At 60.5% G+C, this 40,615-nt stretch carries 37 protein-coding genes (1 of these 37 running past the window's edge); 19 read left to right on the top strand and 18 right to left on the bottom strand.

Annotated elements, in window-relative coordinates; genetic code table 11:
* Nucleotides 1–395 precede the first annotated feature (395 nt).
* From GUY40_RS08810 to GUY40_RS08795, 4 genes are read left to right on the top strand one after another with little or no spacing between them, the layout of a single operon-like run.
* A complete protein-coding gene (locus tag GUY40_RS08810; protein ID WP_166568561.1) occupies nucleotides 396–1,859 on the top strand; it encodes an MBOAT family protein in 1,464 nt (487 codons plus the stop codon).
* Between the two features lie 11 nt (nucleotides 1,860–1,870).
* Nucleotides 1,871–3,025: an alginate O-acetyltransferase gene (locus GUY40_RS08805; protein WP_166568560.1), complete on the top strand. Its 1,155-nt coding sequence runs from the start codon at nucleotides 1,871–1,873 to the stop codon at nucleotides 3,023–3,025.
* A gap of 12 nt (nucleotides 3,026–3,037) precedes the next feature.
* On the top strand, nucleotides 3,038–3,709 hold the full coding sequence (locus tag GUY40_RS08800; protein WP_166568559.1) for an alginate O-acetyltransferase AlgF: 672 nt from the start codon (nucleotides 3,038–3,040) through the stop codon (nucleotides 3,707–3,709).
* Between the two features lie 39 nt (nucleotides 3,710–3,748).
* Nucleotides 3,749–5,200: a mannose-1-phosphate guanylyltransferase/mannose-6-phosphate isomerase gene (locus tag GUY40_RS08795; protein ID WP_166568558.1), complete on the top strand. Its 1,452-nt coding sequence runs from the start codon at nucleotides 3,749–3,751 to the stop codon at nucleotides 5,198–5,200.
* 107 nt (nucleotides 5,201–5,307) lie between these two features.
* Here GUY40_RS08795 and GUY40_RS08790 read toward each other — a convergent pair whose 3' ends face one another.
* The 4 genes from GUY40_RS08790 to GUY40_RS08775 are packed head-to-tail and all read right to left on the bottom strand — an operon-like array spanning nucleotide 5,308 to nucleotide 10,111.
* Nucleotides 5,308–6,168, bottom strand: a complete 861-nt coding sequence (locus tag GUY40_RS08790) for an HlyD family secretion protein (protein WP_166568557.1) — start codon at nucleotides 6,166–6,168, stop codon at nucleotides 5,308–5,310.
* Between the two features lie 11 nt (nucleotides 6,169–6,179).
* Nucleotides 6,180–6,380: a DUF1656 domain-containing protein gene (locus tag GUY40_RS08785; RefSeq protein ID WP_166568556.1), complete on the bottom strand. Its 201-nt coding sequence runs from the start codon at nucleotides 6,378–6,380 to the stop codon at nucleotides 6,180–6,182.
* Nucleotides 6,370–8,589 carry an FUSC family protein gene (locus GUY40_RS08780; protein ID WP_166568555.1) on the bottom strand — a complete coding sequence of 740 codons (2,220 nt, stop codon included), beginning with the start codon at nucleotides 8,587–8,589 and terminating at the stop codon, nucleotides 6,370–6,372. Before GUY40_RS08780 ends, GUY40_RS08785 begins: the two co-directional genes overlap by 11 nt.
* 10 nt (nucleotides 8,590–8,599) lie before the next feature.
* The gene (locus GUY40_RS08775) at nucleotides 8,600–10,111 is read right to left on the bottom strand and encodes an efflux transporter outer membrane subunit (RefSeq protein WP_166568554.1); all 1,512 of its coding nucleotides are present in this window, start codon (nucleotides 10,109–10,111) and stop codon (nucleotides 8,600–8,602) included.
* A 186-nt stretch (nucleotides 10,112–10,297) separates the two neighbouring features.
* On the opposite strand from GUY40_RS08775, the gene GUY40_RS08770 reads away from it, so the two are divergent.
* Together GUY40_RS08770 and GUY40_RS08765 are read left to right on the top strand one after the other, a co-directional pair.
* Nucleotides 10,298–11,245: a LysR family transcriptional regulator gene (locus tag GUY40_RS08770; protein WP_166568553.1), complete on the top strand. Its 948-nt coding sequence runs from the start codon at nucleotides 10,298–10,300 to the stop codon at nucleotides 11,243–11,245.
* Between the two features lie 98 nt (nucleotides 11,246–11,343).
* The gene (locus GUY40_RS08765) at nucleotides 11,344–12,318 is read left to right on the top strand and encodes a D-glycerate dehydrogenase (protein ID WP_166568552.1); all 975 of its coding nucleotides are present in this window, start codon (nucleotides 11,344–11,346) and stop codon (nucleotides 12,316–12,318) included.
* Nucleotides 12,319–12,481: 163 nt separating this feature from the next.
* On the opposite strand, the gene GUY40_RS08760 is transcribed toward GUY40_RS08765, so the two are convergent.
* The 4 genes from GUY40_RS08760 to GUY40_RS08745 all read right to left on the bottom strand — a co-directional run bounded on the left by GUY40_RS08760 (nucleotide 12,482) and on the right by GUY40_RS08745 (nucleotide 16,301).
* Nucleotides 12,482–13,420: a glycosyltransferase family 2 protein gene (locus GUY40_RS08760; RefSeq protein ID WP_166568551.1), complete on the bottom strand. Its 939-nt coding sequence runs from the start codon at nucleotides 13,418–13,420 to the stop codon at nucleotides 12,482–12,484.
* A 3-nt stretch (nucleotides 13,421–13,423) separates the two neighbouring features.
* A complete protein-coding gene (locus GUY40_RS08755) occupies nucleotides 13,424–13,783 on the bottom strand; it encodes a GtrA family protein (protein WP_178117736.1) in 360 nt (119 codons plus the stop codon).
* A gap of 27 nt (nucleotides 13,784–13,810) precedes the next feature.
* The gene (locus GUY40_RS08750; protein WP_166568550.1) at nucleotides 13,811–15,316 is read right to left on the bottom strand and encodes a glucosyltransferase domain-containing protein; all 1,506 of its coding nucleotides are present in this window, start codon (nucleotides 15,314–15,316) and stop codon (nucleotides 13,811–13,813) included.
* 70 nt (nucleotides 15,317–15,386) lie between these two features.
* On the bottom strand, nucleotides 15,387–16,301 hold the full coding sequence (locus GUY40_RS08745) for a DMT family transporter (RefSeq protein WP_166568549.1): 915 nt from the start codon (nucleotides 16,299–16,301) through the stop codon (nucleotides 15,387–15,389).
* Between the two features lie 133 nt (nucleotides 16,302–16,434).
* Between GUY40_RS08745 and GUY40_RS08740 the strand changes: the two genes are divergently transcribed.
* The 4 genes from GUY40_RS08740 (at nucleotide 16,435) to GUY40_RS08725 (ending at nucleotide 20,891) form a co-directional block, all read left to right on the top strand.
* Nucleotides 16,435–17,310, top strand: a complete 876-nt coding sequence (locus tag GUY40_RS08740; protein WP_166568548.1) for a helix-turn-helix domain-containing protein — start codon at nucleotides 16,435–16,437, stop codon at nucleotides 17,308–17,310.
* Between the two features lie 727 nt (nucleotides 17,311–18,037).
* Entirely contained in the window at nucleotides 18,038–18,355 is a 318-nt protein-coding gene (locus GUY40_RS08735) for a DUF6124 family protein (RefSeq protein ID WP_166568547.1), read from the top strand.
* A gap of 442 nt (nucleotides 18,356–18,797) precedes the next feature.
* Nucleotides 18,798–19,331, top strand: a complete 534-nt coding sequence (locus tag GUY40_RS28560; RefSeq protein WP_306092840.1) for a DUF3077 domain-containing protein — start codon at nucleotides 18,798–18,800, stop codon at nucleotides 19,329–19,331.
* A 342-nt stretch (nucleotides 19,332–19,673) separates the two neighbouring features.
* Complete coding sequence (locus GUY40_RS08725) at nucleotides 19,674–20,891, top strand: MFS transporter (protein WP_166568546.1); 1,218 nt, start codon at nucleotides 19,674–19,676, stop codon at nucleotides 20,889–20,891.
* Between the two features lie 399 nt (nucleotides 20,892–21,290).
* Here the strand turns inward: GUY40_RS08725 and GUY40_RS08720 are convergent, their stop codons facing one another.
* The gene (locus GUY40_RS08720) at nucleotides 21,291–23,723 is read right to left on the bottom strand and encodes a TonB-dependent receptor (RefSeq protein WP_166568545.1); all 2,433 of its coding nucleotides are present in this window, start codon (nucleotides 23,721–23,723) and stop codon (nucleotides 21,291–21,293) included.
* A gap of 459 nt (nucleotides 23,724–24,182) precedes the next feature.
* Here GUY40_RS08720 and GUY40_RS08715 point away from each other — a divergent pair, with 459 nt between their 5' ends.
* The 3 genes from GUY40_RS08715 to GUY40_RS08705 all read left to right on the top strand — a co-directional run bounded on the left by GUY40_RS08715 (nucleotide 24,183) and on the right by GUY40_RS08705 (nucleotide 27,928).
* Nucleotides 24,183–25,409 (top strand): acetyl-CoA carboxylase biotin carboxylase subunit family protein, encoded by a 1,227-nt coding sequence (locus tag GUY40_RS08715; RefSeq protein ID WP_166568544.1) that lies wholly within the window; start codon nucleotides 24,183–24,185, stop codon nucleotides 25,407–25,409.
* A 124-nt stretch (nucleotides 25,410–25,533) separates the two neighbouring features.
* Nucleotides 25,534–26,898: an FAD/NAD(P)-binding protein gene (locus tag GUY40_RS08710; RefSeq protein ID WP_166568543.1), complete on the top strand. Its 1,365-nt coding sequence runs from the start codon at nucleotides 25,534–25,536 to the stop codon at nucleotides 26,896–26,898.
* A gap of 7 nt (nucleotides 26,899–26,905) precedes the next feature.
* The gene (locus GUY40_RS08705) at nucleotides 26,906–27,928 is read left to right on the top strand and encodes an AbrB family transcriptional regulator (RefSeq protein WP_166568542.1); all 1,023 of its coding nucleotides are present in this window, start codon (nucleotides 26,906–26,908) and stop codon (nucleotides 27,926–27,928) included.
* Here GUY40_RS08705 and GUY40_RS08700 read toward each other — a convergent pair.
* Genes GUY40_RS08700 through GUY40_RS08680 form a run of 5 tightly spaced genes read right to left on the bottom strand, consistent with a single transcriptional unit; the run spans nucleotide 27,925 to nucleotide 31,472 of the window.
* On the bottom strand, nucleotides 27,925–28,902 hold the full coding sequence (locus GUY40_RS08700) for a FecR family protein (protein WP_166568541.1): 978 nt from the start codon (nucleotides 28,900–28,902) through the stop codon (nucleotides 27,925–27,927). The genes GUY40_RS08705 and GUY40_RS08700 overlap by 4 nt on opposite strands.
* Nucleotides 28,899–29,468, bottom strand: a complete 570-nt coding sequence (locus GUY40_RS08695; protein ID WP_166568540.1) for an RNA polymerase sigma factor — start codon at nucleotides 29,466–29,468, stop codon at nucleotides 28,899–28,901. Before GUY40_RS08695 ends, GUY40_RS08700 begins: the two co-directional genes overlap by 4 nt.
* Nucleotides 29,469–29,488: 20 nt before the next feature.
* Nucleotides 29,489–29,815, bottom strand: coding sequence for a DUF3325 domain-containing protein (locus tag GUY40_RS08690; protein ID WP_166568567.1), 327 nt, complete (start codon nucleotides 29,813–29,815; stop codon nucleotides 29,489–29,491).
* Complete coding sequence (locus tag GUY40_RS08685; protein ID WP_166568539.1) at nucleotides 29,815–31,170, bottom strand: PepSY domain-containing protein; 1,356 nt, start codon at nucleotides 31,168–31,170, stop codon at nucleotides 29,815–29,817. Before GUY40_RS08685 ends, GUY40_RS08690 begins: the two co-directional genes overlap by 1 nt.
* Nucleotides 31,167–31,472, bottom strand: a complete 306-nt coding sequence (locus GUY40_RS08680) for a DUF3649 domain-containing protein (protein WP_166568538.1) — start codon at nucleotides 31,470–31,472, stop codon at nucleotides 31,167–31,169. Before GUY40_RS08680 ends, GUY40_RS08685 begins: the two co-directional genes overlap by 4 nt.
* Before the next feature lie 150 nt (nucleotides 31,473–31,622).
* On the opposite strand from GUY40_RS08680, the gene GUY40_RS08675 reads away from it, so the two are divergent.
* The 5 genes from GUY40_RS08675 to GUY40_RS08655 all read left to right on the top strand — a co-directional run bounded on the left by GUY40_RS08675 (nucleotide 31,623) and on the right by GUY40_RS08655 (nucleotide 36,634).
* Nucleotides 31,623–32,126: a sigma-70 family RNA polymerase sigma factor gene (locus GUY40_RS08675; protein WP_166568537.1), complete on the top strand. Its 504-nt coding sequence runs from the start codon at nucleotides 31,623–31,625 to the stop codon at nucleotides 32,124–32,126.
* A gap of 8 nt (nucleotides 32,127–32,134) precedes the next feature.
* Nucleotides 32,135–33,085, top strand: coding sequence for a DUF4880 domain-containing protein (locus GUY40_RS08670; protein WP_166568536.1), 951 nt, complete (start codon nucleotides 32,135–32,137; stop codon nucleotides 33,083–33,085).
* A 103-nt stretch (nucleotides 33,086–33,188) separates the two neighbouring features.
* A complete protein-coding gene (gene fecA, locus GUY40_RS08665) occupies nucleotides 33,189–35,528 on the top strand; it encodes a TonB-dependent Fe(3+) dicitrate receptor FecA (RefSeq protein WP_166568535.1) in 2,340 nt (779 codons plus the stop codon).
* Nucleotides 35,529–35,761: 233 nt separating this feature from the next.
* Nucleotides 35,762–36,169 carry an HPF/RaiA family ribosome-associated protein gene (locus tag GUY40_RS08660; RefSeq protein ID WP_166568534.1) on the top strand — a complete coding sequence of 136 codons (408 nt, stop codon included), beginning with the start codon at nucleotides 35,762–35,764 and terminating at the stop codon, nucleotides 36,167–36,169.
* A gap of 168 nt (nucleotides 36,170–36,337) precedes the next feature.
* Entirely contained in the window at nucleotides 36,338–36,634 is a 297-nt protein-coding gene (locus GUY40_RS08655; protein WP_166568533.1) for a DUF3509 domain-containing protein, read from the top strand.
* A 95-nt stretch (nucleotides 36,635–36,729) separates the two neighbouring features.
* Here GUY40_RS08655 and GUY40_RS08650 read toward each other — a convergent pair whose 3' ends face one another.
* On the bottom strand, nucleotides 36,730–37,206 hold the full coding sequence (locus tag GUY40_RS08650; protein ID WP_166568532.1) for a phosphate-starvation-inducible protein PsiE: 477 nt from the start codon (nucleotides 37,204–37,206) through the stop codon (nucleotides 36,730–36,732).
* A gap of 243 nt (nucleotides 37,207–37,449) precedes the next feature.
* On the opposite strand from GUY40_RS08650, the gene GUY40_RS08645 reads away from it, so the two are divergent.
* Complete coding sequence (locus GUY40_RS08645) at nucleotides 37,450–37,710, top strand: YebG family protein (protein ID WP_166568531.1); 261 nt, start codon at nucleotides 37,450–37,452, stop codon at nucleotides 37,708–37,710.
* A 130-nt stretch (nucleotides 37,711–37,840) separates the two neighbouring features.
* On the opposite strand, the gene GUY40_RS08640 is transcribed toward GUY40_RS08645, so the two are convergent.
* The 3 genes in view from GUY40_RS08640 to pdhA are tightly spaced (at most 10 nt apart) and all read right to left on the bottom strand, a layout consistent with a single transcriptional unit that may run on beyond the window.
* A complete protein-coding gene (locus tag GUY40_RS08640) occupies nucleotides 37,841–38,947 on the bottom strand; it encodes a dihydrolipoamide acetyltransferase family protein (RefSeq protein ID WP_166568530.1) in 1,107 nt (368 codons plus the stop codon).
* Nucleotides 38,948–38,957: 10 nt separating this feature from the next.
* Nucleotides 38,958–39,944, bottom strand: coding sequence for an alpha-ketoacid dehydrogenase subunit beta (locus GUY40_RS08635; RefSeq protein WP_166568529.1), 987 nt, complete (start codon nucleotides 39,942–39,944; stop codon nucleotides 38,958–38,960).
* Nucleotides 39,934–40,615, bottom strand: the 3' portion of a protein-coding gene (gene pdhA / locus GUY40_RS08630) for a pyruvate dehydrogenase (acetyl-transferring) E1 component subunit alpha (RefSeq protein WP_166568528.1). The gene runs 419 nt beyond the window's last position; the window shows 682 of its 1,101 coding nt (coding positions 420–1,101); its start codon lies off the right edge, out of view; the stop codon is at nucleotides 39,934–39,936. The genes GUY40_RS08635 and pdhA overlap by 11 nt, the downstream gene beginning before the upstream one ends.

The following is a 40,615-nucleotide window of genomic DNA, read 5'->3' as shown; positions in this document are numbered from 1 at the left end:
CGCGATGGGCCGCGCAGCGGCCCCGGCGATTCTGAAACCGCCGACACTCGCTGGCTGAGTCGCAGATATTACTGGCCTCAGGGGCCGCTGCGCGGCCCATCGCGGCCAGGTCCGCTCCTACAAGGGTTGCGTCGTTCAATTGCTTAACTGACCGGCATTGGCCGTTGGAGCTGCTTTTGTGGGAGCGGATTTATCCGCGAATGAATGCAGTGCGGTGTATCTGAAGAATCGCGGTGAGGCAATTCGCGGATAAATCCGCTCCCACATTAGAAGCCCGTTCCCATAAGGGACAGGCGAACAGCGCAAGACAGTAATTTTGGTTTCCCCCCCGGATTTCAGTGGGGGGTTTGGGGGGCTGCGGCCCTTGATTCGGAATACAACAAGGAGAGATCGGGATGGTGTTTTCATCCAACGTGTTTCTGTTCCTGTTCCTGCCGATCTTTCTCGGCTTGTACTACTTGAGCGGACAACGCTATCGCAACCTGCTGCTGCTGATCGCCAGCTACGTGTTCTACGCCTGGTGGCGGGTGGACTTCCTGGCGCTGTTTGCCGGCGTCACCCTGTGGAACTACTGGATCGGCCTCAAAGTCGGCGCCGCCGGCGTGCGCACCAAGCCCGCCCAGCGCTGGCTGCTGCTCGGCGTGGCGGTGGACCTGGGCATCCTCGGCTACTTCAAGTACGCCAATTTCGGGGTCGACAGCCTCAACGCGATCATGACGTCGTTTGGTCTTGAGCCGTTCATCCTGACCCACGTGCTGCTGCCGATCGGTATCTCCTTCTACATCTTCGAATCGATCAGCTACATCATCGACGTTTACCGTGGCGATACCCCGGCGACGCGCAATCTCATCGACTTTGCCGCGTTCGTGGCGATCTTCCCGCACTTGATCGCCGGCCCCGTGCTGCGCTTCAAGGACCTGGCGGACCAGTTCAACAACCGCACCCACACCCTCGACAAGTTCTCCGAGGGCTGCACCCGGTTCATGCAGGGCTTTGTCAAAAAGGTCTTTATTGCCGACACCCTGGCCGTCGTCGCCGACCACTGCTTCGCACTGCAACACCCGACCACTGGCGATGCCTGGCTCGGCGCGCTGGCGTATACCGCACAGCTGTACTTCGACTTCTCCGGCTACAGCGACATGGCCATCGGCCTGGGCCTGATGATGGGCTTCCGCTTCATGGAGAACTTCAAGCAGCCGTACATCAGCCAATCGATCACCGAATTCTGGCGGCGCTGGCACATCAGCCTGTCGACCTGGCTGCGCGATTACCTGTACATCACCCTGGGCGGCAACCGCGGCGGTCGCTTCGCCACCTACCGCAACCTGTTCCTGACCATGCTGCTGGGCGGCCTGTGGCACGGCGCCAACTTCACTTACATCATCTGGGGCATGTGGCACGGCCTATGGCTGGCGATCGAGCGCGCGCTGGGCATCAATGCCGCGCCGCAACGCTTCAACCCGATCCGCTGGGCCTTCGCCTTCCTGCTGGTGGTGGTCGGCTGGGTGATCTTCCGCGCCGAAAACCTGCACGTCGCCGGCCGCATGTACGGCGCCATGTTCAGCTTCGGTGACTGGCAGCTGTCGGAGCTCAACCGCGCCAACCTCACCGGTCTGCAAGTGGCAACCCTGGTGGTGGCCTACCTGACCCTGGCGATCTACGGCCTGCTCGACTTCTACCGCAACGCCAAGCCTGCACCCCGCGAGCCGGTGCAGATCATGCTGCCGACCGCGGGTGGCGCCGCAGCCATCGACTGGTCCCGCTACGCCGTGCGCGCCATGGTGCTGCTGCTGTTCGTGGCCTCGATCCTGAAGCTCTCGGCGCAAAGCTATTCGCCGTTCCTTTACTTCCAGTTTTGAGCGAGGCGACCATGACCCGATCCTTACGACTGCTCTACATCGCCCTGTTCCTCGGCCTGCTGGTGGCGCTTGGGCTGTGGTCGCTGGGGGCTTTCCAAAGCTTGCAGCGCACCAGCCAGATGACCGTGCTCAACGGCAAGTGGGCCAAGGCCACTGAAACCCATTACGACGCCGAATTCCCGGTCAAGCGCCTGGGCACCAACCTCTGGGCCGCGCTGGATTTCAAACTGTTCAACGAAGGCCGCCCGGGCGTGGTGCTCGGTCGCGAGCAATGGCTGTTCAGCGATGAAGAGTTCAAGCCGGTCGCCAACAGCGACCACTTCGAACAGGAAAACCTGGCGCTGATGCGCGGCGTGCGCGACACCCTCAAGCAACACGGGGTGGAGCTGGTGTTGGCCATCGTCCCGGCCAAGGCACGCCTGTACTCCGAGTACATCGGCGAAGAGGCCCCGGCCAGCCTGCACACCGACCTCTACAACGAGTTCCATGCCCAGGCGCGCCAGGCCGGCATTTATGCCCCGGATCTGCTGACGCCGCTGCTGCAGGCCAAGGAACGTGGCCAGGTGTTCCTGCGCACCGACACCCACTGGACGCCGCTGGGCGCCGAAGTGGTCGCTCAGGAACTGGGCGCCGCCATTGCCCGCCAGCTGCCGCTGAGCGGCGAGCCGCAGCAGTTCGTCACCGAGGCCGCCAAGAGTGCGCCGTACAAAGGCGACCTGACCAACTTCCTGCCGCTCGACCCGCTGTTCAGTGACCTGCTGCCGGCCCCTGACAGCCTGCAACAACGCACCACCCGCGCCACCGACGCTGGCGACACGGGCGACGCGCTGTTTGTCGACAGCGAAATCCCGGTGGCACTGGTCGGCACCAGCTACAGCGCCAACCCGCACTGGAACTTCCTCGGCGCGCTGCAACAAGCGCTCAAGAGCGACGTGGTCAATTACGCCGAAGACGGCCATGGCCCGCTGCTGCCGATGCTCAAGTATCTGCAAACCGAGGCCTTCAAGAGCAACCCGCCGCAGGTGCTGATCTGGGAATTCCCGGAACGCTACCTGCCGATGAAAAACGATTTCAGCGAGTTCGATCCGCAGTGGATCGCTGGCTTGAAAAAAACCCGCAATGCCAATCAAGACCTGGCCCTGTCGTCCAATCGGACGGAACACTGAGAGGAAACGCACATGACCTTGCACACCACCCAACGTCGCAACCGTACCACCCGTATTGCCAAGGCCTGTGCCCTGGCCGCCAGCCTCAGCGTGCTGTCGCTGCAAGCCTTCGCCGGCGCCGACGCCGCGCTCTACGGCCCTACCGCACCGAAAGGCTCGACCTTTGTGCGGGTCTACAACGCCAGCAACCAGGAAGTCAGCGCCACCGTTGGCAACACCAACATGAACGCCATCGGGCCACAGGCCAGCAGCGACTTCAGCTTCATGCCCCAGGGCGACTACAGCGCCAGGCTGGGCAGCAAGACCGTGCCGGTCAAGCTCGCCTCCGACCACTACTACACCCTGGTCAACAACAGCAGTGGCGAGCCGAAGCTGGTTGAAGAGCCGCCGTTCAAGAACAAGCAGAAATCCCTGGTACGGGTGCAGAACCTGAGCGACCAGGCGCTGACCCTCAAGACCGCCGACGGCAAGACCGAAGTGGTCAAGCCGGTGGCCGCCAACGGCCGTGGCGAACGCGAAATCAACCCGGTGAAAGTCAGCCTGGCGCTGTATGAGGGCGACAAGAAAGTCAGCGACCTCAAGCCCGTGGCCCTGGAGCGCGGTGAAGCGGCCGTGCTGTACGTCACAGGCTCCGGCAGCAGCCTGAACCCGGTCTGGGTCAAGCGCCCGGTTTCGACCCGCTGATCCAGCTTAAACAGCCCACTTCATTACGGAGATACACCCATGATCCCGGTCATTCTTTCTGGTGGTAGCGGTTCGCGTCTGTGGCCTTTGTCGCGCAAGCAGTTCCCCAAGCAGTTCCTCGCCCTGACCGGCGAGCACACGCTGTTCCAGCAAACCCTCTCGCGCCTGGTGTTCGAGGGGATGGACACGCCCATCGTGGTCTGCAACAAGGACCACCGCTTTATCGTCAACGAACAGCTCAGCGCCCTGAAGCTTGAAACCCAGGCGATCCTGATGGAACCGTTCGGCCGCAACACCGCACCGGCGGTGGCGATCACCGCCATGAAGCTGGTCAACGAAGGTCGTGATGAGTTGATGCTGGTGCTGCCGGCCGACCACGTGATCGACGATCAGAAAGCCCTGCAACGCGCCCTGGCCCTGGCCACCGTGGCCGCCGAGCGTGGCGAGATGGTGTTGTTCGGTGTACCGGCCACCAAGCCTGAAACCGGCTACGGCTATATCAAGTCGAGCAACGATGCACTGCTGCCCGAAGGCGTCAGCCGGGTGGCCCAGTTCGTCGAAAAGCCCGATGAAAAACGTGCCACCGAGTTCGTCCAGGCCGGCGGTTATTTCTGGAACAGCGGCATGTTCCTGTTCCGCGCCAGCCGCTACCTCGAAGAGCTGAAAAAGCACGACGCCGACATCTACGACACCTGCCTGCTGACCCTTGAGCGCAGCGTCGAAACTGCCGACAGCGTGGACATCGACGAAGCCACCTTCGCCTGCTGCCCGGACAACTCCATCGACTACGCGGTGATGGAAAAAACCCAGCGCGCCTGCGTGGTGCCGCTGACTGCCGGCTGGAGCGATGTGGGCTGCTGGTCGTCGCTGTGGGACGTGAATGAAAAAGATCACAACGGCAACGTCACCAAGGGCGACGTGGTAGTCCAGGACAGCCGCAACTGCATGATCCACGGCAACGGCAAACTGGTGTCGGTGATTGGCCTGGAAAACATCGTCGTGGTCGAGACCAAGGACGCCATGATGATTGCCCACAAGGACAAGGTCCAGGGCGTCAAGCAACTGGTCAACACCCTCAACGAACAGGGCCGCAGCGAAACGCAGAGCCACTGTGAAGTGTACCGGCCGTGGGGCTCGTACGACTCGGTGGACATGGGCGGGCGCTTCCAGGTCAAGCGCATCTCGGTCAAGCCGGGGGCGTGCCTGTCGCTGCAGATGCACCACCACCGCGCCGAGCACTGGATCGTGGTGTCCGGTACAGCCGAAGTGACCTGCGACGAGAACGTGTTCCTGCTGACCGAGAACCAGTCGACCTATATCCCGATCGCCTCGGTGCACCGCCTGCGCAACCCGGGCAAGATCCCGCTGGAGATCATCGAAGTGCAGTCGGGCAGCTATTTGGGTGAGGACGATATCGAGCGGTTTGAAGATATCTATGGGCGCTCGACGCCGATTGAGCGTGGGGTTTCGATCAGGACCATCGCCCAGTAATTTGTGTGGAGGCTGAGGGCCTCATTCGCGGATAAATCCGCTCCCACATACCCTGCTCACATGATGTGCAAGGGCTTTTCGTGGGAGCGGATTTATCCGCGAAGCTTTTAGCCCTCGTGAGGTTTCACCACAACAGTACACGTCGTCCCCGCCGCCAACAAAAACCCCTCCGGCACTTCATCAATATGAATGCGCACCGGCACCCGCTGCGCCAGCCGGACCCAGTTGAATGTCGGGTTCACATCGGCAATCAACTCGCGGCTCTCTGGGTTGTCCCGGTCGTAGATCCCGCGTGAAATACTCTCCACATGCCCCTTGAGCATCTCCCCGCTCATCATCTGCAGCTCGGCCTGATCGCCCACCTTCACGTGGGGCAATTTGGTCTCCTCGAAAAAGCCGTAGACCCAGAACGAATCCTTGTCGACCACCGCCATCTTCGCCTCGCCGACCCGGGCGTAGTCGCCCTTGTGCACGTTGAGGTTGGTGACGTAGCCATCCACGGTGGCGAGGATTTTCGTGCGCGCCAGGTCAAGCTTTGCCGCCTCCAGCTGCGCCTGGGCATGTTGGTAATCGGCTTGGGCGGAGTTGGCAATGTTGCTGGCGTCGTCGCGGCTTTCCCTGGAGATGACCAGGTTGTCCAGGTCGGCGCGGCGGCTGGCGTTGACCTTGCGCATCTCCCAGGTCGCCTTGCGCGACGCGACCAAAGCTTCGGCCTGCTTGACCGCGATCTGGTAGTGCTCGGGGTCGATCTGCAGCAGCACATCACCCTTCTTCACCCGCTGGTTATCGCGCACCGGTACGTCCACCACATAACCGGGCACGTCGGCTGCCACGTTGATGATGTCGGCACGCACGCGCCCGTCGCGGGTCCAGGGCGTGGTCATGTAGTTGACCCACAGCTCGCGGCCGATCACCACGGCGACGGCCAGTACAAGCAAGGTCCCGAGCAGGCTGAAAAGCTTTTTCATCGGTCAGTTTCTCAACGGTAAACAGTGAGCGCCATGGCGCCGAAGATGCACACGAACAGGCAGAGGCGCAGCAGCGCCGGGTGCCAGAAGAAGCGGTACAGGTCCAGGCCGCTGAGCAGCCGGTCAAAGCCCCAGGCCACCACCGCAGCCAACAGGAACATCAAGGAAACGGTCGGCATGTAGATGCCGTGGAAGGCGAATTCACGGGGCATGGATCAATCCAGACGGGGTCAAACCGCAAGGCACGCTTGCCACGCGGCCGGTCGCAAGCTCGGCCAGCGGCGATTGCGGGTCGAGCAAGCAGGTGCGGATAAAGTGGAGGTAACTCTGCACCCGGCGCAGGGCCGAGGTATCGAAGTGACGGGCAAAGGGCTCATCGGTGGCCTGGACCCGGCCGATGGCATGATCGACCGCCACCAGTGCCCGCTCCAGATTGCTCGCGCTGGGCGCAATGAACAGCCGCACCAGCGCCCTGCCCATCACCCGGATCGCCTGGCGCCAGGGCTGGGATTCGGCATAGGCCGGGTGCACCGGCAGGATCGCCTGTTCACGGCGCAGCTCGATGATCGCGTGGCCGACTTCCAGCACCACGAACATCCAGCGCAGCAGGTCGCGCTGCACCTGGGGCTTGCCGGCGGCCAGCCCATAGGCCTGGTGCAGCACGTCTCGCGAGCGACTTTCGAAGGCTGAACCCAGGCCACGCAGGCGGCCACTGATGGCGAACACCACTTGCGTCCGCAGGTCCTGCTCCATCCGTTGCCACAGCCAGCGACTGTTGGGTGGCAGGATGATCGCGCCGGCAGCGGCGCAGACCAGCATGCCAATGACCATGCCGATGTAATCGTTGATAAAGGCGTAGGGGTTGTAGACGGTGAGGTTGTCGGGCACCGAGCCGATCGAAAAGAAGATCAGCAGGCCGACGCCGTAGCCGGCATACAACGGTCGCGAGGCGAGGAAGGCGCCGAGAATCAACACCGGCGCCAGCACCATGCAAAGCAAGGGAAAGCCGTCGATCCACGGGAACACGAAGAAGGTTTCGGCAAAGCCCACCAATGCGCCCAGCAAGGTGCCGCAGGCCATCTGAAACGACATACGCTTGGGGTTGGGCGTGGCCGCCGAAAGCCCGACGGTGGCGGCTGCCACCAGGGTCATGACGGCGCCGCTGGGCCAGGCCGTGGCGATCCAGTAGCTGCCCAGGATCAGCAGGATCGAGGACGCCCGCAAGCCCGCTGACAACGACACCCACCAGTTGGTCTGGGGCATGAAAGGTTCGTCCCAGCGTTCACGATCGTGGCTGTGATCGGCCAGCGAGGCGTGGGTCTGGGCGTAGCTGTACAGGTCGTCGACAAAGCGGTAGAGCAACTCGTACGCGGTGTGGAAATCCAACAGGTCATCATCCTGCGGGCCGCTTTCGACAAAGCGCTCGCGCAGGCGGCGCACATGGCCCGGCAGGTCGTCCTTGTACTGCGCCAACTGGGTCGCCAGGCGCGCCGCATCGGCGTCGGTCAGGGCACGGCCACTGAAACCGTCGAGCAGGTCTGCCAAGGCGTGCAGGCCCGGCTCGATGGCCGTGACGATCTCGGCATGGCCACGCCCGCGAATACGCTCCAGCAGCTGATGCAAGGCATTGAAGCGCGTGGTAATGGCCATGAATTCACTGTTCAGGCGGCTGACCCGGCCCGAGCGACGACGCATGTGTGGGTCTTCAAACGCCACCACCCCGCGCAGGCCTTCAAGGCCTACCGCTTCTGCGATAAAGCGTACGTTGCTGCTCTCAAAGCGGTCACGCTGGCTGTTGCCGCGCAGGCCTTCGGTGACGAAGCCGGCAAACACGCCGAAGCGCTGGTACAAGGCGTTGCGCATCGAGGCACTGGCCGACTGAGGCAGGATCGCGGCGCTGACGGCGGTGGACACCACCAGCCCGAGGCTGATTTCCAGCACCCGCCAGACCGCCGCCATAAAGGCCCCGTCCGGGTGCGACAACACCGGCAAGCCGACCATGGCCGCGGTGTAACCGGCCAGCACGAAGCCATAGCCACGAAAGTTGCGCTGGCGCACGGCACCAGCGGTGCAGATGCCGACCCAAATGGCCAGGGCCGGTAGAAACAGCTCGGTATTCTGCGGGAACAACGCCACCAGCCCGACAGTGACGGTCGAACCGGCCAGGGTACCCAAAAACCGATAGAAGCTCTTGGCGAACACATGCCCGCTCTGCAACTGCATCACGATAAACACCGTGATCATCGCTGTGCGTGGCTGCGGCAATTCCAGGCGCATGGCCAGCCACAACGTCAGGAACGCCGCGGTCAGCACCTTGAAGATGTACACCCAGGTCACGCCATCGCTGCGCGCCCATTCAAAAAAGCCCCGGCGCCATTCCAGCGAACCGAGCCAGCGAAACGGCATCAACCACAGGTTCATCGCCACCGCCTCAGTGATCGAACACGGCCAGGGCCGCCGGGGTTTTCGGTGCCTGGGTCTGGTCTTGCGTCGGCACATCGGCGCCGGCATTCAGGCCGCCGCCGAGCGCGGTAACCAGCTCGGCGTGGGCACTCAGGCGCGCGGCCTGAACCTGCTGTTCGATCTGCTGCTGGCGAAACAGCAAGGTCTGGGCGTTGAGCACATTGAGGTAGTCGGTCAAGCCGCGCTGGTAGGCGATCAGGGCGATGTCACAGGTTTTCCGGGCCGACGCTACTGACTCCTCGGCGAAGTGCTGTTGCTTGTCCATGGACTCGCGGCGGATCAGTTGATCGGAAATGCCCTTGAGCGCCTCGACCAGGGTCTGGTTGTAATGGGCCACCGCCATGTCATAACCGGCCGACGCTTCTCCCAACTGCCCGCGCAGACGGCCGCCATCGAAGATCGGCAAGGTGATCGCCGGGCCAATGTTGTAGTTGAGCTTCTTGCCGGTCAAAAACTCCAACGCGCCGCCACCGGTGGCCATGTAGCCGATGCTGCCGACCAGGTCGACATTGGGGTAGAAGCCTGCGTGGGCCACGTCGATGCCACGCGCCTGGGCCGCGACTTGCCAGCGGCTGGCAACCACATCCGGGCGCTGGCCGAGCAGTTCGGCCGGCAGTGCCGACGGCAGTTTCAAGGCGGTATTCAGCGACAGCGTCGGGCGTTGCAGTTGTGCGCCCGCCCCCGGCCCCTTGCCCGCGAGTGCGGCCAACTGGTTGCGGCTCAGGGCGATTTCTTCGTCGAGGACGTCCAGTTGCCGATGGGTTTCGGGCAATGGCGTTTGCGCCTGGCTGACTTCGAAGTGGGTGCCAATGCCGCCCTTCAGGCGTCGCTCGGCAAGCTCCAGGATCTGTTCCTGCTGCGCCAGCGTGGCCTTGACGATGTCGCGCTGGGCGTAGTGCAGCGACAGCTGGATGTACACGCGCACGATGTTGTTCTGCAGTTCAAGCTGGGCCTGGCGGGCCTGGGCCACGGACATGTGGGCCAGGTCCACGGCCTGCTCGCTGGCATTGCGCTCACGGCCCCAGAGGTCCAGCGCATAGCTGAAGCCGATGGCGGCATTGTTGTCCCAGGTGTTGGCGCCGGACAGCGCGCCGGGACCGTAGAACTGATCTTCTGGCCAGTTGTGGCGCTTGAGCGTCGACTCGCCATTGATCTGCAAGGACTCGGCGGATTCGACCACGCCGGCCATGGCCTTGGCCTGGCGGACCCGCGCGGCGGCCATGGCCAGGGTCGGGCTGTCTTGCACCGACAGAGCGATCCAGCGGTCCAGTTGCGGGTCACCATAGGCCGACCACCAATGCTGGGTTGGCCAGTGCGCATCCTTGGCCGCGGCCTGGATGGCTTCATCTGTCGCCAGGGCATTGGCTTGCAACGCCGTGCCTTGTGGCGCGATACCTCCGGTTCCGATGCAGCCGCTGAGGGTCAAGGTTAAAGCCCATACACTGAAAGCGTTCAGCTTTCTTTTGATGCGACGCGGCACAACGGCGAGTTCCCGATAGAGGTGGATAACGCTTTGAGAGGCACAATTCTAGGGGGCGCAACGGGTTGGCGATAAGCCGGGATTACTGCGAATCTTTATTACAGATCCGGTGATAATCCGGCTTTAGTCTGAAGACTGAACCTGACACTTCGTGTCACAATTTGTCGTCTATTCAGAGAGCGACCCATGGACACCCTGCAAAACATGCGTGCCTTCAGTTGCGTGGCCCAGGTCGGCAGTTTCACTGCCGCCGCCGTGCAGTTGGATACGACGACCGCCAACGTTTCGCGAGCCGTTTCCAATCTTGAAGCGCATTTGCAAACCCGCCTGCTCAACCGCACCACCCGGCGCATTGCCCTGACTGAAGCGGGCAAGCGCTACCTGATGCGCTGCGAACAGATCCTCACCTATGTCGAGGAAGCCGAAGCCGAGGCCAGCGACGCCCACGCGCGCCCGGCTGGCGTGCTGAAAGTGCACTCGATGACCGGCGTCGGTCAGCACTACGTCATCGATGCCATCGCCCGCTATCGCAAGACGCACCCTGACGTGACCTTCGACCTGACCATGGCCAACCGTGTGCCAGACCTGCTCGACGAGGGCTACGACGTGTCGATCGTGCTGGCCAGCGAACTGCCCGACTCGGGCTTCGTGTCCCAGCGCCTGGGCATTACCTACAGCATCGTCTGCGCTTCGCCCGAATACGTGCAAACCCACGGCATCGCGCAAAAGCCCAGCGACCTGCTCAAGCACGCTTGCCTGCGCATGGTCAGCCCGGTGATCCCGCTGGAAAAGTGGGTGTTCGACGGCCCGGAAGGCCAGGAAATGGTGACCATTCCCAATGCGCCCTTCCAGGTGAACTCCGCCGATGCCATGACGGCTGCCATCGGCAGTGGCATGGGCGTCGGCGTGCTGCCGATCTATTCGGCCATCGAGGGGCTGCGCAACGGCACGCTGGTGCGGGTCATGCCGCAGTACCGGTTGCAGGAGCTGAACCTGTATGCGATCTACCCGTCGCGCCAGTACCTGGATGCCAAGATCAAGACCTGGGTCGAATACCTGCGCAACTCGTTGCCGGAGATCCTCGCGGCCCATGAGGCCGACCTGAAGACCCATGTGCTGATGGTCGCCAATTGAGATCGGGATGCGCTCTGGCAATGGAGAATGGCGGGAGAGAATGTTAGCGTGCTACCTGTTAGCCGCTTTCATTCCACCGTCCGCCGAGAATTTGCCCGATGAAAAAGACTGTCCTTGCCTTCAGCCGCATCACGGCACCCATGGCCGAGCGCCTGCAGCAAGACTTCAACGTGATCATCCCGAATCCGAAACAGGGCGACATCGCCGCCCAGTTCAACGAAGCCCTGCCCCACGCCCACGGCCTGATCGGCGCCGGCCGCCCGCTGGGCCGTGCGCAGCTTGAGGGGGCTAAAAACCTTGAAGTGGTGTCCAGCGTCTCGGTCGGTTACGACAACTACGACGTGGCCTATTTCAACGAACGCGGGCTGATGCTCACCAACACCCCCGACGTGCTGACCGAAAGCACCGCGGACCTTGGCTTCTCGCTGATCATGAGCAGCGCCCGCCGAGTGGCCGAGCTGGACGCCTGGACCAAGGCCGGCGAGTGGAAAGCCACCGTTGCCCCGGCCCAGTTCGGCAGCGACGTGTATGGCAAGACCCTGGGCATCGTCGGCATGGGCAACATCGGCGCAGCTATCGCCCGCCGTGGCCGGCTGGGCTTCAACATGCCGATCCTGTACAGCGGCAACAGCCGCAAGACCGCGCTGGAACAAGAACTGGGCGCGCAGTACCGCAGCCTTGAGCAACTGCTGGCCGAATCGGACTTTGTCTGCCTGGTGGTGCCATTGAGCGAAAAAACCCGCCACATGATCAGCCATGAGCAACTGGCCTTGATGAAACCGAGCGCGTTCCTGATCAACATCAGCCGTGGTCCGGTGGTAGATGAGCCGGCGCTGATTCAGGCCTTGCAGCAAGGCACCATTCGCGGCGCGGGGCTGGACGTGTACGAGAAAGAGCCGCTGGCCGAATCGCCGCTGTTCCAGCTCAAGAACGCCGTGACCTTGCCGCACATCGGCTCGGCCACCTCGGAAACCCGCGACGCCATGGCCAACCGCGCCATCGACAACCTGCGCGCAGCGCTGCTGGGTGAGCGGCCACGGGATCTGGTGAACCCGCAGGTCTGGAAGGGCTGACCCCGGCGCTCTGTAGGAGCTGAGCTTGCTCGCGATGCAGGCGCCGCGGTGTGTCAGATACACCGCGGTGAGACCATCGCAGGCAAGCCTTGCTCCTACCGATGCAGGCGCTGCGGTGTATCTGACGCACCGCGGTGCGGCCATCGTGGGCGAGTCCATGTAATTACCGATGCACCCGATCCCGCCCCACCACATTCTTCACCACATACCGCGGCCGTTGCTTGGTCTCCATATAAATCCGTCCGATGTACTCCCCCAGCACCCCAATCCCGATCAGCTGAACCCCACCCAGAAACAGGATCGCCGTCATCAGCGACGGGTACCCCGGCACGCCGTTGCCGTTGATGAGCTTGTCCAGCACCATGTACACCGCATAGCCCAGCGCAAACAGCGAAACCGCCCCGCCTACGTAGGTCCACAAGCGCAGCGGCACGGTGCTGAATGAAGTGATGCCTTCCAGCGCCAGGTTCCAGAGTTTCCAGCCGTTGAATTTGCTCTCTCCCGCCACCCGCTCGGCGCGGTCGTATTCGACCACCACCGTCCTGAAACCCACCCACGACAGCACACCCTTCATGAACAGCTGGTGCTCAGGCAGTTGCAGGATGGCCTGCACCACCTTGCGGTCCATCAGGCGGAAGTCGCCGACGTTTTCCTCGATCTTGGTGTACGCGATCTTGTTATGCAGGTGATAGAACATCGCCGCCGAACGGCGTTTGAGGTAGCTGTCGGCCGAGCGGTCGCGGCGCTTGGCCAATACCACGTCGGCGCCGTTGTGCCATTCGCGCAGCATCATCGGGATGACGGCAATCGGGTCTTGCAGGTCGACATCGATCGGGATCACCGCCTCGCCACTGGCATATTCCAGCCCGGCGAACAGTGCCGATTCCTTGCCGAAGTTGCGGGAAAAGTTGATCACCAGCACGTAGTCATCGTCCTGAGCCAGGGCCCTGGTGATGGCATCGGTGCGGTCGGTGCTGCCATCGTTGACGAAGATAATCTCTACCGTCAGCCCGGCCAGTGCCGGCTCATCCCGTACGGCGCGATAGAACAGCTCAAGCGTCTGCTCTTCATTGAACACGGGAACGATCAGGGAAATCTTCACGGCTTAGGCTCTCCTGAACACGACGAATTTCGAAAACAGATACCCCACCACCAGGCTGAACGTCGAATACAGCACCAGGGTAAACAACGGTGACAGGGTCAGGCGGTCGGCGCTGTGGCCGACCAGCAGGCTGACCAGCCCCATGAAGCCGATAAACAGCACATAGCGCAGGCCTGATGGGCGAACCCCAAAGGTGAAGCGGGCATTGGTGATATAGGAAAAGCTCACCGCCACGCAAAAAGCCCCCAGGTTGCTCACGGCCTGGGCTTGGCCAAGGCCCCAATGCAGCAGCAGGAACACCAGCCAGTGAATGCCGGAGTTGAGCAAACCCACCGCAAAGTAACGGCCGAACAACTGGGTCATGAAGTGGCCTCTTCGCAGGAGACAGGTTTACCACTGATAGCTCTCGGCGTCGGTCACCGGCTTCATCACGATGTAGCCGTCGCCCTGGAGTGCATACAGGTCATAGAACCTGCCCTGCACCAGTGGCAAGAACCCATTCTGCGCCAGTTGCGCCGCCGAGTAAGGCGGGTTGCTTTGTATCACGTTGGTCCAGCCGGCCCGGGGGAGCATTTCCGGGAGGACAAAAAAGTTGATATTCAGCACGTACTTCAAGGCCGGCATCAGCGTGTTCGAACCTCTGGCCGCCGGCAGCCACGCCGCGGTGGTGCCAATATTGAGCATGTAGAGCGTGTGCGCCTCGCGCAGTTCGCGGTGGCTGCCCAGGTCGTGGCTCAGCTGCTGCAACACGGTGTTGGTCAGCTCTTTTTGCACATTCAGGACGCGCCCGTAGGCGTAGCTGAAGGACAACAGGCAGAGCACCGGCACGATCAGCAGCAAGCCTAGGCGCGGCTGAATTTTATGCAGCACGCTGTGGTTCAGGTACAACACCAGCACCAGCACGCTGGAGAGGCCCATCAGCGTCCGCGCGCCGTCGTTGAAGTCGCGAAACAGCAAGGTGATGCCCGATATGCAGACCAGGATCAGCGGCAGACTCAACAGGTAAAACACCAGCGCCACCGCGCTGTGCAGACGCGGCTGGCCGCGCATTCGCCAGACTGCCCAGAGCCAGCCGACAACAGCGCCGACTCCCAACAGCAGGCACAGCCAGCGGTTGCCGTCATTGACCAGCAAGCCGACGCGGGCGGCGACCAGTGCCAGGCGCGTGCCCAACTCGCTGAAAAGGTCTGGCTGGATACCCAGCAAGCCCTGCCGCAATTGCGTCATGAAACGGTAGGCCGTGAGGTAATAAACGAGGCCGCCGGCCAACAGTTGCCCCACTTTGTACAGCGCCAATCGCCAGGCCCGGTCCGGCGGCTGGCGCTCGACGACGACGCGCACCACCTCGATGCAACACAGCCCGATAAACACATTCAGGCTCAACTGGTAAAAGCCCATGGCCACGGCGATCAGCACGCCTGGCCAGAGTATCTGCAGCCAGCGGTGGCGGGACTGGAACGTCAGCGCATAGACCATCGCCACCACGCTCAAGGCCATGGTTGGCCCGTCATATTGATACGACAGGTTCTGCAGAAAATAAGGGCTGTACCACAGCGGCAGCACCACCAGGCAGGCGCTGAGCGTGGGCTGCGGGAAATAATGAAAAGTCAGCCGGCGCAAGGCAAAAGCCATCGCCAGCGTGGCAATCAACAGCGGCAGGGGGAAGATATTCGGCGCTGCCCCGGTAAAGGTCAGCGCCGTATAAAACAGCTCATTGAACCACCGGCCCTCTTCGCGCCAGCCGGTGCCGGCCAGCTGCGAACGCCAGCTGTCATCGATGTAGAAAAAGTCGGCGAGTATCAGGGGGTAGACAAACACGAACGCGGCAACCGCAAACAGCACCAGCGTTTCACGCGGTGACAGCACCCGATCGAACAGTGAGTTGCGGCCCATCATGTCTCCTCATGAAGAGGGCAATCACCCTCCGCCATGATCGCCGCCGCCACCCAGTGTAGTCGAGCCTCGCTTACTGCGGTTTCAGACTGCCCTGCAAGGGCGGCAGCGGCTGTACGGGCCGGGGCTTGCGAAACACCAGCACGTTGCCGAACATCACCAGCACCAGCCCGGCCAATGCCGGCAGGGTCCACTGGTAGCCTTCGGCATACGCGGACACGTTCAGCGCCACCAGCGGGAACAATACCGTGCAGTAGGCCGCGCGCTCCGGCCCCATGCGACCGACCAGCGTCAGGTAGGCGGTAAAGCCGATTACCGAACCCGGGATCACCAGGTACAGCAGTGAGCCGACATAGCGGGTATTCCACTCCATCGCGAATGGAATGCTGCTGACCACGCAGTACACCGCCAGCATCGACGCGCCGTAGAGCATCCCCCAGGCGTTGGTCGTCAACGGCTTGAGGCCCGCCTTTTGCTGCAGGCTCGACAGCATGTTGCCCGCCGAGAAACACAGGGTGCCAAACAGGGCCAGGGCCAGCCCGATCACCGTTTCACGGCTGGCCGCATGCCCGGCCAGTTCAGGCCAGAACAACAGGCCAAGCCCACACAGCCCGAGTGCACCGCCACCCAGTACGTTGGCTGCGATTTTCTGGCCGAAAAACACCCGGGCATTGAGCGCATTCCACAAGGTGGCGGTGGAAAACACCACTGCGATCAAGCCGCTGGGGATCCACTGACTGGCGGTGAGGAAGCACATGAAGTTCACGCAGAACAGGCACAGCCCCTGTGCCAGGCAAATGAGGTGCCCGCGCCGATTCATCGGCTGCAGGCGGCGGCCGATAAGCAGAATCACAAACAGCACCAGCGCGGCCAGGCCAAAGCGATAAACGATCGACACCGGAATCTCGACCACGCCCAGCTGCAATTTCAGGGCGATCCAGGTGGTGCCCCAGATCAGGACGGTCAACAGATACAAAGACAGGTTCATACTCAGGCTCCTCCACAGAGCCTTCAGTGTCTTTGCCATCGAAATTTTCGACTTGCACAAACTTGCGCTTTTTTCCTTGGCGCTGCTGGCAGGGCCTGGTGCTCGGAGTAGGATGAGCCCTGAGGTAATGCCCATGACCAACCTGGCCCAACTACAAGTCTTCCAATCCTTGAACAGCTCGCCCAATGCTCGCCTTGAGCACAGCGCCGAGTTGGGCGACGGCATGGGCGCGGCCTTGTGGAACAACCACCACGACGCCCGCGACTACCAGGCGCCGAGCCACCACACGCTGTCGTGCTACATCGACGGCGGCACCGAGACCTTTCGCCGCGAAAGCCCGGCCAGCAAAGGCGCACCGGGCAAACTCTGCGTGTTGCCAGCCGGGCATGAATCGGCGTGGATCATCAACGGCAAGATCCGCCTGGTGCACCTGTACTTCAGCCAGGAACAATTCGCCCTGGGCTGCATCGGCCTGCTCGACCGCGAACCCCGGGAACTGCAACTGCGCGAAGCCACCTTCCTCGACGACCCGGTGCAAACCCAGCGTTTTAACCAGTTGATCAACCTGAACTGGAACGAGCCGGGCGAGCGGGTGCTCACCAGCAGCCTGGCCCACGAACTGCTCGGCCATGCCCTGCTCAGCCAGGTCGGCATTCGCCAGGGCCTCAAACTCAAAGGCGGCCTGGCGGCGCACCAACGGCGCCAGTTGGTGGACTTTATCGAAATGCAGCTGGACCAACCGCTCAGCCTTGGGCAACTGGCCGGGCTGTGTAGCCTTTCCGAATACCACTTTGCCCGCATGTTCCGCACAAGCTTCGGCCTGCCGCCACACCAATACGTTCTGGCTCGCCGGCTTGCTCGGGCCAGGCATTTGCTGCGGTACGGCAGTTTGCCGTTGGGTGAGGTGGCGTTGGCGTGCGGGTTTGCCAGTGCGAGTCATTTTGCGAATCGGTTTCGGCAGGGGTTGGGGGTGACGCCGGGGGAATATCGGGGGGCGTTTTTGGGGTGAGGCCTCGAAGCAAGTCGCGAACATACTCGCTGGGTAGATTTGCATGAAGGTACGCCGGGGGGCGGGTATCGGATGTAATCAAGAGCCGGGCCTGCTGAGCAGGCGTTCGCGGTCGTTCAGACACACCGTGGCGCCTATATCGCGAGCGAGCTCGGCTCCTACTTGGGTGCGGTGATGCTGGCATTAACGCGGTCCCTGTAGGAGCCGAGCTTGCTCGCGAAGAATTCACCGCGGTATCACTGACAGGAAGAAGGCGCCTGTACAAAATTCGATCAACTCCGGTTTACCCCAGGCAGACCGGAGGCTAGCGCCATCGGTCTACATGTTATCCACAGGCAGGCCCACTGGAATTGTGGGTAAGGTAGGTAACCGACTATTCCTACAGAAGTAATTCCCTAATCCTCTACTTTACTTCTATAAGCCTCTCGCATAGTCCTGCTGCCAGGAAATACCCTACAACCCGCGTCGCCAGCCATGAACTTGTCCATGGGACCGCCCACCCTTAGGCTTTTTCGGTCGCTGAATGTTCAGCGATCGGGTGTGGAAACCCGGCGGCGAGCGTGTAGCAGCCCATGGTTGGCGTGCCTTATGGCATGTCAGTTAATGATGGCTGTGCGCGGGAGGGCTTCGGTCCTGCCGGGACACTCGCACCGGTTTTCCACCCCGCGTACAGCTATCACCCAATCGTGTGGAAACGAGCGGATGGCGCCAACCGCGAGTAAATGACATGAAAAAGCTTGTTCCCGATCCACCCCATTCCTTCACTAACCTGAAAACCGTCACCACCCCGTTCGGCTCATGCGACGCTCCGCATGGGCCTCTGTTTGCCGTGGTGGGTGGTGTCGATATCGAAGACGCGTTGACTCACGCGTCCCTCTACCTCAAATGTGTGCTGGATACTTCTAATCAAGCTGTCAGGCATACCAATGAAGAAGGACGCGGAATGATCTGGTCGACCGTGCATTCGGCGGAAATGGCCAAGGCGTTGGTCGATTCGCTGCTGGATGCGATTGAAGCTTTATATGACAAGCCGTCCACTGGTTGATAGCAGCGTTCGGTAGTCGGTCAGATGCACCGCGTCGCCTATATCGCGACGATTCGGCGCCCCGACAAGCTTGGCCCCTACCTGGATTGCAGTGATGCTGGGATTAACGCGATCCTGTAGGAGCCGAGCTTGCTCGCGAAGAATTCACCGCGGTATGACTGACAGCAAGAAGGCGCCTGTACAAAATTCGATCAACTCCGGTTTAACCCAGACAGACCGGAGGCTAGCGCCATCGGTCTACATGTTATCCACAGGCAGGCCCACTGGAATTGTGGGTAAGGTAGGTAACCGACTATTCCTACAGAAGTAATTCCCTAATCCTCTACTTTACTTCTATAAGCCTCTCGCATAGTCCTGCTGCCAGGAAATACCCTACAACCCGCGTCGCCAGCCATGAACTTGTCCATGGGACCGCCCACCCTTAGGCTTTTTCGGTCGCTGAATGTTCAGCGATCGGGTGTGGAAACCCGGCTGTGGATTGCTGCACGAGCCTGCGGCCAGCTTGCGCATTTTTGCGCATTGCCTGCCGTTTAATGGCGGCTGTGCGCGGGAGGGCTTTGGCCCTGCCGGGCTTGTCCACACCGGTTTTCCACCCCGCGTACAGCTGTCACCCAATCGTGTGGAAACGAGCGGGCGACGCCCAACCGTGGACTTTGATATGAAAAAGCGTGTTCCCGATCCACCCCATTCCTTCACTACCCTCAAAACCGTCACCACCCCGTTCGGCTCATGCGACGCTCCGCATGGGCCTCTGTTTGCCGTGGTGGGTGGTGTCGATATCGAAGACGCGCTGACTCATGCGTCCCTCTATCTCAAATGTGTGCTGGATACTTCTAATCAAGCTGTCAGGCATACCAATGAAGAAGGACGCGGAATGATCTGGTCGACCGTGCATTCGGCGGAACTGGCCAAGGCGTTGGTCGATTCGCTGCTGGATGCGATTGAGGCTTTGTATGACAAGCCGCCCACTGGTTGAGTGCAGCGTTCGGTAGTCGGTCAGACGCACCGCGTCGCCTATATCGCGACGGTTCGGCGCCCCGACGAACTCGGCTCCTACCTGGATGCGGTGATGCTGGGATTAACGCGGTCCTGTAGGAGCCGAGCTTGCTCGCGAAGCATTCACCGCGGTATTAACTGACGGATCATTATTCCTACTGAATTACTTCTGCAATCCTCTAAAAGATCTCCATTACCCGCTTGCATAGTGATCCAATTTGGGAAACTACCTACACCTTGCTTCGCCAGTCATGAACTTGTCCCCAGGAAACCCCACCCATAGACTTTGTGCCGATAGACGAGCCAAGAAGGCAATGTAAGCATGCAAGCACTGGCATTAAACTCCAGCACCAAAACCCTTTCGTCTGCCTATTTCTTGTCAAAGTGCGGAGAGTTTGCGTTTGAAACTGCTTTCGCGGTCGCCGTGGTTACTTTGGTCAAGGCGGATATTTTGCTGATTGGCCTCGTGTATTTTCTGCGGTATTTGCCGAGCGCGTTATTCTCACCTCTGGGTGGTTGGCTAGCTGACAATCTCAGTAAGAAACGAACCCTCGTCGTCGTCGAGTTTTTGAAGTGCCTTATCGCACTCTTGTTTTTTGCTATATTCCAGTTTTCACAAGCGAATATCATCGCCATCGTCGCAGCGGCCATGGTAATGACTGCGCTGGACTGTTTATACGTCCCGACCTTTCGCGCCTACTTTCCGGACATCCTGAAAAAGGAGGATCTGTCTTCGGCAAACAGTGGCGTACAGGTTATCGAGGACGCCTCTTCCATCCTCGGGCCTCTCATTTTTTCACTCATCACGCTATTAATATCACCCCATTTCACATTCTTGTTTTTTGCGGCTTTTTTATTATTATCCACTGTCTCATTGTCAACACTCTCGGCCCGCAGCAAACGGGAGACCGCTCCCTTCAATTGCCTTGCCCTTATAAGGGAAACTGCCAGTGCTGTCGCTCATCTTCGTGAGGTCAACACACCCTTGTTCAGGGTAATCTGCTGCACAACTATCTGCGCCATGTTTGCCACTTCCCTATTGCGCTTCATATTACCTGCATCGGTGTTGGAACACTTTCATTCAGAGGCGGCAGTAGGTTATGTGTTTTCCTTGATGGCCGTGGGTACAGTGTTAGGCGGTACGTTGTATGAAAGGCTTAACAAGGTCACAACGGCACGGTCCGTCTTCAAGTATTGGATGCTGTATGGGATTTTGTTTTTTCTGGCAGCCGTTTTGTTCGAGCTCAACATTTGGATAGCATTGATTGTTTTATTTTTTGTGGGCTTTGTGGGCGCTTTTGTCGACATCGCTATCGTTACGAACATTCAATACCTCTCCAACCAGAGCGAAGTCGGTAGAAATTTTTCGCTGTACTACTTCACGGCGGTGATAGGTGATGCCGTTTCCGGGCTTGTTGCCAGCCTGGTCTTTTTTATCGTTGGGCCGGCAACGTTGGTGGGCATGACGTTTTTGCTGCTGCTCGCACCGCTGCGCTGGAGCACACAGAAAGAAGAGGATGAGCGCGACAGTCAGACATAGCCTGCCCATGGATGAGGTGGAAGGGTTTTGTACAAAATATGACCAATACCTGTCTGCCCCAAGCAGGCCGGTGGGTTGCGCGGTTGGTCTACATCTTATCCACAGGCAGGCCCACTGGAATTGTGGGTAAGGTCAGTAAGCGGTTGTTTTGCTTTCAATTGCAGTCTTCCGGACAGACCGCGTCGCCTTTGTCGCGAGCAAGCTCGGCTCCTACTGAGGAACAGATAACCATTGTACAAATTTCGATCAGATCCGACCCCAGCCAGGCGGGCCGGCAGCTAGCGCCATCGGTCTACATGTTATCCACAGCCAGGCCCACTGGAATTGTGGGTAACGCCAGTAACCGATTGTTCCTTCGAGAAATTGCCCTGCAGCCAAGGCAGGGCATTCCTTCCAGCATCAGAACTCCAACGTGCTCGACAAACTCACCTGCCGCGAATCGCCCATCGACACGAAGAACTTGTTCACACTCGAGGTGTAGTACGTCCGGTCAAACAGGTTTTTGACGTTCAGCTGAAACCGCACTTTTTGCCCTTCGAACCGGGTTTCGTAACTGGCGAAGGCATCGGCCACGGTGTAGCTGGGCAGTACAAAGTCGTTTGTGGCATTGCCCTCGCGCTCACCTACGTAGCGGGCTCCGGCGCCGACCCGCAAGCGGTCGCCACCGAACAGGCTGCCGACGTCATACACCGCCGACAGCGAGCCGCTGTGTTTGGCGACGTTTTGCAGGCGGTTGCCTTCCAGGTCCGGGTCTTTGGTGACTTCGGCGTCGGTGTAGGCATAGCTGCCAATCAGGCTCCAGCGCTCGCTCAACTGGCCGGTGATATCGACTTCCAGCCCACGGGAGCGCACTTCACCGGCATTGCTGTACAGGGTATTGGCGGTCACGGCGTCGAAGTTGGCGACCAGCACATTGCGCTTTTTGATGTCGAACAGGGCCACGGTGCCGGTGACCGCGTCCGGCAAATCGAGCTTGGCGCCCAGCTCCCAGGATTTGGCTTCTTCGGGCTCGATGGCCGAGTCCAGGATGGTGCCGCCGGTCAGCGCTGCGATGCTGGAGTTGGGCTTGAACGACTCGGTGTAGCTGCCATAGAACGACAACGCGTCGGTGTAGCGATAGACCAGGCCCGCGCGCGGCACCCAGGTCTGGCCGTTGTTGTTGGTGTTGGCCTTGAAGGGGCGGCCCTTGCCGGCGAGCTGGTCGTACTCCTGAAAGCGCGCACCGGCGACCAGAATCCACTGGTCCGTCAGGTGAATCGAGTCCTGGAAGAACAACGAGTCGCTGCGCAGTTTGTCGCTCTGGTTGCTGTCGGCGGCGCTGACGGTGGTGCCCTCCACTTCACGGCCATACACCGGATTCAGGTAGCTGAAAGTGGTCAGGCTTTTCTGACGGATCAGATCGGCACGGTAGATCTTGCGGTACTCATCGTCGATGCCGACCAGCAGCTCATGCTGCATCCCTGCCAATTGCACATTACCGGCCAGGCTGAAGGTCGCGAAGCGGTCGGTGCTCAAGGCGCCTGCCGTGCCGTCCATGCTGCGGGTCAGGGTGCCAGTGCTGGTGTTCACGCCCGTGACCCGCACCTGGCTGGCGTCGTAGGTCTCGCGGTTGTAGCTGAAGCCGAAGTGGGCTTTCCAGTCGTCATTGAGTTGATGATCGACTTCCAGCCGGTACAGGTCCGAGCGCCCTTCCATGTCGTTGAACGGTTCGTCCAGGCGGCGGGTGGCCGGGATGTCCAGCGGGTGATTGGTGTTGGGGTCGATGGCCGTGCCGCGGTCGAACGGGTAAAGAAACTCCCGGTGCTCGTAGGCCACCATCACCTGGGTTTGTTCGCCGTACCAGGCCAGGGACGGCGCGACCAACGATTCACGGTGCACCCCATAATTGCGCCAGTAGTCCTCATCTTCGTGGTCGAGAATCAACCGATAGGCCAGCCCCGAATCCCCCAGCGCGCCGGTGCTGTCCAGGCCGCCCCCGCTGCCGTTCTTGCCGTCGCCATAGGTCGAGCCGCGCACGGTCAGGGCGTTGTAGGTGGTCAGTTGCGGGCGCTTGCTGACCACATTGATGATCCCGCCCGGGTCCTGAATACCGTATAGCAAGGATGCCGGCCCCTTGAGCACTTCGACCCGTTCGGCGGTGGCATTGAGGCTGCGGCCCTGCACGATCGGCATGCCGTCACGCATGATCGAGCCGTCCCGGTTGTCACCGAAACCGCGCTTCATCACCGTGTCCTGAGTGCTGCCCAGGGTGTTGCCCTGAGTGATGCCGCTGACATTGGCCAAGGCATCGTCGAGGTTGCGCGGCGCCTGGTCCTTGAGCACCTGCGCCGGCACCACGTTGATGGCCTGGGGAATTTCCTGGATTGGCGCCTGGCTGCGCATGACCGAGCTGGTGGACGGCGGCTGGTAGCTGGTGTCGGCCGCGACTTGTGAGTTGATGGTGGTGGCGCCGAGATTGAGTGCACCGTCAGTAACCTGCGGTTCCAGGGTCAGGGTGCGAGCATCGACACGGCGGAAGGTGTAGCCCGAAGACACCAGCAAGCGTTGCAGCGCCTGCTCGGCGCTGAACTGGCCAGTGAGCGCCGGGGCATTGACCCGGTACGGCGCAGCATCGGTGTAGACCACGCTCAGGCCGGTGACGCGGCTGAAGTCACTCAAGGCCTGCGGCAAGGGCTTGGCAGCAATCGCAAACGCAAACACCTGGCTCTGCTGCACCACCTCGGCGGCACTGGCCGCCAACGGCGCGCCGACCCAGCTCGAGGCCACCAAGGCCGATGCCCCCAACCAACCTTTAACTGAACGCGATGCCGCCGGTTTTGCCCTGTACTTCATGCTGGTGACCTGAGAGTGGAAGTGGTTTATGCGAATGAATCGCACTTTCACCCACTACACGGATGCGGCGTGAGCGGACCTCATCGGTTTTGAAAAAAAATTTCTGAAGGCATTGTACGAAATGGCACGAACCGTGGCCTGGGAGGCAAATTCTCGAGGAGGTTTGAGTGGACTGACAGTCACTGAGCAAACAGAACGAGGCACTGAGGTTAAAAAACATAGAAATATCTCAGCTTCTATAACACCCATCAAGAAAAAATTTATCTTCAACGCTAAACAGAGAGCAAACTTACAGATATTTCCCACATAGAGCAGATCGAAATAAAAAGTTTCAAACCACCCCCGCCACCACAAATACATAACCATTTACAGACCAGAAAAATAATGTATTTTCCAAAAACATCCGCAGCTCACACCTTGACGTTCCACGGGAACATTTCCGCTACCGGAGACCTCTCTATGAAACCTGTAGTTTTGTTTGCACCGGAAAAAATTTTACTTCAGCATACGGAAGATGAGTGGTTAAGCGTGTTAGGAACTCACTCTCTAATTTATAGCGACCAGTCCGCCAAGGATTGTTTGACCACAAAATTCCCCGCCTTGGCCCCCGCATTCCGGCTCTATACACACTTCAATGACTCGCTGCTCGTAGAATTGGATGCACTGGCCGCCGCAAAGGCACTCGGCACGAACACAATTGTCGCTCTGGCCGAGGTCGATTTATTGAGGGTTGCACGGATCAAAGACCGGCTCAGTGGTTTCGTGACGCGATACGAAGAGATGACCTTGTTATATCGGGACAAATTTCTGATGAAGCAAAAGCTGGCGGAACATGGCATTAGGGTCAATCCCATGTCGGTGGTCCGCTCAGCTTGCGAGATCAACGACTTCATTGAGCAGTATGGTTATCCGGTGGTGGTCAAGCCTCGTGACGGGCGCGGATCAAGTGGCGTTCGCTTGCTGCGGGAGAACACAGACTTGCTCGGGTATCTGCAAGAACAGACAGGCACAACCCTACACAATTTGATGATCGAAAAATATATCAATGCGCCGTTATTAAACGTCAATGGGCTCTATGTTAACGGCAGACCGGTGATCATTTCGCCTGTGCGCTCAACGGTTACCTGCCTTGATTTTCTGGATGGGAAAAGTCTCGGCTTCCAGATGTTGGCCGAAAGCAATCCGCTTTACCAACGATGCGTGAAGCTGACCAGAGACATCGTGGAACATGCGCTGCCTCGACTCGGCACGATGCTGTTCCATCTTGAGATTTTTCTCGACGGCGAGAGCTTGATCGTCTGCGAAATAGCCTGTCGTCTTGGTGGCTGCAGCGTCAACCAGGAATTGTCCGAAGCCTTCGGTATTAACCCGCGTTTGACTCTGATCGATGCCGAACGGGGCGGACCAGCGGCAAGGGTCAATAAACTGATCAAACCGCGGCGCTTGCTTGGACAGCTCAATATTCCGCCTCGTACAGGCAAGTTGGTCGAGTTTCCGGCGCACATTGATTTGCCGTTCATTCGCTATCACTCGGTCACAGCAAAAAAGGGCGCGGAATATTCAGGAATGACGATGACCAATGGCGAAATAGTTTCCGCTATTATTGAGGGCAATAGTGAAAAAGCAGTAAGTGATAATCTCGACAAACTTGATAGCTGGGTCGCAGAACAGTTTATCTGGGAGTAAGCCAGGAAAATCCGCGCCGTTAAAAATCGAAAAATAACCGTCATCGACGCTCGCCTTATCGATCATGATGACGCAAATTCCATGGCGTTAACTCGCCCCATCTAAAACGGGTCCAAGAATAGATATGGGAAAGGTTGCAGTCATTGGGATGGGTTATAGCGGAGCTATTATTGTGGAACGATTGAAACATCTGACTCCCGCGTTAAAAATTGACATCTACGATACAACCGGAAGCTTCGGAGCTGGCTTGGCTTACCAACAGGATGACCTAAGTAACCTAGTCAACCGCCCGACCAATCTTATGTACCTTCGAAATCGCGGTGATTTCGAACAATGGTTGAAAATTTATCGGGAGAAGCAAGCCAACGCCTATCAACCGAGATCAGTATTCGGAAAGTTCATTGAGGAGACGCTAAAGTCATCTCTGCACAAACACTCATCCATCCAGTGTTATCACGAGCGTGTGAATGAAATGACAATGCAACGAGGGCGATATTCGTTGAGAACAGTCACAGGTGAGCGCGCGGGATACGACGCTGTCGTACTGGCAACCGGCAATGCCGAGCCGACCGATATATATCGGCTCACTGGCGCGCAAGGCTACGTCAACACTCCCTATCCGACGTCAAACCTTGCTGATATCCGTTCGGACGGCATTGCCGTGCTTGGCAATCAGTTATCGGCTATCGATGCGGCGCTTGCCGTGCTCGACGCCGATCCTGACAACCACGTAACGATGCTAACCCGCAGCAGCAAGATCCCCAACTACGTCGAGCATTATCATCCGCGCTCTCTTAAAGTGTTAACCGCGAATAATCTCCTGCAACGACTTCAAGGTGGTAGTTCCACTCTGAACACAGTGAGGGCAATGTTCAATGAAGAGCTTGAGGTGCAGGGCATCGACCTAAACATCGAAGAGTTAATGCGCGATCACTCTCAGGCTGCGGGTGCCCGAGATGCACTTTACTCAGTATTTTCATCAACCAATCTAATCGTGCCGTTGATCTGGAACCTGTTATCCGAGCGCGAAAGGAACATTTTCCTCGCAAAATTCAGGGGCGCCTGGCGTCAACTGCGAGTGCCTATTCCCAAGGAGAACTGGAGAAGAATTAATCAACATATCAGCGCCGCGCGACTGGCCTGTCGAACCGGCTTGGTCGATGTTAGCGTCACAAGGGATCGGTTCGTGGCACGGGGTCGTGATTTCGAATGCTCATTTTCCTACGTGATCAACGCAACAGGCGCGGGCGATTCGATGGAGGGCACGCTCTTCAAGAACATGGCGGCCTGTGGAATGTGCATACCACATCAGTACGGTGGAATTGACGTGCACTATGAGGACTGCCGGGTAATCAACAGACATGGCCCCTCCAATATCTTCGCGCTCGGCGCCCCCACTACGGGAGTGTTCTATGCCGTCAGCAATATCGATGTCCTACAGATGCAGGCAGAACTCATATTCCGGAACCTTCGTACACTAAGCATCTGAGAAAAACATGAAGACGATATTGTGCTTGCTCATCGCCACAGGAGCCGGCACCGTGCTGGCATTCGCCGGCGTCCCCCATGGCCTGCTACTCGGCTCGATACTCGCAACGGCAGTGATTGCCAGCAACTTTCATTTTGCTCCCACATTGCGCTTCGGCCTTGGCTACCTGCAAGTTGTACTGGGGATCGCGACCGGCCTGATGTTCGAGTCTTGGGACAATGAAACAATGGTGGCCATGTTACCCAGCCTGGCCTTTCTGCTGCTGTGCCTGATGACGCAGATTACGGTGGCCGCTTTTTGGTTGGTCCAAATCTCGGGATGGAATCTCAAGGATTCGCTATTGGCCGTCTACCCGGGTGCACTCGCGGCGGTGTTCGATTTGCTGGAGTCCGAACGTGCGTCCGGCAAAGTGATGGTCGTGCATCTGATCCGACTGCTGTCGATCACCCTGCTGGTCAGTTTTTGCATTCCGGGGCAAACCGAAGTGTCAGTTGCACTTGGCGAACGCAGCCCACTGACCATGAGCACTCTGCTGTCACTGCTGTCGCTGATCACCTTGTGTATTTTGTTCGGGCGCTTCTTATTGAGCGTCGGCGTTCCTGCACCGTTCATGCTCACAGCGATCATTATCACCGGGGTCTATATCAAGATGGGTTATCTCCAGGCATTCCGCATGCCGCAATGGAGTGTTGATTCCGCGGCGGTCATTCTTGGTGTGCTGGTTGGATCAAAGTTCAAGGACATCTCTCTGACAGAGCTTGTTCGCCACGGATGGGCCGGGCTGATTTCTGTCGCTCTGATGCTGCTGATCGCCGCGGTATTTGCCGTGGTGGCCGGGCGGGTTCTAGGCAGTGATCCCTTGTCGTTGTGGATGGCGTATTTGCCTGGCGCTATCGAGACCATCGCCATTGTCGCGTTCAGTGGCGGGCTGAACGTCGTATTTATCCTGTCTCACCATCTGGTGCGGATGATCGTGTTGCATTTTGCGCCAGCCATGATCGTTCAGGCGCGGCGCAGGCGCGAAAATTAGCGCAACACCACCCAACGCCCCAACCGATGCTCCTCAAACCCCATCACCCCCCGCAGTGAATCAAGCACCGCCAGCGGGTCATCGCTGCGAAAGCTGCCGCTGACCTTGCGCTGGGCCAGCTGCTCGTTCAGCAACAGGATCCGCCCCGGGTAGTAGCGTTGCAGGTCTTGAACCACCTCGGCCAATGACGCCTGGTAATAGTTCAGCCAGCCGTCGCGCCAGGCCAGTTGCGATTCGCTGTCGACCCCGTGAACGCTGGCCGCCTTGCCGTCGGCATAGCCCAGCTGTTGTCCGGCCACCAGCACTTGCTGCGCCTGCCCTTGGGCGGCGGTCACGCCGACTCGGCCGGAGAGCACCGTGACCAGGGCGCCGGCCGGTTGCAGTCGCACTTCAAATTGGGTGCCGAGGACCTGGGTGTCGCCACCTTCGGCCTCGACCACGAAGGGCTGGCCGGTGTGGGTCACATGGAAAAACGCCGCGCCACGCAGCAACTGGACGTGTCGCTCGCCGTGGTCGAAATCCACGGCCACGGCGCTGTCGGCATCCAGGGTCAGTTGCGAGTGGTCGGCCAGGGTGACGGTGCGGGTTTTTCCCGGGGTCGAGACGTAATCGGCATCCAAATCCTGCAGCCAGTGGGTCGGCTGCCAGCCTGCTCCCACACCGATCATCACCAGCAAACAGGCGGCCGTGGCCAGTGCACCGGCCCAGCGACGGGTTCGTGGAGGTCTTGCGTCCATCGCCTGCAAATACCCTCGTAGCGCGGCATCGTCTTCCATGGCCAGGGTGCTTGCGGGCTGCTGGCACAACTCCCACAGCACCTGCGCCTGGGCGTAGGCTTCGCGGTGCGCGGGGTTGGCCAGCAGCCAACGGCTGAAGGCGGCCTGGTCCGCGCGCGAAGGCGCATTGTGCAGGCGGCTCAGCCAGCCAAGTGCGGTTTCTTCCTGTTCGGGGGTGACGTGGATGGGGTTGTTCATTGGCCGGCATTCCCTGGCATGCGTGGCGATGGCGGTGCTTGCAGGCTGGCCTTGCACGCCTTGAGGGCACGCATCATATGTTTTTCCACCGCACTCTGGGAAAGGCCCATGGCGTGGGCGATGTCCGCGTAGGTGCGGCCATGGATGCGGTTGAGCAGAAATATCTGCCGGGTGCGCTCGGGCAGCTCGCGCAAGGCGGCCTCGACCAGCCGTAACTCACTGCCGGCTTCGAGGGCCGCTTGCGGCTCACTGTTGTCGCTGTCTTGCTGCTCTGGCAACCAGCCTTCGTTGACCCGCACGCGGGCGCCTTCGCTGCGCAAATGGTCGATGGCGATGTTGCCGGCACAGCGCAGCAGGTAGGTGCCCAATTCTTCGACCTGCACCAAGGGCCGGCGCCAAAAGCGCAGGAACAAGTCCTGCACCAGGTCGGCGGCGGTCGCCCGGCAGCCGACTCGCCGGCTCACCAGCGCTTCCATTTGCGCTCGCTGCGAGATGAACACCTTGAGAAATTGCGCGCGACTGACCGCAGGCTCCATGGCCTGCGGGTCGACAGCTTGATTGCGCATTTCGTCCAAATGACCTGACCTCAGAACCGCATCAGCGAAGAAACGGGACCCAACAACGAGCCAAGGCCTGCCAACCCCAACGCCAGGCGCGGCCAGTACGGCATCAGGAACACCAGTACCACGGCACTGGCCATGATCGCCGCGGTGAAGAACACCAGGCCCATGGCCCAGCCTTGGTCACGCACGGCAATGGTCAACGCCAACAACAGCAATGCCCAGCCACTGACACGCAGCCACAGACGCTGACGAGGGCTGGATTTGCGGCCCAGCAGATCGTGGTGATGCTTTTCCATCGCCAGGCACAGGGCAGCGAAACCGGCATAACTGAACATCGCCAGGGCCAGCATCATGCGGCCTCCTCTTCGATCAGCCGGGCGCTGGAGTGACGTGCCGCGCGTAGCGCTGGCGTGCCACCGCGTCGAACTTTCCAGGCGGCCCAGGCGAGGAACAGGCCGCAGCCCAGTGCGGTGAGATCGAAGCCGGCCATGATCCAGTCGCCCGACGCCAGCGAATGCGTAAGCCCCGCGTAGGTGGTCAAGATATTAAGCAGCGGCAGGCCCGCCAACAGCAGCGCCGCCAGCCCCAGCTGTTCAACCCAGGCCTGACGCCCCGGGCGCAGCACTGCATGAATCAGGGCCAGGGTCCAGGTCAGGAAGAATGCTTGAATCTCAACGTCGGCACGGGTGGCCAATTGCACTGGCAGCAAGCGGTTGGCCCAGAAGAATACCGCCACGGCCAGGACCAGCCCGGACATGCTGGCGATATTCAGCACCTCGACCAGGCGCAATTCCAGCGGCCGAACACCACTCTTGGCATGCTTGAGCTGACGCTTGCTCAGCCACATGACCAGCCCGGTGCCGATCACCGCCGTGGCCGCCAGGCCGCAGAGGAAATACAGCCAGCGCAGGCCAGCCCCGGCGAAGTGCCCCATGTGCAGGCCATACAGGCTGTCGGCGATCACAATCGGCGTCTTGTCCGGTGCAGGGGTATTGGTCAGCTCGCCGCTGACGCCGTCGTACACCACGCTGTCGTTGGAGCGCCGGGCAATCTGGCCGCTGGCCGATGGGCTGAACGACACGCGCGCATTGGCATCGCCAGGGTTGTCCACTTCGACGCTGCCGACTCGCTCGCTCTGCAACTGCTGCAGGGCCTTTTCGTGCAGCACCGGCAACGGCATCTGAGGCGCCAGTGTGCCCGCCGCCCTGGGTATCTCGGCACGCGGGAAGACATCGTCGAAGAAGCCGCGAGTATCGGTGCCGTAGGTCGCGAGAATGCTCGCCGGCATCACCATGTGCATGAAAATCACCAAGCTGCTGTAGCTGATCATCAGGTGGAACGGCAACACCAGCAATGCTTCGCCCGAAACCGGGTCGACCTGTTTGTTGATAAATCGCCGGCGCCCGCCACCATCGGGTTCGGTTGGCGGCCAGGCCAGGGTCATGGCTGGCTGCCGCGCGTCGGGCAATTGGATGTACCAGCTGGCAGCGTCTGCCGCATTTTTTTGCAGGTACGACTGCGCAGTGGCCAGGCTGACGGCGGCGTCGACTCGATGAAATGGCACCTCCGGCTGGGCCCAGTGGTTTATCTCGTTCTTGAAATAGGCCAGGCTGCCGGTCAGGAAAATCGCAAACAACAGCCAGCCAAATACCAGCCCGGCCCAGGTATGCAGCCAGGCCATGGCTTGGCGAAAGCCCTCTCTCATGGCTGATTCATCCAGTACACCGCGCCGTTGATCAGCCCCAGCACCAGGCTTGGCGCCAGCACGCCCAGCCATGCCTGCAAGGCGGTGCGGCAGGCAAAACACCAGAGAATCGCCACCAGGTAGAAGAGGAATGACAGCATCATGCCGCTGACCACCGCTTCTGTCCTGGCCATGGGCAACAGCAGCGTCATGCATACGCTCGCCAGTGCTGCCAGCAGATAGCCGCCCAGCACCGCCGCGAAGACCCGCGAGGCCACTGCCAGTCGATAGGAAACAGGCATCCGGCCGATTTTGCTTTTCATTTCTGCACCCAGCATTATGAGGCGCCAATATTAATGATAAATATTCTCATGCGCTATGACCTTTAAGACGATTGCCCTACTGCCCATCCATCCCTACAATGCGAACAATTCTTATTCTTTAGCGCATCCCCTGGCGCCGGAGTGTTCACGGTGCCAACCGCGCTGCCCATCGTTTCGCAAACTGTCGAAGGCCTTTACCTGGACCACCACAACTGGCTGACCGGCTGGTTGCGGCGCCGTCTGGGCTGCCCGGACAGTGCCGCGGATTTGGCCCAGGACACCTTTATCCGGCTGTTGCAGGCGCGCGAAACACCGCAACTGAACGAGCCCCGGGCCTTTCTCACCACCTTGGCCAAGCGCGTGCTGTTCAACCACTACCGTCGCCAGGATGTTGAGCGTGCTTACCTGGAAGCCCTCGCGCAATTGCCCGAAGCATTGCAACCCAGCGAGGAACACCGGGCGATCATCTTTGAAACCCTGCTTGAACTGGACCGCCTGCTCGATGGTTTGGCGCCGCAGATCAAGCAGGCGTTTCTGCTGGCCCAGGTCGATGGCCTGCCCTACGGCGAAATTGCCAGCCAACTGGGCATCTCCCTGGCCACGGTCAAGCGCCACCTGAACAAGGCAGCCATGCGCTGTTACTTCGCCCTGTGAGTTCATCGATGAGCAGCCCCGAGTTTTCCCCGCAGGTGGCCGAACAGGCGGTGCACTGGCTGATCGAGATGCAGGGTGGCGGCTTCAGCCCGCGTCAGCAGCAGGAGTGGCAGCGCTGGCTGGAGGCGCACAGCGAGCATCAACGCGCCTGGGAGCATATCCAGCGGGTCAATCAACGCTTGCGCGGGGTGTCCTCGCCACTGGCCCACGCCGCGCTCGGCGCCCCGCGTTCGCCAGGCCGACGGCGGGCGCTCAAGGCCCTGCTGCTGCTCGGCGTCGGCTCCGCCACCGGGCTGGCCCTGCAACGCAACCACACGCTGGTGCCGCTGCTGGCCGACTACCGCAGCCCGGTGGGCGAACAGCGTCGCCTGGCGCTCGAAGACGGCAGCCGCTTGCACCTCAATACCGCAAGCTCGGTGGATGTGCGCTTCGATGGCCAGCAACGGCTGATTCACCTGCTCGAAGGTGAGTTGCTGGTGCACAGCGCTGTCGACAGCCGCCCTCTTCGCATCCTCACCGCCCAAGGCCTGCTGCAACCCCAGGCCGGGCGCGTCAGCGTTCGGCAGATGCCCGAGCACACCCGAGTGGCGGCGTTCGACAGTACGGTCAGCCTGGCTCCGCGAGCTTTTCAGGGCCAGTCGATGAGGCTGCTGGCCGGCCAGCAAACCCGTTTCAGCGACAGCGCACAAGGCCCGGTGCAAGCCTTGGACAAAAACAGCGCCGCCTGGGTCGACGGGATGCTGGTGGCCGCTCACATACGCCTGGGTGACTTTCTGGCAGAGCTGGCCCGCTACCGCCGTGGCCAGCTCAATTGCGCACCGCAGGTCGCCGACCTGCTGATCTCCGGCAGCTACCCACTGGCCGACAGCGAACGAATTCTGGACGTGCTCGAAGTCGCGCTGCCCGTGCGGGTGCGGCGCTTTACGCGCTATTGGGTCACTGTCCAGGCACGGGCCTGAAAACGATTCGGATTTATTTCGCTCAAGGGTGAGCTGTTTTTTCATCTCGCGTGACAGAGAGGGTAATCACCCCCTTGATCCGACGTTTCCAAGGACCTCCTGCATGTCAGCCACGCTTTCGCCCCTCGCTCGTACTTTGCGTCAATGGCTGCTCGGCGCCAGCCTCACCCTGGGCAGCTTGCCCTTGGCGATGGCCGCCGAGCCTCAGGCCTTCCATATCGCCCCCACGTCACTGGAAGCGGCGTTGAACCAGTTCGGTCGTGAGGCCGGCATCCTTATCGCCTTTGACTCGAACCTGACCCAAGGCAAGCAAAGCCCTGGCCTGAACGGCACTTACACGGCGCAGGATGGCCTCGCGGCCCTGCTCGAAGGCACGGGCCTGAGCGCCCAGGCGCAAGCCGAGAATGCCTTCAGCGTGCAAACTGCGCCGACGCCTGCCAGTGCTCCGATCGAGCTTGGCGCCTCTAGCGTGGTCGGCGACTGGCTGGCAGAAGCCAAGGAAGGCAACGTCTTCGAACACCCCGGTGCCCGTGACGTGGTGCGTCGCGAGGAAATGGAACGCACGGGCGCTACCACCGCGCGCGAAGTGCTCAACCGCATCCCCGGCGTCAACGCCCCGGAAAACAACGGCACCGGCAGCCATGACATGGCGATGAACTTTGGCATTCGCGGCCTCAACCCGCGCCTGGCGGCCCGCTCCACGGTGTTGATGGACGGCATTCCCGTCCCCTTCGCACCCTACGGCCAGCCACAGCTGTCGTTCGCCCCGATCAGCATGGGCAACATGGACGCCGTGGACGTCGTGCGCGGCGGCGGTGCCGTGCGCTATGGCCCGCAGAACGTCGGTGGCATCGTCAACTTCGTGACCCGCGCCATCCCCGATGAGCCGACCGTCAAAGGCGGCATCCAGACTCAGACCTCACCGTCTTCCAGCCACGACGGCTTCAAGACCACCGGCAACCTGTTGGCCGGCGGCACCGCCGACAACGGCCTGGGCGGCGCGATCCTGTATTCCGGCACCCGCGGCGGTGACTGGCGCGAACACAGCGACACGCAGATCGACGACCTGATTCTCAAGGGTAAATACGCCATCGACGAAGCCAACAGCCTGCACGCCATGGCCCAGTATTACGAAGGCGAAGCGGATATGCCTGGCGGCTTGAGCGCGGCCGACTATGACGCCGACCCGTACCAGTCGACCCGCCTGAAAGACCAGTTCTGGGGCCGCCGGACGATGTTCAATGTCGGCTACACCTACCAGCAGGATGCCCGCGAGTTCACGGTCAACAGCTTCTTCACCAAGACCCTGCGCAGCGGCTACCTCGACCAGGGCAGCTTCCTGTCGCTGTCGCCGCGCGAGTACTGGGTGCGCGGAATCGAAACCCGCTTCTCCCAGGGTTTTGCGCTGGGCGAAAGCTGGCACGAAGTGGGCCTGGGCTACCGCTACGTCAACGAAGCCGGCCACGAACTGCGCTACCGCACGCCCATCACCAGCAACGAGCTACCGACCACCGCCAGCCGCAACGACCGCGACACCCGTGGCAGCACTGAAGCGCACGCGCTGTTCCTCGACGACCGGATCGACATCGGTAACTGGACCGTCACCCCGGGGATTCGCTACGAAATGATCGACACCCGCCAGGCCAACAATCTGACGAATCAGGACTACCAGGGCAGTTACAACACCGCCCTGCCTGCCCTCAATGTGATGTACCACCTGACCGACAGCTGGAACCTCTACGCCAACACCGAAGGCTCGTTCGGCAGCGTGCAGTACAGCCAGATGCCCAACCGCGTCGCAGGTGACGAAGTGAAACCGGAAAAAGCCCGCACCTGGGAGCTGGGCACGCGCTACGACAACGGTAACCTGCAGGCTGAGATCGGCGCGTTTCTGATCAATTTCGACAATCAGTACGAAAGCAACCAGACCAACGACACCGTGATCGCCCGCGGCGAGACGCGCCATCAGGGGATCGAGACCAGCATCAAATATGCTCTGGACGGTTTGAGCCCGGCTTTGGCCGGGTTCGACGTCTACGCCACCTATGCGTTTGTTGACGCTAAAATCCGCGAAGACGGACCGAACAAGGGCAACCGTGTGCCGTTCTCGTCGCGCCATAAAGGTACCCTGGGCATCGGTTACACTGATGGCCCATGGCAGGCCAACGTCGATAGCACCTACCAGAGCGACCAGTTCGCCGATAACGCCAACACCTCCTCTGAAAGCGCCGACGGCAGCACCGGCCGCATCCCCGGCTACATGCTGTTCAGCAGCCGCGTGGGCTACTCGTTCGGCCCGCAGCTGTCGAACCTGAACGTGGCAGTGGGCGTGAAAAACATCCTCAACCACGAGTACTTCACCCGCTCGTACGACGACAACAACAAGGGCAAATACGTGGGTGAGCCGCGCACGGTTTACCTGCAGACGTCGGTTGCGTTTTGATCTGAAATGACGGTGATTTCAATTCGCGGATAAATCCGCTCCCACATTCCCCGCTCACATCCTGTGAGGGCTTTGTGGGAGCGGATTTATCCGCGATTTTTTTGTGCGACAAAAAAATTATCTTCATGAGGGGGTTGAAAAACTTCTCTGGCTGCCTGACCTTGTAGTCAAGGGCGCCGGATTGTTTCAAACGCCGCGCAGCCCTGGCGAGCTAGCTGAATAAGGGATGAACTATGCAAATCCAAGTCAATAGCGACAACCATATTCAAAGCAGCATCCGGCTTGAGGAGTGGGTACGCAGTACCGTGGAAAGCACGCTCGACCGTTATGAAGAGGACCTGACCCGCGTCGAAGTCCACCTCAAAGATGAACATGGCGACAAGCCAGGCCCGCACGATAACCGCTGTCAGATGGAGGCTCGGCCAAAAGGCCATCAACCGATTTCCGTCAGTCACACCGCCGACACTCTGGATCAGGCCATCGAAGGCGCTGCCACCAAACTCGAACACGCGCTGGAACACCTGTTCGGCAAACTGCGCAGCAAGCGTTCAGGCAAAACCGTGGAGATCGCACCGGCGCGCAACGACGCGTTGCTGGAAGAAGAATTCCTGGAAAACGAGCAGGCCCGTACCGGCACATAGCCCAATCGGCACTGCATCACAAAAGGCGAGCCACTGGCTCGCCTTTTTCATTTCCGGCATGACGGTTGCAACGATTCTGCGGACTGATTGGTCACGATGAACTGCGCCGAACTAAACGGCGGTTCACCCGGTCAATGACTCCGTGTCTCAAAAAGCCAGGTGCCTAACATGGACAACCCGTTTCAGCTCATCAACGATGCCTTCGCCGACGACTACCGCGTCAACCTGTGCATCGAACGCCTGGATGGCAGCATCACCCTGACCCTCTCCGACGAGGGCGGCGTGGTCGCCAAACGCCTGATCAGCCCCGCCCAGCGCAACGACCCCAAGCGCCTGCAACGGCTGATCGAAAGCATCCAGTTCGGCATTGCCATCGAACAAGGCCACAGCGCCCTGGAGATCCTCGGTACCATGACCGACAGCCACCGCCAGGCAGAACGCACCAATAGTGCGTCCGGGTTGTGAAAGGTGCCCTGCTTTACTTCATGGAACTCTGACATCGCACAATAAACCGGGCTGGCTCCGCGCCTACCCGGTGATTCCACCCCATCACCTCGCTTTCAACGCCCCTCCGCTTCGATCTCTTTACCACTGGCATCAATGGCTTTCGTCGAGGGGTATTTGGACGACGCGAACCTGACCACCAGAATCGAGAACGACAACAGCAGAATCCCGCCGCACACATACAGCAACCCGGCATCCGGCGCCTTGTGGTGGGATACGTCGCCAATCAGCAGCCGGGTCAATGCGGTGATCGCCACGTAGAGCAGAAACCGGATCGGCATATGGTTAGTCTTGAAATAAATCCCGGTCATGGCGCCGAGTTCAAGGTAGATAAACAACAGCAGGATATCGTCGACGCTGACGCTGCCTTTTTCGACCATATCGATGAACGTTGCCACCGCCGCATAGGCAGTGATTGCCCCAATCCCGAACAGCGCCAGGTAGTGAAAAGCCTCGACGCACAGGTTGCCGAGTGAGTCGGCTTGCGAGTGCAGGTTCTTGCGCAGCTTTTCAGCCCATTTCAGTTCTGACATTACTTATTCATCCTGTACAAAAATTGAGCAGCCCTTCCACGGCTCGGAGAGGGATGATGCGGGGTGTAGATGACGCTTCGTGTGCCATGCAGTTAAAAGGCCAGAGGCGTGGATTGAGAAGGTGACGGATTGCCGCAAGGCACGTCTGAATGAGCAAAGGCTAAGATGCCACTACTCAAATGCTCGTGATTGGCTTATCCTGAGCACTGTATAAATTAACAGTACCCGATGACGAGGCCGAAAATGGCTGTTGAAACCCTGTATCGCAGTACCCGCGACTTGGAGACTACATTCGTGGATCGCAAACTTGCAGACGCGCACGACCAAATGCTTGAGCTGGCCGAGTCGCTGACAGATGTGCTCCTGAAAAATATCCCCGACCTGACCGAAAAGCAGGCTGAAGACACCGGCATCTTCATGGCCAAGAACCGCGCGGTGTTTGCGGCGGCGTTCAAGAGCAATGCGGGTGCGTTGGCTGAGTTGGTTCAGGGGAAAGGCGAGTAGGCGGTATCGGCTTTTGGGGCTGCTTCGCAGCCCATCGCGGCCAGGTCCGCTCCTACAAGGACCGCGCAGATGTAGGAGCGGACCTGGCCGCGATGGGGCGCGAAGCGGCCCCAAATGCTACAGAAGTTTCCTACCCCGGCAACTCCAGCGCCTGCACCAGTGCCTTGAGAAACCGCGCCGCCTCGCCACCGGTCACCACCCGGTGGTCGAAGGTCAGCGACAGCGGCAGGATCGGGTGCACGCGCACTTCACCCTTCACCGCCACCGGCTCGTCGCGAATCACCCCTGCCGCCAGGATCGCCACCTGCGGCGGAATCACTACCGGATTGGCATAGCGGCCGAACAGCGTGCCAAAGTTGGACAGGGTCAAGGTGGCGCCCATCATTTCCTGCGGCGGGATGGAACGTGCCTGCACATCAGCGCGCAGGCGGCTGATGCCGTCTTTCAAATCTTCGGCGCTGCGCGTGCCGACGTCTCGCAACACCGGTACGAACAGCCCGTCGGGGGTGTCGACGGCAATGCCCAGATGCAGTTGCTCAGAGTGGCGCAATAACAAGCTGCGACCGTCAAAACCGCTGTTGAGCACCGGCTCGACCGCGCAAGCGGCGGCCATGGCCTGGGCCAGGCGAATCAGCGGTTCGCGCGCGCTCGCCCAGCGGTGCAGGTCGGCATCCCCGAACAGGGTCACGGGCACCACTTCGGCATGGGAACGGGCCATGTTCAAGGCCATGCTGCGGCGCACGCCTCGCAGTTTTTCGCCGCCAAAGCGTGACTGCTCGGCGCTGGCCGCGGCCTCGACATCGCTGCGGGTAATCAGCCCGTCGCTGCCTGAACCACTCAAGCTGCCAAGCTCCACACCCAGTTGCCGCGCCAGCTGGCGAACGGCCGGGGTCGCGCGCACGGCCAGGTGCTCACGGGTCGAAGGCGCGGCGCCGACAAAAAAACGGTCGTCCTTGCGTTCTCCGCCCCCCTCCAACCGGCCGACCACGGTGCCCGCGTCGGCATCGCCTTCATACCCGAGCAAGGGTTCGCCCACATGCAGGATGTCGCCTGCAGCACCGTAGGTTTTCGCCACGACGCCATCGTACGGCGCGGGAATGTCGACAATTGCCTTGGCGGTTTCCACCGACACCAGCAACTGGTCGGCCTTGACCTGTTCACCAGCCTGTACATACCAGTGCACAATCTCCGCTTCTTGCAGCCCCTCACCCAGGTCGGGCAGTTTGAAATGTTTCATCAAGGCCTCCTCAGGCGAAATGCAGCACTTGGTCACAGGCGTGGAGAATGTCTTCCACGCTGGGCAGGTACAGCTGTTCAAGGCGATAGAGCGGTGGCGGAATGTCGGGCGCGGTGACCCGCTGGATCGGTGCCTGCAGATCGAGCAGCACGCGCTCATAGAGGCTGGCCGCGATCTCGCCACCCAGCCCCCCGCTGCGCGGCGCTTCGTGGACGATCACGCAGCGGCCGGTCTTGCGCACCGAGGCTTCCAGGGTGGCCATGTCCAGCGGCTTGAGGCAGGCGACATCGATCACCTCGGCCTCCACGCCCTGCTCGCTCAGGGCTTCGGCGGCTTCAAGGCTTTCCAGCACGCTGGCGCCCCAGCTGATCAAGGTCAGGTCACTGCCTTCGCGCAGGGTGAAACAACTGTCCAGCGGCAAGCGTTGGCCATCATCGAGCAGCGTCTGCGGGTTCATGCGATAGAGCCGGGTGGGCTCCAGGAAAATCACCGGGTCAGGGTCGTCGATGGCCGCCAGCAGCAGGCCGTAAGCGCGTGCCGGTGAAGACGGCACCAGCACCCGCACGCCGGGAATATGCGTAAACATCGCTTCGGTTGCTTCGCTGTGATGTTCTGGCGCACGAATGCCGGCGCCCATGGGCGTGCGCAGTACCATCGGGCAACTGAGCCGGCCACGGGTGCGGTTGCGCAGCCGGCTGGCGTGGGAAACCAGCTGCTCCATGGCGGCGTAGATAAACCCCATGAACTGGATTTCCACCACCGGCTTCAGGCCTTGGGCGGCCATACCCACGGTCAGGCCCACGAGCATGTTTTCAGCCAGCGGCGAGTCGATGACCCGCTTGAAGCCGAAGCTGTCGCGCAGGCCCAGAGTGGCGCGAAACACCCCGCCATTGACGCCGACATCCTCACCCAGCACAACGACGTTTTCATCTTCAGCCATGGCCCGGTGCAGGGCCAGATTGACCGCTTCGAGCAACGTCAGTTTGTCAGTGACCATGGGCGTCTCCTGCCGCGTGGCGGGCGACCCTTTCCAGCAGCTCTTCACGCTGTTCGGCCAGAGCAGCGGGCCAGCGGGCATAGACGTGTTCCAACAACGACTCGGCCGGTTGCAGCCCGGCGGCCTCGAAGCGCTCGACCGCCTGCTGGACCTGGGCCTGGCAGTCGTTGACCAGCGCCTGCTCGCGGCCTTCATCCCACACCCCCTGGCTGACCAGAAACGCCTGCAGGCGCTTGACCGGCTCCTGCTGCCAGGCCTGCTTGACCTCATCGGCCGAGCGGTAACGGGTCGCGTCATCAGCAGTGGTGTGATCGCCCAGGCGGTAGCTGATGCATTCGAGCAGCACCGGACCCTTGCCGTGACGCGCGCGGTCGAGCGCCCCCAGCAGACGGTCATGCACGGCGATGATGTCGTTACCGTCGACCTGTTCGCCGACAAAGCCTGCACCAATGGCTTTCTGCGCCAACGTCGGCGCGCCGCACTGAATGCGCCGCGGTACCGAAATCGCCCATTGATTGTTGTTGATCACGAATACGACTGGCAGCTGCCAGGCCCCGGCGACGTTCAGGGCTTCAAGAAAGTCGCCCTTGCTGGTGGCACCGTCGCCGCAGGTGGTGACCACCACCCGGTGTTCGCCACGGATCTTGAACGCCGTGGCGACGCCACAGGCA

The sequence above is a fragment of the Pseudomonas sp. R5(2019) genome (assembly GCF_009905435.1).
Lineage (GTDB): Bacteria > Pseudomonadota > Gammaproteobacteria > Pseudomonadales > Pseudomonadaceae > Aquipseudomonas.
The sequence above is the reverse complement of the archived record's forward strand: the minus strand, read 5'-3'. Positions and strand labels throughout refer to the sequence as shown.

Coding starts and splice junctions, on each gene's coding strand:
- GUY40_RS08810 (WP_166568561.1), top strand. CDS start 396: ATGGTGTTTTCATCCAACGTGTTTCTGTTCCTGTTCCTGCCGATCTTT.
- GUY40_RS08805 (WP_166568560.1), top strand. CDS start 1,871: ATGACCCGATCCTTACGACTGCTCTACATCGCCCTGTTCCTCGGCCTG.
- GUY40_RS08800 (WP_166568559.1), top strand. CDS start 3,038: ATGACCTTGCACACCACCCAACGTCGCAACCGTACCACCCGTATTGCC.
- GUY40_RS08795 (WP_166568558.1), top strand. CDS start 3,749: ATGATCCCGGTCATTCTTTCTGGTGGTAGCGGTTCGCGTCTGTGGCCT.
- GUY40_RS08790 (WP_166568557.1), bottom strand. CDS start 6,168: ATGAAAAAGCTTTTCAGCCTGCTCGGGACCTTGCTTGTACTGGCCGTC.
- GUY40_RS08785 (WP_166568556.1), bottom strand. CDS start 6,380: ATGCCCCGTGAATTCGCCTTCCACGGCATCTACATGCCGACCGTTTCC.
- GUY40_RS08780 (WP_166568555.1), bottom strand. CDS start 8,589: ATGAACCTGTGGTTGATGCCGTTTCGCTGGCTCGGTTCGCTGGAATGG.
- GUY40_RS08770 (WP_166568553.1), top strand. CDS start 10,298: ATGGACACCCTGCAAAACATGCGTGCCTTCAGTTGCGTGGCCCAGGTC.
- GUY40_RS08765 (WP_166568552.1), top strand. CDS start 11,344: ATGAAAAAGACTGTCCTTGCCTTCAGCCGCATCACGGCACCCATGGCC.
- GUY40_RS08755 (WP_178117736.1), bottom strand. CDS start 13,783: ATGACCCAGTTGTTCGGCCGTTACTTTGCGGTGGGTTTGCTCAACTCC.
- GUY40_RS08750 (WP_166568550.1), bottom strand. CDS start 15,316: ATGATGGGCCGCAACTCACTGTTCGATCGGGTGCTGTCACCGCGTGAA.
- GUY40_RS08745 (WP_166568549.1), bottom strand. CDS start 16,301: ATGAACCTGTCTTTGTATCTGTTGACCGTCCTGATCTGGGGCACCACC.
- GUY40_RS08740 (WP_166568548.1), top strand. CDS start 16,435: ATGACCAACCTGGCCCAACTACAAGTCTTCCAATCCTTGAACAGCTCG.
- GUY40_RS08735 (WP_166568547.1), top strand. CDS start 18,038: ATGAAAAAGCTTGTTCCCGATCCACCCCATTCCTTCACTAACCTGAAA.
- GUY40_RS28560 (WP_306092840.1), top strand. CDS start 18,798: ATGTTCAGCGATCGGGTGTGGAAACCCGGCTGTGGATTGCTGCACGAG.
- GUY40_RS08725 (WP_166568546.1), top strand. CDS start 19,674: ATGCAAGCACTGGCATTAAACTCCAGCACCAAAACCCTTTCGTCTGCC.
- GUY40_RS08720 (WP_166568545.1), bottom strand. CDS start 23,723: ATGAAGTACAGGGCAAAACCGGCGGCATCGCGTTCAGTTAAAGGTTGG.
- GUY40_RS08715 (WP_166568544.1), top strand. CDS start 24,183: ATGAAACCTGTAGTTTTGTTTGCACCGGAAAAAATTTTACTTCAGCAT.
- GUY40_RS08710 (WP_166568543.1), top strand. CDS start 25,534: ATGGGAAAGGTTGCAGTCATTGGGATGGGTTATAGCGGAGCTATTATT.
- GUY40_RS08705 (WP_166568542.1), top strand. CDS start 26,906: ATGAAGACGATATTGTGCTTGCTCATCGCCACAGGAGCCGGCACCGTG.
- GUY40_RS08700 (WP_166568541.1), bottom strand. CDS start 28,902: ATGAACAACCCCATCCACGTCACCCCCGAACAGGAAGAAACCGCACTT.
- GUY40_RS08695 (WP_166568540.1), bottom strand. CDS start 29,468: ATGCGCAATCAAGCTGTCGACCCGCAGGCCATGGAGCCTGCGGTCAGT.
- GUY40_RS08690 (WP_166568567.1), bottom strand. CDS start 29,815: ATGCTGGCCCTGGCGATGTTCAGTTATGCCGGTTTCGCTGCCCTGTGC.
- GUY40_RS08685 (WP_166568539.1), bottom strand. CDS start 31,170: ATGAGAGAGGGCTTTCGCCAAGCCATGGCCTGGCTGCATACCTGGGCC.
- GUY40_RS08680 (WP_166568538.1), bottom strand. CDS start 31,472: ATGAAAAGCAAAATCGGCCGGATGCCTGTTTCCTATCGACTGGCAGTG.
- GUY40_RS08670 (WP_166568536.1), top strand. CDS start 32,135: ATGAGCAGCCCCGAGTTTTCCCCGCAGGTGGCCGAACAGGCGGTGCAC.
- fecA (WP_166568535.1), top strand. CDS start 33,189: ATGTCAGCCACGCTTTCGCCCCTCGCTCGTACTTTGCGTCAATGGCTG.
- GUY40_RS08660 (WP_166568534.1), top strand. CDS start 35,762: ATGCAAATCCAAGTCAATAGCGACAACCATATTCAAAGCAGCATCCGG.
- GUY40_RS08655 (WP_166568533.1), top strand. CDS start 36,338: ATGGACAACCCGTTTCAGCTCATCAACGATGCCTTCGCCGACGACTAC.
- GUY40_RS08650 (WP_166568532.1), bottom strand. CDS start 37,206: ATGTCAGAACTGAAATGGGCTGAAAAGCTGCGCAAGAACCTGCACTCG.
- GUY40_RS08645 (WP_166568531.1), top strand. CDS start 37,450: ATGGCTGTTGAAACCCTGTATCGCAGTACCCGCGACTTGGAGACTACA.
- GUY40_RS08640 (WP_166568530.1), bottom strand. CDS start 38,947: ATGAAACATTTCAAACTGCCCGACCTGGGTGAGGGGCTGCAAGAAGCG.
- GUY40_RS08635 (WP_166568529.1), bottom strand. CDS start 39,944: ATGGTCACTGACAAACTGACGTTGCTCGAAGCGGTCAATCTGGCCCTG.